The sequence below is a fragment of the Kineococcus sp. G2 genome (genome assembly GCF_037154035.1).
Lineage (GTDB): Bacteria > Actinomycetota > Actinomycetes > Actinomycetales > Kineococcaceae > Kineococcus.
In genome coordinates, this window is sequence record NZ_JBBBEM010000089.1 from 1 (window position 1) to 44,510 (window position 44,510).

The following is a 44,510-nucleotide window of genomic DNA, read 5'->3' on the forward strand; positions in this document are numbered from 1 at the left end:
CACCCCCGAGCCACCGATCGAGGACCCCGTGACCACGCCCGGCCCCCGCACCTCCCCCGAGAGCCCCGCACCCCGCGCCGGCGCCCGCCGGTGGGCGGCCCTGGCCGTGCTGATGCTGCCCGTGCTGATGATCTCGGTGGACACCACCGTGCTCAGCTTCGCCGTGCCGCACCTGAGCACGGCCCTGGCGCCCACCGGCACCGAGCTGCTGTGGATCGTCGACGGCTACTCCCTGGCCATCGCCGGCCTGCTGGTGACGATGGGCGCGCTCGGCGACCGCTCCGGCCGGCGGCGGTTGCTGCTGGTCGGCGCCGCCGGCTTCGGCGCCGTCTCCGCCCTGGCCGCGTTCGCCCCCACCGCGGAGGCGCTCATCGCCGCCCGGGTCGCCCTGGGCGTCTTCGGCGCCACCCTCATGCCCTCCACGCTGGCGCTGCTGCGCAGCGTCTTCCCCGACCGCGAGCAGCGCCGCACCGCCTTCGCGGTGTGGGCCGGCGCCTTCGCGGGCGGCGCGGCGCTGGGACCCGTGGTGGGCGGGCTGCTGCTGGAGCGGTTCTGGTGGGGTTCGGTCTTCCTCGTCAACGTCCCGGTGGTGGTCCTGGTCCTGGTGCTGCTGCCGCTGCTGGTGCGCGAGTCGCGCTCGGCGGCGCCGGTGCGGCTGGACCCGGCCAGCGCCGCCCTCGCCACCGCGGCGATGCTCGGCGTCGTCTACGGGGTCAAGGCGGTGGCCGACCACGGCCCCGGCGCGCTGCCGCTGGGGGCGCTCGCCGCCGGGGTGGTCCTGGGCGTGGTCTTCGTCCGCCGCCAGCGGGCGCTGGCCGAACCGCTGCTGGACGTGGGCCTGTTCCGGCTGCCGGTGTTCCGCACGGCGGTGCTGGCCAACCTCATGAGCATCTGCGGGATGACGGGGATGCTCTTCGCGGTCTCGCAGTACCTGCAGCTGGTGCTGGGCCTGAGCCCGGTGCGCGCCGGGCTGCTGCTGCTGCCGGGGGCGGTGGTCTCGGTGGGCGCGGGCCTGCTGGCGGCGCGGCTGGCGCGCCGGGCCCGCCTCGACGTGCTGATCTGCACCGGCCTGCTGCTGGGCACCGCCGGGTACGCGGTGGCCGCGACCCTGGGGCCCGCCGGGGACGGCGCGGTGACGGCCGCCGCGGTGCAGCTGGCGGTGGCGTTCGTGGTGCTCTCGGCGGGGACCGGCCTGGCCGAGACCCTCACGAACGACGCGATCCTGTCGGCCGCGCCCGCGGACCGCGCCGGTGCCGCCTCCGCGATCTCCGAGACGGCGTACGAGGTGGGCGCGGTGCTGGGCACGACGGTGCTCGGCAGCGTCCTCAACGCCGTCTACAGCGCGCAGGTGCGCGTGCCGGCCGCCGCGGGGGCCGAGGGGGCCGTGGCCGCCGAGACCCTCGGCGGGGCGGTGGAGGTCGCCGGGCGGCTGCCCGCCGAGGTGGGCGCCGAGCTGCTGGGCTCCGCCCGCGAGGCCTTCGCGCACGGCCTGGACACCACCGCCGCGGCCGGGGCGGTCCTCACCGCGCTGGCGGCGCTGGTGGTGCACCGCCAGCTGCGCCCGCGGGCGGTGGACGCGCGGGTGCCCGAGGACGTCAGGGCGTGACGGTCCGCGCGTCCGGGTCGGCGGCCGCCGCGCGCGTCGGCAGCAGGGCGGCGGCGCGACGGCGGTGCAGCTCCTCGGCGGCGCGCAGCTGATGCTCGGCGCGCCCGGGCAGCGCCCGCACGGCCAGCGCCCAGTCCCCGTCGGGCCCGGCGCCGGCGGCGACGGCGTCGGCGAGCACCCGGGCGGCGACCTGGCGGCGGTGCAGGCCGGCGAGGAGGTCCTCCAGCTCCAGCAGGGCCTGCACGGCGTCCTGCCGGGCGGAGGGCACGCTGGGGATGCGGTCGAGCACGGGCATCCGGTGCAGCAGCGGCAGCAGGCGGGCGGCGCGGGCGGTGGCCCACCCGGCGCCGAGGACGGCCCAGTCGTGCGGGGCGCCGAGCCGGCGCATGGCGAGGCGGACGGTGGCGCGGTCGGCGGCGACCTGGCGGCGCAGGTCGCCGAGCACGGCGCGCTCGTCGGCGAGGTCGGGGTCCCGGGAGACGCGGCGCAGCTGGTCCAGCAGGGCGCCCACCCGGGCGAGCTGCTCGTTGAGGTAGGCGGCCAGCGCGGGGTCGGCGGCCGCGCGCGGGCTCAGGCGCATCAGCACGTGGTCGACGCTACGGGGGCGACGCACCGGCGGTCGAACCGGGCGTGGCGGTGGTGACCTTCACCCGTCCGGGTGGCGGAGCCCGAACGGGTGGAAGCGCCCCCATGTGTGACGTAGCGTGCTTACCTAACTACTAACGGCTGATGCAGGGGGACGGATGGACAGCGCTCAGGGCAGTCTGCTCACGGGCGGGCCCGCGGTCGACACGACCGTGACGCTCATGCCCGCGACCGGCACCGTCGACCACGGCCCCGGCGTGCACACCGGCACCGTCCTGTCCTGGACCGCCGGGGCCGCCGGTCTCGTCGTCACCAGCCACGTCGCCGCCCCGCCCGACACCGTGCAGGCCCTCGACGGCCGGCGCGTCTGGGTCAGCACCGAGGCCGGTGAACCCGGCGCCGTCGTGCCGCACGCCGTCTTCCAGGCCGTCGCCCAGGCCCACCGCGCCGACGAGCTCGCCCTGACCGGCGTGATGCTGCTGGCCTCCGAGACCCGCCGCGGCGCCGTGCGCGTGCCCGCCTCGCTGCCCGTGCACCTGACCACCACCGACGGCGTCGCCGACGCCCGCACCGTCGACCTCTCGCGCAGCGGCCTGCGCCTGGAGGCCGAGGACCTGCCCGCGGAGCACACCGAGGTCGACGTCGCCCTCGAGCTCGAGCACGGCCTGGAGGTGCACGCCCGCGGCGAGGTCGTGCGCGTCGACGACGCCTCCCACGAGGCGGTCGTGCGCTTCGTCGAGCTCGACGAGGGGGCCGCGGAGGTCCTCGAGCGCAGCGTCCTGTCGGAGCTGGCGAAGCAGAACCGGGGTTCCTGACCCCTCCCGGAGCCGGTGGCCGGGCGGCCCCTCCCCCGCCCGGCCACCGTCGCCGCCCGGGTTTGCCGCGCCGCGCAACGGGTAGCGGACGAGTGCGGCGCCCATCGCGCCGCGACACCGACGACGCGACCCGCCAGGAGGCGACGACCCGTGCCCGACGTCCCGCAGCCCGTCAACGACAACACCATCAAGGTCCGCCAGCTCAGCCACTACCAGTTCTCCTGGGTGGCGGGCGAGCCCGGCCAGAACGGCACCTACACCCTGCAGCTCGTCCTCGACGAGGGCGCCTGGGAGGAGGTCCTGACGCTCACGGCCGACGACGCCGACGCCCTGCAGGACCTGCTGGAGAACACCGAGGTCGTGCACTACGACATCGAGCGCCGCACGCTGATGTTCGGGGTGACCCGGACCGGGGACTGAGCCGAACCGCTCGGAAGGCGGCGACCCGGGGATCCGCGGGCGTTCTTCCCCAACACTCGAAGCCCCCGGGCCGCCGCCACCAGTGCACCACGGACCGCCGGGGCGGACCACCCGGGAGCCCGGGGTCCCGCACCGTTCAGACGTCGCCGTCGACGTCCCGCCGGGACCGCCCGGTCCAGCCGCGGGCCAGCAGCCAGGCACCGCCGGCGACGGCCGCCCACGCCGGCCAGCGCAGCACCCACCACCACTCCTGCACGACGGGCGGCGCGCCCAGCGCGTTCGGCCCGTCCGGGCGCAGGTAGGTGGACACGGCGTGCAGCACGATCCCCGCGGCGAGCACGAGGGCACCGAGGAGCAGCAGCCCGCCGTCCCGGCGGGCGGGCGCTCGCCGGGTGCCGGTGCGACGTCCTCCGCGTCCTCCGCGCGATCTCATCCCCCCAGCCTGCCGGACGCGCCCGGCGCCGCGCGTCCGCCGAGCGGCGAGCACCGCCCCGGGGCTCCCTCCCCGGGGCGGTGCCGCGGTCCTACCCCTGGGTGGAGGCGTCGGCGTAGCGCAGCACCGCGCCGATGCCCTCGATGAGGTCGGGACGCTCGGCGACCAGCTCGATCTCGGCGTCGGAGGCCGCCAGCGCCCGCACGACGGCCGCGTCGGCGCGCACCTGCACCGGGTCGGTGGCGCCCAGGGCGCGCACCTCGTCCGCGGAGGTGCCGATCTCCAGCGGCGAGGCACCCACCCACAGGGTCTTGGAGTCCTCGCCGGGGTTCGGGTCGTCGCGCAGCAGCACGGTGCGCACCTGCCCGCGCCGCAGCGCGTCCACGACCGGCCCCAGCCCCTTCACGGCGCGGCCCGCGCGGCCCACCTCCTGCTCGAACTCGTCGACGACCGCGTCGCGCCGGCGGCGGCGCACCTCCTCCAGCGCCTCGGCGACGGCGGCGTTGAACGACTCCTCGTGCACGCCCGCGTGCCGGCTGCCGCCGGGCACGTCCACGAGCAGCTCCAGGACCGGCTTGGCGGCCTTGCCGCGCAGCGCCGCCGCGGCCTTGGTGTCGCCCGTCAGCAGCACCACCTCGGGGTGCTGCTCGCGCACGATCCTCAGCAGCTCCTCCGCGACGGCGGCGGCGTTGTGGTCCCAGGAGTCCTGCACGGCGTGCTGGTAGCGCAGGTGCGCCCAGCCGCCACCGGGGATCTTGTGCAGCAGGTCGTGCCCGGCGGTCACCTCGCGGACCTCCTCGCTGCCGCGGGGAGCGTCGGAGCTGGTGACGGTGATGTCGGCGCCGGCGCGGTCCAGCTCGACGAGCACGTAGCGCACGTCGTCGGCCAGCGAGCGCACCAGCGGCATCAGGTTCGCCACCGGGCCGGCCGTGGCCTCGTCCTGGGCCGGCGGGTCCGGCAGCAGCACGTCGATCTCGATGCCGTCGGCGGAGGCGATCAGGCCGCGCCCCACGGGGCCGCCGACCTCGGGCGGGGTGGTGGCGATCCCGTCCAGCGCGGTCAGGGCGGCCTCGGGGGCGCCCTGACCGACGAGCGCCTCACGTGCGTCCTTCCAGCGCACCTCCATCTCGTGCTCGCCCTTCTCCCGGTTGCGGGAGACGTCGACGTAGACGCAGACGTGCGGGCCGGGATCGGTGGCGACGGGCTTGAGCCAGTCCAGCTTCACGGACGAGTCCTCCTCAGCGAGCTTCGACAGGACGTGTTCTCCGCTCTTACCCACCGCGACGGTGATCAACCCCGCGACACGCCGCCCGCGGGCCCGGTGTACGTCCAGCGCCCGCCGTCGCGGCGGAACGCGGACACCTCGTGCTGCACGTCGCGCCGGCCGCCGTCGCGGGCGTGGGCCTCGAACTCCACGGTGCCGGTGTCGTCGAAGGGGCCGCCGGCGGTGGTGGCGAGGACGAGGAGGCGCCGCCAGCGCTCGCCGGTGCCGGCCAGGTCCAGCTCGGCGGGCCGGGTCGCCGGGTCCCAGGTGCGCAGCAGGTGCGCGGCGTCCTCGCGCACGAAGGCGGTGTAGCGCGAGCGCATCAGCGCCTCGGCGGTGGGTGCGGGTTCCCCCGCGTGGTACCGCCCGCAGCAGGCGGCGTACGGCTCGCCCCACCCGCACGGGCAGGGCGCCCGGTCGTCGATCTCGCGCACGGCCCCACCCTCCCACCGCCGCCGGGTGATCGGTCGCCCGCGCCCCTATGCTGGCGGGGCAGGGCCGACCGTGCGGGTGCCACCACCGCCTCCGGGGCGGGGGGGCAGGACGCGCACGGGGCGTCGGGAGCACCGGGTGCTCCCCGGAGAGGTGGGGGCGAGCGAGTGGTCGAGGCACCGCGTCCCCCCGGCACCGAGCCGGGCGCGCGCGCGGGACGGACGGCGGCCGAGGTGCGGGCCGCCCGCCGGCTGGTCCAGGCCCCCTCGAACCCGGCGCTGCAGCAGCTGGCCGGGCTGGCGGCGCGGCTGCTGGCGGCCTCCGCCTCGCAGGTCTCGCTGCTGACGGACGTGCAGACCATCGGTGCGGTGTCCGGCCAGGACCCCGACCTGGTGGGCTCCACCGGGGCGCTGGCGGACTCCCTGTGCACGGTCACGGCCGCCGGCGGCGCGCCCCTGGTGGTCGAGGACGCCGCCAGCGACGAGCGGGTGGCGTCGCTGCCACCGGTGACCAGCGGCGCGGTGGGCGCCTACCTGGGGGTGCCGCTGGTCGGTCACGACGGGCACGTGGTGGGTGCGCTGTGCGTCTTCGACCCGTCGCCCCGCGTCTGGCGCAGCAGCGACGTGGAGGTGCTGACGGAGCTCGCGGTCGCGGCGACCGCGGAGCTGGAGCTGTCGGCGCTGTCGCTGGAGTACGAGAGCGACCGGCTGCGCTGGCAGCTGGCCGTGGCCGCCGGCGGGGTGGGCAGCTTCGACTGGGACCTGCGCACCGACGTCCTGGAGTGGGACGAGCAGGTCCTGGAGCTGTTCGGCTACGGCGCCGACGACTTCGACGGCACCATGGGCGCCTTCGAGGACCGGGTCCACCCCGACGACCTGGAGCGGGTGCGCCGGCTGCTGGGCGAGGCCGTGCGCACCGGCGGCGGCTTCGAGGCCGAGTACCGCCTCGTCCTGCCCGGCGGCACCACCCGCTGGGTCAAGGCGCGCGGGCAGGTGGTGCCCGGTGCCGACGGGCGCCCGGCGCACCTGCTGGGCGCGGTGTACGACACCACCAGCGAGCACGGTGCCGACGTGCGCGTCGCGCGGGTGCTGGAGTCGATGTCCTCGGCGTTCTTCTCCCTGGACCGGGACTGGCGCTTCACCTACGTCAACGCCGAGGCCGAGCGGGTGCTGCAGCGCCCGCGCGAGCAGATGCTGGGCCAGGACATGTGGGAGCTGTTCCCCGGCGCCGTCGGCGCCGAGTTCGAGGTGCAGTACCGCCGCGCGATGACCACCGGTGAGCAGGTCGACTTCGAGGCGTACTACCCCGCGCCGCTGGAGCGCTGGTACGAGGTCCGCGCCTGGGGGGATCCGGACGGGTTGTCGGTGTACTTCCTGGACGTCACCGCCCGCCACGCCGCGCAGGAGCAGGCCGAGGCCGAGCGGGCGGCCACGCAGGAGGCGCTGCGCACCGCCGAGCGGGCGCAGCAGGCCGCTGAGCGCACCGCCCAGCGGCTGACCCTGCTGGCGCGCGTGAGCGCGGAGCTGACCGCGACCCTGGACACCGAGGAGGCGGTCGCCCGCCTGGCGCAGCACCTGGTGCCGGCCCTGGGGGACTGGTGCATCGTCACCCTCGTCGACGAGCACGGGAGCATGCGCGACATCGGCGCCTGGCACGCGCAGGAGGCGATGCGCCCGGTGGTGCAGCGCTACCGCGAGCTGCGCCTGAGCTCGACCACCCCCTCCTCCTTCCTGCACCGGGCGCTGCGCGAGAACCGCCCGGTCCTGGTGCCCTCCGGCGCCACCGAGGCGATCGCGGCCCTGCTGCGCGGCCGGGCGCGCGAACTGCTGCAGCAGCTGGCCCCGCGGTGCGCGCAGGTGCTGCCGCTGCGGGCGCGCGGGCGCACCGTCGGTCTGGTGACCCTCTTCCGCGGCGAGGGCTCGGAGGACTTCACCTCCGAGGACTCGCTGATCGCCGAGCAGGTCGCCGAGCGGGCAGGGCTGGCGCTGGACAACGCGCGCCTGTACGGCCAGCAGCAGCACATGGCCGAGGGCCTGCAGCGCTCCCTGCTGAGCGCACCGGTGGAGCCGAACCACCTGCAGATCGTGGTGCGCTACCGCCCGGCGGCGCAGGCCGCGCAGGTCGGCGGGGACTGGTACGACGCCTTCCTGCAGCCCGACGGCGCCACCGTCCTGGTCATCGGCGACGTCATGGGCCACGACATCACCGCGGCCGCGGCCATGAGCCAGGTCCGCTCCCTGCTGCGCGGGATCGCCTACTACAGCGGGGAGGCCCCGGCCGCGGTCCTGTCGGGCCTGGACGCGGCGATGCAGGGCCTGGCGGTGGGCACGACCGCCACGGCTGTCGTGGCGCGCCTGGAGCAGAGCGACGACGAGCGCGAGCGTGGCGTCACCCGGCTGCGCTGGTCCAACGCCGGGCACCCCCCGCCGATGCTGCTGACCCCGGACGGCACCGTGACCACCCTGGCCGGCCTGCACCACGACCTGCTGCTGGGCATCGCCCCGCAGCTGCCGCGCATCGACGAGGAGATCGCGCTGGACCGCGGCTCCACGCTGCTGCTGTACACCGACGGGCTGATCGAGCGCCGCGACCAGGACTACGACCGGGGCCTGCTGCAGCTGCGCGAGGCGATCGGCGAGCTGGCCAAGGAGGACCTGGACGACCTGTGCGACGGCGTCCTGCAGCGCCTGCTGCCCGAGCACGCCGAGGACGACGTCGCCCTGGTCGCGGTCCGGCTGCACCCCCAGGACCGCCCGCGCCCGCCCCAGGCGGGACCCCACCGGGTGCCGCCGACTCCCCCCGCCGCAGCACCGCGGTAGCCGGGCTGCGGTCAGCGGCAGCGGTCAGCAGCGGAAGGCGCTGACCAGCTGCTGCAGCTCGGCGGCGGCGCGGGAGACCTCGCCGGCGGTGGTGGCGGTGTGCCCGGCGCCGACGGTGGTCTGGGTGGCGGTGGCCGCGATGCCGGAGATGTTCGCGGCGATCTCCCGGCTTCCGGTGGAGACCTCCGAGACGTTGCGCACCATCTCGTTCGTCGTCGCCGACTGCTCCTCCACCGCCGCGGCGATCGTGGCCTGCAACGCGTCGATGCGGGAGATCACCTCGGTGATGCCGCCGATCGCCCCCGCGGCCGCCGAGGCGTCCGCCTGCGTGGCGTTGACCCGCCCGGTGATCTCCTCCGTCGCCCGCGCCGTCTGCTGCGCCAGCTCCTTGACCTCCCCGGCCACCACCGCGAAGCCCTTGCCCATCTCCCCGGCCCGGGCGGCCTCGATGGTGGCGTTCAGCGCCAGCAGGTTCGTCTGCTCGGCGATGGAGGTGATCAGCTTGACGACCTCACCGATCTCGCGGGAGGAGGCCGAGAGGCGTTCCAGGATCGCGGAGGCGTCGGCGGCGCTGGTCACGGCGGCGGAGGCGACCTGGGACGCCTCGGCGGTGGAGGAGGCGATCTCGCGGATCGCCGCGGACATCTCGTCGCCCGCGGCGGCCACGGTGGCGATCGAGGTGCTGATCTCCTCGGTGGCGGCGGAGACCACCTGCGACTGCTGCGCGGACTCCTCCGCCCCGGACGACAGCTGCGCGGCCACCGCGTTGAGCTCCTCGGAGGAGGAGGCCAGGGTGGTCGCGTTGCCCACCACCTGGCCCATCACCTCACCCAGCCGTGCGGTGGAGCGGTCCAGCGCCTGCGCCATGGTCCCGACCTCGTCGCGGCTGTCGATGCCGACGCGCTGGTCCAGGCGCCCCTCGGCCAGGCCCTCCACCACCGTGACCACCCGCGCCAGCGGGCGGGAGATGCCGCGGGCGATGAGGACGGCGACCGTGACCGCGATGACCAGCGCCACCACGACCGTGACGACGATCTCGGTCAGCGCCACCGTGTACGCCTCCAGGCCCTGCGCGGACCGGTCGGCGGCCGCAGCCTCCTCGCGCTCCTCCATCGCCTCCAGGGCCACGTTGATCTCCCGGCTCGCCGGCGTCGTCGTCGCCGCACGGGCGGCGGCGAACGCGGCCAGGTCCCCGGCCACCGCCAGGGGGACGAGCGTCTCCCGGGCGGCGCGCCAGTCGGCCAGGTGGGCCTCGAAGGCGCGCAGCTGCTCCTGCGGCTGCGAGGGGTTGGTGCCCAGGTACTCGCTCCACGCCTCGTCCAGCGCGGCGTCGTGCTCCGCCGCCTTCTCGGTGATCCTCGCCCGGTCGTCGTCGTCGACCTGCAGGGCCAGGTCGGACAGGTCCTTGGCGGCGAGGTTGAACTCGTTCTGCGTCCTGCCCAGGGCGTGCACGGACAGCACGCCCTCGGCGTACATCGCCTCCACCCGCTCCTGCGCGCCGCGCAGCTGCACCACGCCGACCACGCCGACCACGAGCAGCAGCAGGCTGACCACCCCGAAACCGGCGAACAGCTTCGCCGCGACCCTCATGTCCCGCAAACGACCCACGTCACCGCTCCCGTCCGAACGCGCCGCCACGCCCTCGCGGCGCCCGACAGCGACGGGTGGCTGCTGGTTCAACCACCTCGACCGCACAGGGAGCATCGGCACCCGGAAGGGGGGCGTGGAGCGGGGATCGCCCGATCGGGTCAGGCGCAGATGTCGTCGGTGGCGACGCGGGCGGTGATCGTGGGGTCCGGGGAGGCCGTGGCGCTCGCGGTGGCGGTGGCGCTCGCGGTGGCGCCGGTGAGGCGCGCCCGCACGTCGGTGACCGAGTACGCCGCGGAGGAGACCTCCACCACGACGGTGCGGCCCAGGCTGCTGTCCGGGCGCGCCGCCGCCCCGCCGAACGCGGCCGCCACCGTCTGCGCGCTGTCCTCGCGGTCCGGGCCGTAGCGCACCAGGACCGGCACCGAGGAGTCGCTCGCCTCGCCGTCGCCGACCCCGGCGACCGCGAACCCCACCTCCGCCAGCGCGTCGGCGACCGCCGAGGCCGTGCCGGCCGGGGCGCCCGTGTTCACCACGCGCACCGACACGTCGCCCGGGGCGACGACCAGCTGCGAGCTCGCCGACGGGTCGGTGCTCGCCGTCGCGGTGGGCGCGGGCGTCGACTGCCCGGCGGTGTCGGTGCGGATGCGCTGCCACAGCTCCTCCGCGGCCGCCGTCCACTGCACGCGCGCCTCGTTCGGCGGGTACGGCTCGGTGGGCACGGTCACGAAGCGCACCGCGTCGGCGGGCATGCCCTGCAGGCTCTGCGCCAGGTCCACCAGCTCGCCGATGCTGGCCAGGCCGGGGTCGGTGGTCACCGACTTCGTCGCCGCGTCGAGGAACGAGTACAGCCGGTCCGGGCGCAGCAGGATCTGCGAGCTGGTGACCTCCTGCACGATCGAGGACATCAGGGCCTGCTGGCGCTCGATGCGGGACAGGTCGGAGCCGTCGCCGATGTACCGCACGCGCGCGTAGGCCAGGGCCGTCTCGCCGTCCACGTCCTCGTGGGTGCCGGCCTCCAGGTGGAGGTTCGCCTTCTTGTCGTCGATGTCCTCCGGCGTGCAGATCGTCACCCCGCCCAGGGCGTCGATCATGGAGCGGAAGCCGCTGAAGTCCACCACGGCGTAGTGGTCGACGTACACGCCGGTGAGGGCTTCCACCGTGGTGATCGTGCAGGCCGGGCCCCCGTCGGAGAACGCCGAGTTGAACATGCCGACGTGCGCCTCGATCGTGGTGCCGTCCGGGGCCGTGCAGTCGGGGATCCGCACCATCGAGTCGCGCGGGATGCTCACCAGGGTCGCGCTCTCGCGGTCGCCGGCGAGGTGCACCAGCACGGTGGTGTCGGAGCGGGCCCCCGGGTCGGCGGCCTCGCCGCCGTAGGCGCCGCCGGTGCCGTCGGCCAGCGCCCGGGTGTCGCTGCCCATGACGAGGATGTTCACCGGCGAGGTGTCCGCCGTGGTGTCGGCGTCCCTGTCGGGGCGCGTGCCCAGCAGGCCGGAGACGTCCTCGGCGGTGATGTTGCCCTGCAGGCGCTGGTAGGCGTAGACGCCACCGGCGCCCGCGGTCAGCGCGAGCGCGACGAGCGCCACCGCGGCCACCCGCAGCGCGCGCAGCGCCGCGGTGTGCGCGTGGCTGGCGTGCCGGCCCCGGGCGCGCAGACCCGCACCGGGCACGTCGGCGCGCGGCGGGACGGAGCCGTCGGGTGTGGGCACCCGACCACGGTACGTGGCGCACCGGACCGGCGCGGTCCCGATCCCCGGGCTGCGCGCAGCGCGTGCGCCACGTCTTCACAGCACGTCTTCACAGCACGTCTCCACAGCGCCGCACCGCCCCCCGGCGGTGGGAGGTCAACCGCCGACGGTGGCGTCGTTGACGGCCAGGTGCTCGGCCACGGCGGGGAAGACGACGGTGAAGCACAGCAGCACCACCCCGGCCGCGGCGAGCAGGCTCAGCAGCAGCCGCACCCACCACGGGCCCGGCAGGACGCGCCACCACCACGCGTACACGACGCCCCTCCCTCAGCCGACCGCGGCCAGCGACGCCGGCGGCCCGTCGGCGCGGTCCTGCGACGACTCCAGCTGCGCGTACACGATGTACCGCTGGCGCGCGGAGTACATCGGGTGGCAGGCGGTCATCGTCAGCCACGCCTCGGTGGGCTGCTCCCCCGGCCGGTCCGGCACGGGCGCGGTGATCTCCACCTGGCTCGGGGTGACGATCCGGTGGCGCCGCACCCGGTACGTGTACCAGCGCTCGGCGGTGGCGACGACGACCGCGTCGCCCTCCTGCAGCTCCGCGACGCGGTGGAAGGGCTTGCCGTAGGTGACGCGGTGCCCGGCGATCGCGAAGTTGCCCACCTCGCCGGGCATCGCGGTGCCGGGGTAGTGGCCGATGCCGTCCTGGAGCTCCTCGGCGCCGATGCCCTCCACGACGGGCACGGCGTAGTCGCTGCCGAAGCGGGGCACGTAGGTGATCGCGAAGGCGTCGCCGGTGGGCGGGCTCTGGTCGACGTCCGGGACGGCGGGCGCCGCCGACGCGGTCGGTGCCGCGCTCGCGGTGGGGGCGGGGGCGGTGGCCCAGCGCTCCTGCAGGGCGTCGACGGCGGCGGCCTGGGCGCGCCCGCTGGTCAGGTCCGTCCAGTGCAGCTGCCACACCACGAACAGCAGGACGAGCACCCCGGCGGTGACGAGCAGCTCGCCGGTGACTCCGACGGCGCGGCGGATCACGCGTCGGCCCGGGCGACGTCGAGGGCGGTGGAGCCGTCGAAGGCCGGCAGCAGCAGCCCGTCGGCCCCCTCGTGCGCCTGGACGGACCAACCCAGCCCGTAGGCGTCGACGTACTGGCGGTAGACGGCGACCTGGGCGCTGGCGTCCAGGGCGGCGCGCAGCGCCTGCGGGTCGCCGATCGCGGAGACGCGGTAGGGCGGGGAGTAGGTGCGGCCCTGCAGGACGAGCACGTTGCCCACGCAGCGCACGGCGGAGGTGGACACGACGCGCTGGTCCATGATCGACATCGCTTCCGCGCCGCCGGCCCACAACGCGTTGACGACGGCCTCCACGTCCTGCTGGTGCACCACGAGGTCGTCCGGGGAGGCGCCGGCGGGCCGGACGGTGTCGGGGGCGTCGTCGAGGACGACCGTGACGCCGGGGCCGGTGGCGGCCAGCGCCCCGGAGGCGATGCCGAGGGCGGGCTCGGCGAGCGGGTCGGCGACGTCGGCGGGCGCGGCGGCCCGGCTGAGCTCGGCGACCTCGGCGCGCAGGTCGCCCACGCGTTCGGCGCGCTGCTCGTTCAGCCGGGAGCGCTCGGCGACGAGGGCGCCGAGGTCGGCGGTGTCCGAGCGCAGGTCGGTGCCGCGGGAGGTGAGGGCGCTGGTGGCGAACAGCAGGCCGGCGAGCGCGAAGACGCCGGCGACGGCGCCGCGACGGACCAGCGTGCGCGTCCGGGGTGCTCGCACGTCCTCCCCTCCCCGACCCCGTTCACGCGGTGCGCCCGTGGCGCGACCGTCCGTGGGGTCTGCTCCTACTACGCTAACCAGGCGACCAGCGTGCTCCTGCACGCCCCGTCCCGACCCGGAGGTTGACGTGCCCGAGCCCCGCCCCGAGCGGAAGCGCGACGAGGAGACCGCGGAGGGCACCGGCGCGGAGGTCGCGGCGGAACCCGGCCGGCGCCGCCGGCGCGGCGCGAGCACCGCCGACGACACCGACCGCGCGATCAAGGCCCGCAACCGGCTCACCCCGCGCTGGTGGATCTTCGCCATGGTCGCCCTGATGGTGCTGGGCCTGCTGTGGATCGTCGTCTTCTACCTCTCGAGCGCGCAGTACCCGGTGCCCGGCTGGAACAACTGGAACCTGGTGGCCGGTTTCGGGCTCGTCCTCGTGGGCTTCGCCATGACGACGCGCTGGCGCTGACCGCCGTTCACCACCGGGGCCCGGCTGTGGATCGCCCGGGGGCCGACGAGGGCCTTGTCCACAGCTTTCGTCCACCGCTCTGTCCACAGGCTGTGGATGACTGTGGGTGGAGGCGGGTGCCTGTCCACACCCCCACCCACAGCGCGTGGACAATCACCGCCCGTTCGCACACCTGTGCGGACCACCTGTGGACGAGCGGTCAGAGCACGGACCGGCTGCCCGCGTGCGCCAGCAGGCTCAGCACCACGAGCGCCACGGCGCCCACCGCCGCCCACTGCACGCCCCGGGCCCGCCGCCGCAGGCGCACCAGCAGCGTGGCCACCACCAGGCCCGTCACCAGACCACCCAGGTGCGCCTGCCACGACACACCGCTGATCACCAGGCCCAGCACGAAGTTGATCGCCACCAGCGCCACGACCTGACCGGTTTGCCGGCCCAGGTCCCGGTTGACGACCACCAGCGCCCCGAACAGGCCGAAGACGGCGCCCGAGGCACCCACCAGGCTCGTGTGAGCCGTCAGCGGCAGCAGCAGCGCCCCCACCGCCCCGCCGAGCGCGGAGAGCAGGTACAGCGCGGCGAAGCGCGCCCGCCCCAGCAGGGGCTCCAGGTAGTGCCCCGTCAGCCACAGCGCGTACGTGTTGAACAGCAGGTGCAGCAGCGAGGCGTGCAGGAACGCCGACGTCAGCGGCTGCCACCACGTGTCCGCGTCGAAGCTGTTCGCGTAGCCGATCTCGTTGACGAGCGGCAGGTAGTAGTAGACGTCCGCCGGCAGCACGTAGCGGGCGGCGAACATCGCCACGCACACGGCGACGACGGTCTTCGTCACCAGGGTGTCGCGCACCCGGACGGAGCCGCCGAACGCGGTGCGACCGCGCCGCAGACCGCGCTCGCCCTCGGCGACGCAGTCCACGCACTGCACCCCGACCGCGGCGGGGCGCTGGCACTGCGGGCAGGCGGGCCGCTCGCAGCGCTGGCAGCGCACCCACGACTCGCGGTCGGGGTGCCGGGGGCAGACGGGGACCCCGGTGGAGGTGTGGTCGGTGGCGTCGCTCACGCTGCGCTCAACGCACCGGGGGCCGTCGTCGTTCGCGCGTTCCGCGATCGGCGGAACGCGGCCCGGGCGGTCGGGTCAGCGCTCGACGTCGACACCGGTGATGACGACCGCCTCGCGGGGCGCGTCGGCCGGCCCGGTGGGCACCTTCGCGATGGCGTCCACGACGCCGCGGCTCTCCTCGTCGGCGACCTCGCCGAAGATCGTGTGGCGGCCGTTGAGGTGCGGGGTGGTGGTCACCGTGATGAAGAACTGCGAGCCGTTGGTGCCGTGGCCGGCGACCTTCCCGGCGTTGGCCATGGCCAGCAGGTACTTCTTGTCGAAGCGCAGCTCGGGGTGGATCTCGTCGTCGAACTGGTAGCCGGGACCGCCGCGGCCGTCGCCGCGCGGGTCGCCACCCTGGATCATGAAGCCGTCGATGATCCGGTGGAAGGTCAGCCCGTCGTAGAACGGCTCCGTCCTCGTCTCGCCCGTCGACGGGTCCTTCCACTCCTTGGTGCCCTCGGCGAGGCCGACGAAGTTCGCCACCGTCTTCGGGGCGTGGTTCTCGAACAGCTCGATGCGGATGTCACCGTGGTTGGTGTGCAGGGTCGCGCGCATGCGGTCATCGTCGCACGGGGTCCCCGGGCCACCGCACGGTGGCGCGGTCGGCGCCGCTGCGGTGGGATGGGGGTCCTGATCGCCGCGCGGGGCACGCACCCGCGCCCCGGAGCGTTGCTCCCGGCGAGACGACCGCAGACGGAGGAGGAACGGATGTCCCTGACCAAGAACCGGCCCGGCAAGCTGGTGCAGGTGCGCGAGCAGGGCACGACCCTCGCGGAGAAGGCCCTGACCGAGAAGGTCGCCCCCGCCGTGGACAGCGCCAGGACGTGGGCCACCCCGCACGTCGAGACCGCCCGCACCTGGGCCACCCCGCACGTGGAGGTCGCCCGCACCTGGGCGACGCCGCACGTGGACAGCGCCCGCACGTGGGCCACCCCGCACGTCGAGGCCGCCCGCACGTGGGCCACCCCGCACGTCGAGACGGCCGCGCAGCGGGTCGGCCCGGCCGTGGACACCGCTCGCGAGCGGCTCACCACCGAGCTGCTGCCCCGCCTGGCGGAGGCCGTGCACGAGGCGGCCGACACCGCGAGGACGGCCGCCACCCCGGCCGTCGCGGCCGCCACCACCGCCGCGACCACCGCGGCGACCACCGCGGCCGCCAAGGGCGCGGCGGCCACCACGGCCGCGGCCGCGGCCGCCAAGGGGGCGGGCACCGCGGCCAGGGGGGCGACCACCGCCGCCAAGGGCGCCGCCACCGCCGCCGCCGCCAAGGGCGCGGGCAGCGCCCTCAGCGGCACCAAGGTGGCCCGCGAGCGCAGCGCCGACGCCCTGGCGGTGCTCAAGGGCGAGGCCACGGTGAAGAGGGCGAGGAAGTCCCGCAGGGGCCGCAAGCTCCTCCTCCTGCTGGCGCTCACCGGCGCCGGTGCCGCCGTGTTCTCCGCGGTGCGCAGCCGCAAGCAGGAGGACCCGTGGGCCACGCCGGGCGCCGCGTGGACGCCCGCCGCCCCGACGAACAAGCCCACCGCCACCCCGGCCCCCGTGCCCGACGCCCCGCGGACCGGGGGCAGCGCCCCCGCCGCGGAGGACGCGGCCCCCGAGAGCCCCGGCCCCGTGGCCACCGGCAGCGCCCCCGGCGGTCAGGGCGACACCTCCGGGCTGGTCGCCGAGGAGCTCCCCGACGAGCCGCCCTCGAACGCCGTGCGGAACTTCGAGGAGGCCACCGCGCCCGTCGAGGACGACGAGAAGAAGGACTGAGCGTCCCGAGCACGACGAAGGCCCCCACCCTGCGGGTGGGGGCCTTCGTGCTTCCCGGGTGGAGGCGAGGGGACTCGAACCCCTAACCCCCTGCTTGCAAAGCAGGTGCGCTACCAATTGCGCCACGCCCCCGGGGGCACCGCGTTCAGCGCACGGTGTCGGTGGCTTCCGCCCACAGGTCGCGCTCGGCCTTCGCCGACGCCTTCTGACGCCACGCGAGGGCTGCGCCCGCCACGACGGCCACCAGCAGCAGCTTCTTCAACGGATGACCTCCACGACGTGCCGAACGGCCTCGAAGGCTAGCACGGGCCCCCTCCCCGCCCCCGGCCGTCGCGCGCCGCCCAGCTCCGCCGCTCAGCTCCGCCGCTCAGGTCCGCCGCTCAGGTCCGCCGCGCCGGTGCCGACGGGGAGGTCCGGAACACCCCGAGGCGACGCAGAGGACCATGACGGCACCGCAGCAGGCACTCCCGACCCCCCCGGTCGCGCCCCGCCCCGGGGCGGGCCCGCGCACCGCCGTGGTGCACGAGTGGATCGCCGCGCGCGCCGGCGCCGAGCAGGTGTTCGAGGCGCTGGCCGGCACCTGGCCCGAGGCGGACCTGTACGCCCTCAGCCGCGCACCCGGCGCGCACCTCGACGTGCAGGGCCGCGCCGTGCGCACCACCGCCCTCGACCGCGCCGCCACCCGGGAGCGGCGCGCCCTCACCCTGCCGCTGATGCCGCTGGCGTGGCGGACCCTCGGCCGCGGCGACTACGACCTCGTCGTCACCTCCCACCACGCCTTCGCCACCGCGCACCGCCTCACCGCGCCCGGCGGCACGCACCTGGCGTACGTGCACACCCCCGCCCGGTACGTGTGGAGCCCCGAGCTGGACGGGCGGGGCACCTCCCCGCTGCTGGCGCCGGCACGCCGGCTGCTGGCGGGCGTGGACCGCCGCTCGGCCGCGCGGCTGACGGCCGTGGCCGCCAACAGCGCCGAGGTGGCGCGCCGCGTGGAGCGCTTCTGGGGCCGCGAGGCCGTCGTCATCCACCCCCCGGTGGACGTGCAGCGCTTCGCCGCCGCCCCCGGAGAGCGCGACGAGCTGGACCTGCCCGCCGGCTACCTGCTGGCGCTGGGCCGCTGGGTGCCCTACAAGAACCACGCGCTGGTGGTGCAGGTCGCCGAGCGGCTCGGCCGGCCCGCCGTCGTGGCCGGCGCCGGCCCCCTGGCCGCCGCCCTGCGCCAGCGGGCCGCGACGGCGTCCGTGCCCGTCGTCGTGCTGGAGCGCCCCGGCGACGCGCAGGTGCGCGAGCTGCTGCGCCGCGCCAGCGCCCTGGTGTTCCCCACGTTCGAGGACTTCGGGATCGTGCCGGTGGAGGCCATGGCCTCCGGCACGCCCGTCGTGGCCCTGGCCCGCGGCGGCGCCGCCGAGACCGTCGTGGACGGCGTCACCGGCGCCCTCGTGACCGAGCACCACCCCGCCGCGTACGCCGAGGCGCTCGAACGCGCCGAGGCGTGCTCCCCGGACGCCTGCCGGGAGCGGGCGGCGGCCTTCGGGCTGCCGCGCTTCCGCGCGCAGGTCACCGCGTGGGCGGCGGCCCACACCGGCGCGACGGCCGGGGGGCGCTGACGTGGAGCTCCTCGTGGGCGCCGCCCTCGCCCTGACTGGTGCCCTCGTGTGCGTCACCGCCGGCGACCGCACCCGGCTGCTGGTGGCCGCGTTCCTCGCCGTGCCCCAGGTGTTCGCCGGCCCGCTGGGGGCGCTGTCCCTGCCGCTGAGCCAGTGCTGGGTGATCCTCGCGGCGCTGTGCTGGCTGCTGGAGCGCAAGGGGCTGCCGCTGACGGACCCGGTGCTGCGAGCGGTCCTGGCGTTCACCGCCGTGCAGGTCGCCGCCGTCGTCTGGTCCCCCGACCCGCTCGTGGGGGTGCTGGAGGCGGCCCGCCTGGCGTCCTTCGCCTTCCTGTACCTGCACGTGGTGCGGGTGGAGCGCGAGGACCCGCGCGGGGTCCGCGGGCCGCTGGAGGTCGTGCTGGCGTGGGCCCTGGTGGTGGCCGCGCTGGTGTGGGCGTTCCGGCTGTCCCCCGACCTGGAGACGGCGTTCCTGCGCTCGCCGCTGGCGGTCGCCGTCGCGGGGCCGGACGCCATGACCGCCTTCTGGGGCGAGGGCGCCAACAACGTGATGGACCCGGCCAAGGCCGGCGGGTTCTTCATCAACGCCAACGTCGCCTCCATGTTCCTGGGCGTCGCGACGTTCGCCTTCCTGGCGCTGGGCGTGGACGGGCACCGGCGCCGGTACCTGCTCGGTGCGCTGGTGACCTGGTCGGCCACCTTCGCGACCGGCTCGAAGACCGCCGCCGCGCTGGCGCTGCTGCTGCCGGTGGCGGTGCGGGCGGTGCACGTGCTGGGGCGCCCCGCGGCCCGCTGGTTCCTGCCGCAGGCGGCGGTCCTCGTCGCCGGCGGCGCCTGGCTGCTGCCCCGCCTGCTGGAGCGCTACGTGCCCGCCTACGCGGACGCCTCCGCCGAGAGCCTCGCCAGCCGCGCCCCGATGTGGGACGCCGCCCTGCAGATGTTCCGCGACCACCTCCTGCTGGGGCTCGGGCACGGCGGCTGGGCGAGCACCATGGAGCTGTACGCGCACCTGGGCGTGGACGCGCTGCCGCCGCACAACCTCCTGATCGCCGCGTGGGCCGCCACCGGCCTGGCCGGTGTCCTGGTCCTGCTGGTGCTGGCCGGCACCGTCCTGCACCGGCTGGTGGCCGTCGTGGTCCGGCGCGCCGGTTCACCCCTGGCCCGCACGGCGGGCTTCGCGCTCGGCGCGTGGTCGTGGGTGCTGGTGCACGGCATGGGCGACAACACCACCGTGTACGGGGAGTCCAAGTCGATGATCCTGCTGGCGCTGCTGCTGGGCCTCGTCACCGCCCGCCGGGACGCGCCGGCGGTGGCACCCGCCGCGCGCGCGGCCGTACCGGTGCAGGGGCGCACGTGCCCCGCGTAGCGGTCCTGCGCCACCAGCTGGGGGTGGCCTCCGAGCCGTTCGTGCTGGAGCAGGCGCGCCGCTTCACCCGCTACGAACCCGTCCTGGTCGGCCGCGACCCGCTGCCTCCCGGCGCCGACCCGGGCCTGCCCGTCGTCACCCTGGCGCAGCGGTGGGGGGCCACCGCCGCCGCCGGGTACGCCGCGGGGGCGGTGTCCTGGCCGCTGACCCGGGTGCTGCGGGAGGTGCGCGCCGACGTCGTCCTCGCCCACTTCGGCGTCGAGGGCGCGCACGCGCTGCCCAGCGCGCGCCGCGCCGGGGTGCCGCTGGCCACCGTGTTCCACGGCTTCGACGCCACCTGCGGCCGCGCCGCGCTGCTGCGCGCGCGCCGCGCGTCGTGGGTGACGTACGTGCGCCGGCTGCCGCGCCTGGCGCGGCACGGCGACCTGTTCCTGCCGGTGTCCGGGCACCTGCGCGAGCGGCTCCTGGCGCGGGGGTTCCCCGCCGAGCGCACCGTCGTGCACCACCTCGGCCTCGACCTGGGCAAGGTGCCGGCCACCGGGCCCGCCGGGGACGGGCGCACCGTGGTGCACGTCGCGCGGCTGGTGGAGAAGAAGGGCACCGAGCACCTCCTGCGCGCCGTGGCCCTGCTGGCCGCGCGCGGTGGCGACGTGCGACTGGTGTGCGTGGGCGACGGCCCCCTGCGCGGGGCGCTGGAACGCCTCGCGCACGAGCTCGGGATCGCCGGGCGGGTGACGTTCACCGGGGCGCTGGGCAACCCGGACGTCCTCGCGCACGTGGCCGCCGCGGCCGTGCTGTGCCTGCCGAGCGTCACGGCCCGCTCCGGCGACCAGGAGGGGCTGGGCCAGGTCCTGCTGGAGGCCGGTGCCCTCGGCCGCCCCGTCGTCGCCACCGCCCACGGCGGCATCCCCTCCGCCGTCGTCGACGGCGTCACCGGCCTGCTGGTGCCCGAGGCGGACCCGGCCGCGCTCGCCGCGGCCCTGGCCCGCCTCCTCGACGACCCGGAGCTGGCCCGCCGCACCGGGGAGGCGGCGCGCCGCCACGTCGAGCGCTCCTTCGACGCCGCCCGCCAGACCCGCCTCCTGGAGGACGTGCTGGACGGGCTCCTGCGCACCCGAGCGGGGGGCGCGCGGTGAGCGGGCGCCTGGTCGTGATGACCCGCGGGCTGCCGCACCACCACGTCGGCGGGATGGAGTCCGTCGCGTGGGACCTCTCGCGCGCGCTCGCCACCGGGTCCGCCGTCACCGTGCTCACCACTGCGCTGCCCGCCCGCGCGAGCGCACCCGGGCACACCTTCGCGCAGGACGGCGTGGACGTGCGGGCGCTGCCCGGCACCGCGCCCGGTCGGTACTCGCGCGCCTGGTGGGGCGCCTCCCGGCGCGCCCTGGCGGAGCTGCTGGACGAGGGCCCCGTCGCGGGGGTGCTGTCCGTGAGCGCCGCCGCGTTCGGCTGCCTGGACCTGCCGGCCGCCGCAGGCACCCGCCTGGTCCTGCAGGCGCACGGCACCTCGCTCACGGAGCTGCGCTCGAAGCTGGAGCGCCGCTCGCTGCGGTCGACCGCCTCCACGGCGCGCAACGCGGTGGGCCTGGTGCGCGACCTGCGGTCCTACCGGCGCTTCGACGCGGTCGTCGCCGTCGGCCCCAGCGTGGCGGAGTCCTTCACGTCCTTCCCGCTGAGCCGGTTCGGCCGGGTCCCCCGGCTGCTCACCATCGCCAACGGCGTCGACACGTCGGTGTTCCACCGCGACGACCGGGCCGCGGCGCGCGTCCGCCGGCGCCTGGGCGTGCCCGCGTCCGCGCGCGTCCTCCTGGTGGCCGGGCGGCTGCACGAGCAGAAGCGGGTCGACCGGGTGCTGCGCTGCCTGCACGAGCTGGCCGGTGCCCGGCCGGACCTGGACCCCCACCTGGTCATCGCCGGCGAGGGACCCGAGGAGCGCAGGCTGCGCGGCCTCGCCGCCGCGCTGGACCTGTCGCCGCGGGTGCGCTTCACGGGGGCGCTGGAGCGCGAGGACCTGGCAGCGCACTGCTCGGCGGCCGACCTGTCGGTGCTCGCGTCGCAGCGGCGCGAGGTGGGCCTGACGATGTCGGTGCTGGAGTCCCTGGCCTGCGGCACGCCCGCGCTGGTCCCGCTGAGCACCGCGGGCACCGACGACGCCCCGGACGCGGTGACCCGCGTCGACACCTCGGACGCGAGGGCCACGGCGACCGCGGCCGCAGCCGTCCTGGACCGCGGGCACCCGGCCGGCTCCCTGCTGCCGGGCCGCTACGAGCTGCGCCGCGTGGCGCACGAGTACGACCAGCTGCTGCGCGGAACGCGCTGATGGCCACCGGCACGATGCGCTCCGCCGTGCAGCGGCTCTTCTGGGGCGGTCTGGCCGGCAAGCTCCTCGGTCTCGTCCGCGAGGTGCTGCTGGCCGCCGCCTACGGCACCGGAGCGCCCGCCGTGGCCGCGCGGGTCGCCCAGACCGCCACCCTCGTGCCCGTCGACCTCGTCACCGCCGACGCCCTCAGCGCCGGGTTCCTGCCGGTGCACGCCGGGCTGCGCCGGCACGACCCCGCGCGGGCCGCCGCGCTGTTCCACGCGCTGCGAGCGGTGCTGCTGGTGCTGGCGCTCGCCGTCACCGCCGCCCTGCTGCTGCTCGCCGGCCGGGTCGTGGACCTGCTGGCGCCCGGGCTGGACGCCGGCACGGCCGCCACCGCGGCGACGTTCCTGCGGGTGATGGCCCTCGGCCTGCCCAGCTACCTGCAGTTCGCCCTCCTCAGCTACCTGGAGGCCTCGCACGGCTCGTTCCGGCTCTCCAGCGCCCGGCCCACCGCGCAGAACACCGGGATGGTCACCGGGCTGCTGGTGGCCTGGTGGCTGTCGGCGCCCGTGGCGCTGGCGTGGGGGTTCCCCGCCGCCTACGTCGCCCTGCACGCCTGGGCGCACCTCTCGCTGCGCCGCCGCGGGGTGCTGCCCCCGCCGAGGTGGGAGCGCAGCGCCGCCCGGGACGCGCTGGCGCAGCTGTGGCGGCGGGTGCGCCCCCTGCTGCTGCTGCCGCTGGTGCTGCAGTCGTCGGTGGTGGCCGAGCGGGTGGTCGCGTCCCTGCTGGGCGACGGGGTCGTCGCCGCCGTCGACTACGCCCGCTTCGTCGCCACCACCGGGGTGAGCCTGCTCGCGGTGCCGCTCGGACTGGCGGGCCTGGCGGTGCTGCCGGAGCTGAGCGCGCCGGACGCCCGCGAGCGCCTGGAACGGCTGGTGCCGGCGGTGCTCGTCGTGGTCGCCCCGCTGTCCGCGCTGCTCGCCGTCGAGGCCGGCGGGGTCGTGCAGGTGCTGTACGGGCGCGGCGCGTTCGACGCGGCGGCGGTCGCCGCGTCGGCGCAGGTCCTCACCGGCTTCGCCGTCGGGTTCTGGGCGCAGGCCCTCTCGTACGTGCTGGTGAAGGCCCTGAACGCGCGCGACCGCAACCGCGCCGCCGTGACCGCCCTGGTGGCGGGGCTGGCGCTGACGCTCGTGGTGGACCTGACCCTGCCCGCGGTGCTGGGGCCGGTGGCGCTGGGGCTGGCCGTGTCGGCCGGCGCGGTGGTCACGACCGCGCTGGCGGCGCGGTCACTGGGGCTGGGCCCGGTGCTGGTGCGCTCCGCGGCGCGGTGCGCCCCGGGGGCGCTGCTCGCGGCGCTCGCGGCGGCGCTGGCGGGGGCGGCGGTGCCGGGGGCGTGGGCGGGGCTGGTGCTGGGATCGGCGGCGGCGCTGGCGGTGTGGTGCGCGCACGTGGCGTGCGTGCCGGCGCTGCGCCGAGCGGTGGTGGGGGTGCTGCGGTCCTCCCGCCCGTGACGGGCCCGGTTCAGCGGGCGCGCGGGCCGTCGAGCAGGTCGTCGAGCAGGTCGCGCAGCTGCGCACCCCGGGATGCCCAGTCGTGGCCGGCCGCGGCCCGCCCGCACCGCAGCACCCGCTCGGCCCGCTCCGCGGCCGGGGCGCCGAGCAGGCCCAGGACGCGCTCGGTGAACGGCGCCGCACCGGCCTCGGTCCACACCGCGCCCGGCAGCGCCCGCACCGCGGGCAGCGGTGTGCTCACCACGGGCAGCCCCGCGGCGAGGTACTCGTGGGTCTTCAGCGGGCTGACGCCCTCGGTGAGGGGGGTCAGCCGGTACGGGACCAGCCCGACGGCGGCCGCGGCCAGCTCCCGCGCCAGCTCGGGCGGGTCCAGCGGCCCCACCACCTCCGCCCCCGCCGCCAGCAGCTCCCGCCACGCGGGGTGGGCCGTCGCGCCCGCCGCGCGCGGGCCCACCAGGCGAAGGCGCGCGCCGCCGTCCAGCCGCCGCGCCAGGTGCACCAGCAGGTCCAGGTCCACCTTGTGCGCCGCGAGGGTCCCGGCGAACACCGCCACCGGTTCCCGGGGCGCCGACCGCCGTGCCGCGGCCGCGGCGAACAGCTCCACGTCCGCCACGTTGGGCAGCACCAGCACCCGGGCGAACCCCTGCCGGCGCAGGTGCGCGCCGATCGGCTCGCTCGTGGCGATCGCCAGGTGCGCGGTGCGCGCCAGCTCCCGCTCGGCGGCCAGCAACCGCCCCGCGGGCACGCCGGGGTTCTCGTGCAGCAGGTCCACCAGGTGGTAGACGGTCGCGTCGGCGAGGCGCTCCAGGCCGTAGGTGTGCGGCGTGTACGACCACAGCACCCGCGGGCCGGGGTGGTGCACCCACCGGTCGAGCCGGCCGGTGAGCAGCCGCGCGTTCAGCGCCCGGGTGGAGGGGCCGTGGTGCGGCACCAGCCGGGGGGAGACGACCTCCGCGCCGGCCGGGACGGGACGTCGCGCTCCCGCCGGCCCGCCGGGGCGCAGGCGGCGCAGCACCCGGCGCGCGTCGCCGGGGCGCAGCCGCCGCGTGCCGGTGCCCTCGGCGAACACCATCGGGTGGCGCTGCGCGAGCGCCGGCACGGTCCGGTGCTGGTTGGTGGCGACCGCGGCGTCCCAGTCGGCGGTGCCCAGGACGAGGACCAGGGGCTCGCCGCGGTTCACCGTCCGGCCGCCGCGACCACCTGCACGACCGTGCGCAGCAGGATCTTCACGTCCAGCCACAGCGACCAGTTCTCCACGTAGTGGTTGTCGTAGCGGGCTCGATCGGCGATGGAGGTGTCGCCGCGCAGCCCGTTGACCTGGGCCCAGCCGGTGATGCCGCACGGCACCCGGTGCCGCCACAGGTACTCGTCGTGCTCGGCCCCGAACCGCTCCACGAAGTACGGCCGCTCCGGCCGCGGGCCCACCAGCGACATGTCGCCGCGCAGCACGTTCCACAGCTGCGGCAGCTCGTCCAGGGACAGCCGGCGCATCCACCGGCCCAGCCGGGGCACGCCGTCGTCCGCGACGCTCCAGCGGGTGGCGCTCTCCTGCGCGGAGGCGTGCAGGCTGCGGAACTTCAGCAGCTCGAACCGGCGGCCCGCCAGGCCGACCCGCTCCTGGCGGAACAGCACCCCCGGGCCGCCCTGCAGGCGCACCGCGAGCGCGCACAGCGCCAGCAGCGGGCTGAGCAGCAGCAGGCCCGCCGCGGACGCCGCGACGTCCACGACGCGCTTGAGCCGCCACGACGGCGCCCGGAACGCCGGGCGCCGCAACCGCACCAGCGGCACCCCGCGCAGCAGCTGCATCGTCCGGGAGGTGCTGGTGACCTGCCAGAAGCGCGGCACGGCGAAGATCTCCACGTCCAGGCCGTGGCAGGCGCGCAGGACGTCGACGACGACGGGCTCGGGCACGTTGGAGTAGCCGATGACGACCACCGCGGCGTCGTGTTCACGCACCAGGCGCGGCAGGTCGGCGATGCGGCCGAGCACCGGCAGCGGGCGGGCGGTGACCGGCAGGCGCGGGGTGTCGTCGACGAACCCGACGGGCAGCAGGCCGTGCTCGCGCCGGCGCAGGACGGCGGTGAGCTGCGCTCCCAGTCCGCCGCAGCCGACGACGAGGGTGCGGTGACCCACCCGGCCGGAACGCCGCGCCCACCGCACCAGCGCGTGCGCGGTGAGGCGGGCGGTGACGGCGAGGGCGGTCGTCGTGGCGACGAGCCGCAGCAGGGGCCCGTCCACGGGCCCCAGGTTGAGCAGGGCGTCCAGGACGGAGGTCGCCCCCACGGCGGCGAGGGCCGCGGCCAGCAGCAGCGGGGTGTCGTCCAGGACGCTGGGCTCGAAGCGGTGGCGGTACAGGCCGGTGGAGGCGTGGACGGTCAGCAGGGAGACGGCGAAGACCGCCAGGCCGGGGTGGGCGCCGCCGACGGCCAGGTCGGCGAGCAGCACCACCAGCACGCACAGCCCGTCGCTCGCGAGCAGCAGCGCGCTCAGCGGGGAGCGGCGTCGCCCGCGCAGCGGCACCGCGCGCACGGTGCCGGAGGCCGGCGGGCGGGGCCCCGCGCTCGGCTCGCCGGTCAGCGTCACGTCGGTGCTCCTGCTGCTCCTGGGGTGTCGTGCGGGTACCACACGACTCGGGCTTCCACCGTCTTCCGTCGGTCGGACGGCGTGTCGACTTGAGCTGCGCACGCTCTGGGCTCCGTTCGGTCAGGTGGACCGGCGCGCAGCCGATGGGTCCTCGTCCGGGCCGCCGTCCTCGCCCACCCCCACCCGCCCCCCAGGAGCACGGAGGAGCACCGCCCGATGGAGCTGGTCGACTACCTGCGCGCGCTGCACAAGCACTGGGTGCTGGTGGTCCTCGCGGTGCTGGTCGGCCTGGGCGCGGGCGGCGGGTCGGCGGCGCTGAGCACCCCGCTGTACCGCGCGGACTCGCTGCTGTTCGTCTCCATGCACGACGGCGGCAACGCGGTGGCCCTCATGCAGGGCGGCATGTTCACCCAGCAGCGGGTCCAGTCGTACACGGGCGTGCTCACCAGCCCCAAGGTGCTGCAGCCCGTCATCGACGAGCTGGACCTCGACACGACGGCGCGCGCCCTGGCCGAGCGGGTGGGGTCCGACGCCCCGCTGGGCACCGTCCTCATCGAGGTCACCGTGGAGGACTCCTCCCCCGAACGGGCCGCGCGGATCGCCGACTCGGTCGCGAAGCACTTCGGCACGGCCGTGGCGGAGCTGGAGCGGCCCTCGCCGGACGTGGTCAGCCCGGTGCGGGTCAGCGTGCTGCGCCCCGCGGAGGTCCGCGAGGAGCCCGTCGCCCCCAGCCTCTCGCGCAACCTGGCGCTGGGGCTGCTGTGCGGGCTGAGCGCCGGCACGGGCCTGGCGGTGCTGCGGGAGGTGCTGGACACGACCGTGAAGTCACCGGCCGCGATCTCCGACCGGGGCGTGCCGGTGCTGGGCACCACCCTGCTCGGCGAGGGCGGGAAGGCGCCCGAGCTCGTCGAGGAGCACGCCCGCACCCCGCAGTCGGAGGCGCTGCGGCAGATCCGCACGAACCTGCAGTTCGCCGACGTGGACCACCCGCCGCGGGTGGTGGTGGTGACCTCGGCGCTGCCGGGGGAGGGCAAGAGCACCCTGGCGGTGAACCTGGCGCTGACGACGGCGCTGGCGGGCGTGCGCACGATCCTCGTCGAAGCGGACCTGCGGTTGCCGAAGGTGGCCGACTACCTGGGCGTGGACCGCAGCGCGGGCCTGACGACGGTGCTCGCGGGCCGCGCCGACGTCGACGACGTGCTGCAACCCTACGGCGACGCGGGGCTGACGGTGCTGGCGAGCGGGCCGATCCCGATGAACCCCTCGGCGCTGCTGGGCTCGCGGCACATGGCGGACCTGCTGGAACGGCTGCGCGAGCGCGCCGACCTGGTGATCGTGGACAGCCCGCCGCTGCTGCCGGTGGCGGACGCGGCGGTGCTGGCGCGGCAGTCGGACGGCGCGATCGTCGTGGTGCGGCACGGGCGCACGACCCGCGACCACCTGACGCGCGCGCTGGAGCGGCTGAAGGCGGTGGACGCGCGGGTGCTCGGTGCCGTCCTGGCGATGGTGCCGGCGCGCCGCTCGGAGTACGCCTACCCGTACGACTACGGCTACGGCTACCAGCCGGAGACGGCGGTGGACCCGGAACCGCTGCCGGTGGAGCGCTGAGCGACGGCGTCCAGGACGGCGTCGAGGTCTCGCCCCACGCGCTCGGCGGTGCGGCGGTGCTCCTGCAGGGGGCGGCCGTGCACGTCGGGCACGTCGTCGGTGGCGGGGTCGGCGGGGGCGGTGGGCCCGCGCAGGGCCGGCGCCGCGGCGAGCAGCGCCCGCCACCCGGCGGCGGGGTCCGCGCCCGGTCGTCCGGTGCCGGGACCGGTGAGGGAGGTGGCGATGCGGGCCAGCTCCGGCAGCGTGTAGGTGCGCCGCTGCGCGGCAGGCACCAGCTCCACGACGGCGGCGCGGTGTTCGCGCGCCAGGGCCAGCACGACGTCGGCGTCGGCGACGAGGCCCGCGTCGAGCGGCCGCGAGCCGCCACCGGGAGGCGGTGCCCCCGACAGCTCGGTGACGACGCGGGCGGTGGTGGGGTCCACGGGGGTGCCGGTCGCGGCGCGGGTGCCTGCGCTGAGCACCCGGACCCGCCGGGCGCGGGGGCCGAAGCGCTCGTCGAGCCGGTGGCGCAGCAGGGCGGCGGTCAGCGGGGAGCGGTGGACGTTGGCGGTGCAGACGACGAGGACGGTGAACGGCGGGGTCGCCACCGCTCAGGGGGCCATCTTCAGCATCTGCCGCCGCTCGCGCAGGGCCGTGAGCAGCGCGGTGGTCTCGACGTGGCGTCCGCCGTCGAGGACGGCCTGCTTGGCCGCGCTCTGCGCGGCGGCGGAGACCTCCTCGTGGCTGAGCCCGCTGGCGGTCGAGGCGACGCGGGGCCACTCGACGGCGCTGAGGTCGAAGCCGCGCAGGCGGCGCAGCACGACCTCGTGCACGACGCCGGTGGTGGGCAGCGGGTAGTCCAGCAGGGCGTCGAAGCGGCGCAGGACCCAGCGCTCGAGCACCTGGGGGCGCTGGGAGGTCGCGACGACGACGCTGTCGGAGGCGTCCTGCTCCAGCAGTGCGGTGAAGGTGCGCAGGGTCTCGCGGGCACCGGCACCGGGCCGGTCCGCCGGGTCGGCGAGCGTGTCGAGGTCGTCGAAGAGGTACACGCCGCGGCTGCGGGCGAGGAGGTCGAAGACGAGGCGCAGTCGGGAGCCGGCCTCCTCGGCGGGCAGGTCGGCGAGGGCGTCGAGCCGCACCTCGTAGAGCGGCAGCAGGAGCTCACCGGCGAGGGCCTCGGCGGTGAGGGACTTGCCGGTGCCCGGGGGCCCGGCCAGCAGCAGGCGGCGCACGGGCTCGAAGCCGCGGGCGCGCAGCGCCTCGGCGCGGCGCTGCTCGGCGAGCACCCGGTGCAGGCGCCCCATGACCTCCGACCCGAGCGCGACGTCGGCCAGCCGGGTGGCCGGCTCCACGACGGTGAGGGCGCGGGCGAGCTCTCCGCGCGGCTGGACGGCGCTCACCGGGCGACGGGCCGCAGCACCGGACGCCGCACCGGGGGCCGGTCCGGTGCGGGCGGCGTCGAGGAGGGCGCGGACCTCCTGCGCGTAGCGGGTGCGGCCGGTGCGGGCGGCGTTCTCGACGATCTCGAGCACCACGGAGCGGAAGCGGGCGTCGTCCCCGAGGCTGTGGCTCTCCACGAGCGCCTTCACCTGTGCCGCCGTCGCCATGCCCCTCCTCGAAGTCACTACGACCCTACAAGGAGTCACCAACAGAGGTGGTGCGCCGGGACGCCGAAGGCCCCGCACCGGAACCGGTACGGGGCCTTCGGGGACGGTGGGCCTAGGAGGACTTGAACCTCCGACCTCTTCCTTATCAGGGAAGCGCTCTAACCGACTGAGCTATAGGCCCGGAGCCGCAGCGGACGCGGCGGACCCCACTCTACCGGATCGACGAGGGTGCCACCGACCACGACCGCGGCGGGCACCGCACCGGCGGCACCGCGGGTCAGTCGTCCGACAGCGTCACGCGCAGACCGCCCACCAGGGCGGCCGAGACGTTGTAGAGGAACGCCACGAGGGTCGACAGCGCCGTCAGCAGCACCACGTCCACCACCGCGATGACCGTGGCCAGCGAGAGCACCTTGCCGAAACCGAAGTAGTCCAGCAGGTTCACGTCCACCTCGCCGCCGACGACGTCGCGCAGGAGGCCGTTGACGTCGGTGAACACGCCCATGCCGTCCAGGACGCTCCACACCACGGCCGTGGCGACCACGAGGGCGATGCCCACCGCCACCGACAGCAGGAACGACAGCTTCGTCACCGACCACGGGTCCACCCGCGCCAGCGTCAGGCGCACCCGGCGAGGCACCTCGACCGCCTGGGCCGGCCCCGTGCGCGCCGCCGGGCGGGACGGCGCCGTCGCCCCCGCCTTCACCGCTGAGCTGGCCTTCGGCGTCCCCGCCCCGGTGGTGCCGGGCGAGGAGGCCGTGCGTTCGGCGGGACTCACGAAGCACCTCCGGGATCGGTGTCGGTCTCGACCGCGGTGCCCCCGTCGGCCGATCCGTCAGACCGTACGTCATGAGCCGGGTCCACCGCAGTGCCTGCGGGCGACGGGACCTCGTCCGCACCCAGCGCCGCGGACTGGTCGTCCCCGGCCCCGGCGGCGTCCTGCAGGGGGTCGTCCAGCCCCTCGACGCTCGCCTCGGAGACCTCCTCGGCCGCGACCTCCTCGTCGATGACGCGCTCGGCGTTGCGGGCCACCGCGATGATCCGGTCCCCCGTCTCGGGCCGGGCGAACGTCACCCCCATGGTGTCGCGGCCCTTCGCGGGCACCTCGTCCACCCGCGAGCGCACCACGCGCCCACCGGCCATGACGACGAGCACCTCGTCGTCCTCCGAGACGGTCAGCGCGCCCACGAGGTCGCCGCGCGCCTCGGCGAGCTTGGCGACCTTGATGCCCAGGCCGCCGCGACCCTGCCGGCGGTACTCGGCGATCGCCGTGCGCTTGGCGTACCCGAGCTCGGTGACGACGAAGACGTCGAGGTCGTCGCGCGCCACCGCCATCGCCAGCAGCTCGTCGTCCCCGCGGAACTTCATGCCGGTCACGCCCGAGGTGGCCCGGCCCATGGGGCGCAGCGTGTCGTCGTCGGCGCCGAAGCGCACGCTCATCCCCTTGCGGGAGACCAGGAAGAGGTCCTCCCCCTCCCCCACCAGGGCCGCGCCGAACAGCTCGTCGTCGACCTCCTCGCCCTCGGCGCCGGGGCGCTGGCGCAGGTTGATGGCGATGAGCCCGCCGGAGCGGTTGGAGTCGTACTCGCTCAGGCGCGTCTTCTTCACGATGCCGCCGCGGGTGGCGAGCACCAGGTACGGCGCCTGCTCGTAGTCCTCGACGTCCAGGACGGCGACGATGCGCTCGCCCGGCTGGAACGCCAGCAGGTTCGCGACGTGCTGGCCGCGCCCGTCGCGGCCGCCCTCGGGCAGCTCGTAGCCCTTGGCGCGGTACACCCGCCCGAGGTTGGTGAAGAACAGCAGCCAGTGGTGGGTCGTGGTGGTGAAGAAGTGCTCCACCACGTCGTCCTCGCGCAGGCTCGCCCCGCGCACGCCCCGGCCGCCGCGGCGCTGCGCGCGGTAGAGGTCGGTGCGGGTGCGCTTGGCGTAACCGCCGCGGGTGACGGTGACGACGACGTCCTCGACGGGGATGAGGTCCTCGACGCTCATGTCGCCCTCGAAGGGCAGGATCTGCGTCTTGCGCTCGTCGCCGTACTTCTCGACCAGCTCACCGAGCTCGTCGCCGACGATGCGCCGCTGCCGCTCGGGGCGGGCGAGGATGTCGTTGTAGTCCTCGATCTGGCGCATCAGCTCGTCGTGCTCGTCGGTGATGCGCTGACGCTCCAGGGCGGCCAGCCGGCGCAGCTGCATCTCCAGGATGGCGCGCGCCTGCACCTCGTCGATGTCGAGCAGCTGCATCAGCCCGTCGCGGGCGGCGTCCACGGTGGCGGAGGCGCGGATCAGGGCGATGACCTCGTCGAGGGCGTCCAGCGCCTTCAGCAGCGCCCGCAGGATGTGGGCGCGCTCCTCCGCCTTGCGCAGCCGGAAGCGGGTGCGGCGCACGATGACGTCGAGCTGGTGGGTGATCCAGTGCTTGAGGAACGCGTGGATCGGCAGGGTGCGCGGCACCCCGTCCACCAGCGCGAGCATGTTCGCGCCGAAGTTCTGCTGCAGCTGGGTGTGCTTGTAGAGGTTGTTCAGCACGACCTTCGCCACGGCGTCGCGGCGCAGCACGACCACCAGTCGCTGACCCGTCTTGCCGGACGTCTCGTCGCGCACGTCCGCGATGCCGGACAGCCGGCCGTCGCGCACGAGGTTGGCGATGTTCTCGGCGAGGTTGTCCGGGTTGACCTGGTAGGGCAGCTCGGTGATGACCAGGCAGGTGCGGCCCTGGATCTCCTCGACCTCCACGACGGCGCGCATCGTGATGGACCCGCGCCCGGTGCGGTAGGCGTCGCCGATGCCGCGGTGGCCCAGGATCTGCGCGCCCGTGGGGAAGTCGGGGCCCTTGACCCGCTGCACCACCGCGGCGAGCTGCTCCTCGTCGGAGGCGTCCGGGTGCTCCAGCAGCCAGGCGACGCCGTCGGCGACCTCGCGCAGGTTGTGCGGCGGGATGTTGGTGGCCATGCCGACGGCGATGCCGGCCGAGCCGTTGACCAGCAGGTTCGGGAACCGGCTGGGCAGCACGTCCGGCTCGTCGGTGTGCCCGTCGTAGTTGGGCGAGAAGTCGACGGTCTCCTCGTCGATGTCCCGCACCATCTCCATGGCCAGCGGCGCCATGCGGCACTCGGTGTAGCGGGGCGCGGCGGCCGGGTCGTTGCCCGGCGAGCCGAAGTTGCCCTGCCCGTCCACCAGCGGGTAGCGCAGCGACCAGTCCTGCGCCAGGCGCACCAGGGCGTCGTAGATGGAGACGTCGCCGTGCGGGTGGTAGTGGCCCATGACGTCGCCGACGACGCGGGCGCACTTGGAGTAGCCGCGGTCCGGGCGGTACCCGCCGTCGAACATCGCGTACAGCACGCGCCGGTGCACCGGCTTCAGGCCGTCGCGCACGTCCGGCAGGGCGCGCGAGACGATGACGCTCATCGCGTAGTCCAGGTAGGACCGCTGCATCTCCAGCTGCAGGTCCACCTGTTCCACGCGGTCGCCGGCGGGCGGTTCGGTGGTGCTCTCGCTCACGAAGGGGTCTTCCTCTCAGGTCGTCGGCGCCGGGCGGCGGTGCGGGCACGTGGGGCCGGGTCGGCGTGTTCCACGTGGAACCACCGCCTCAGACGTCGAGGAACCGGACGTCGCGGGCGTTGCGCTGGATGAAGGTGCGGCGGGACTCCACGTCCTCGCCCATCAGCACGGAGAACATCGCGTCGGCAGCGGCGGCGTCCTCCAGCGTCACCTGCAGCAGCGTGCGGTGGGCCGGGTCCATCGTCGTCTCCGACAGCTCGTCCCAGTTCATCTCCCCCAGGCCCTTGTAGCGCTGGGTGGCGTTCTCCTTGGGCAGCTTCTTGCCCGCGGCGCGGCCGGCCGCGATGAGGGCGTCGCGCTCGCGGTCGGAGTAGGCGAACTCGTGCGCCGCACCGCCCTGCCACTTGATGCGGTACAGCGGCGGCTGCGCCAGGTACACGTGGCCGTTCTCCACCAGCGGGCTCATGTACCGGAACAGCAGCGTCAGCAGCAGCGTGCGGATGTGCTGCCCGTCGACGTCGGCGTCCGCCATGATCACGATCTTGTGGTAGCGGAGCTTGTCGAGGTTGATCTCGTCGCCGATGCCCGTGCCGAACGCGGTGATGAGGGCCTGGACCTCCTGGTTGCCCATCGCCCGGTCCAGCCGCGCCTTCTCGACGTTCAGGATCTTGCCGCGGATCGGCAGGATGGCCTGGGTGCGCGGGTTGCGCCCGCGGGTGGCCGAGCCGCCCGCGGAGTCGCCCTCGACGATGAACACCTCGCACTCGGCGGGGTTGTTGGACTGGCAGTCCTTCAGCTTGCCCGGCAGCGAGTTGCGCTCCAGCAGCGACTTGCGGCTGGCCTCGCGGGCCTTGCGCGCCGCCAGCCGGGCCACCGACGCCGAGTGCGCCTTGCGCACGATCGCCTTCGCCTCGGCCGGGTTGGAGGCGAACCAGTGGCCCAGGTGCTCGCGCACCTGCGCCTGCACGAAGGTGCGGGCGAACGTGTTGCCCAGCTTCGTCTTCGTCTGGCCCTCGAACTGCGGCTCGGACAGCTTCACCGAGATGACGGCCGTCAGGCCCTCCCGGATGTCCGAGCCCTCGATGGTGTCCTTCTCCTTGATGAGCTTCTGCTCGCGCGCGTAGTCCGGCACGAGGTTGCTCAGCGCGGTGCGGAAGCCCGTCTCGTGGGTGCCGCCCTCGGTGGTGTTGATGGTGTTCGCGTAGGTGAACACCGCCTCCGAGTAGGACGTGGTCCACTGCATGGCGATCTCCACGGAAATGCCCTGCGCCGGGTCCTCCGCCTCGATGGAGATGACCGAGTCGTGCAGCGCCTCGTTCTTCTTCTGCGAGTTGACGTGCTTCACGTAGTCGACGAGGCCGCCGTCGTAGCGGTACGTCACCTCGCGCAGCGGTGCGGCGTCGGTGGCCTCCGCCTCCGCGTCGTCGTCCGCGGTGGCCCGCTCGTCGCGCAGCGAGATGGTCAGGCCCTTGTTGAGGAAGGCCATCTGCTGGAAGCGGGTGCGCAGCGTCTCGAAGTCGAACGTCGTCGTCTCGAACGTCTCCGCGCTGGGCCAGAACGTCACCGTGGTGCCGGTGGCGTCGGTCTCCTCGCCCTTGACCAGCGGCGCGACCGGCACACCGCCGCGGTACGACTGCCGCCACACGTGCCCCTGCCGGCGCACCTCCACGTCCAGCCGGCTGGAGAGCGCGTTGACGACGGAGATGCCCACGCCGTGCAGGCCGCCGGAGACGGAGTAGCCGCCGCCGCCGAACTTGCCGCCGGCGTGCAGGACGGTCAGCACGACCTCCACGGCCGGGCGGCCCTCCCCCGGCATGACGTCCACCGGGATGCCGCGGCCGTTGTCGGACACGCGCACGCCGCCGTCGGCGGTCAGCGTCACGCCGATGGTGTCGCAGTGCCCCGCCAGGGCCTCGTCCACGGAGTTGTCGACCACCTCGTACACGAGGTGGTGCAGGCCGCGCTCCCCGGTGGAGCCGATGTACATGCCGGGGCGCTTGCGGACCGCCTCCAGGCCCTCCAGCACGGTGATCGCGTCGGCGCCGTAGTCGGAGGACGGGGTGCCGTCCGGCGCGACCGCGTCCGCGAGCGAGGGCGCCTCCTCCGGGGCGGGCTGCTGGTCGGGCTCGGTCGTCTCTTCGTCTGGCACGGGCGCGTGCTCTCCCTCCGCGTCGAGCGGCGCGGGCCCGCGGCACGGGCGCGGGGCCCGTTCCGCCAGAGGCCCTCACGACCGCCAGGTTCGCTCCCATTCTACCCCGCCCGGGGCCGGCGATCACCTCAGCGAGGCGCCAGGGGCGTCTCTGGCGCTCGAGCCCCCCGGGTGCGGGGGGACCTACGCGCCGGCGCCCTGCGCGGCGCAGCGGCCGCTCCGCGGCGTGACCGCGCCCCGCCGTCCAGCCCGCTGGCGGCTCAGCCGTAGGTGTCGCGGGGCCCGCGTCCCCCCGGCGCCGAGCGGTTGCCGCGCCGCCACGACGGTCCCTGCGGCCCGCGCACCACCACCTTCACGACCACGCCGTGCCCCAGCTCCTCGTCGAGCCGGCGCACGAGCACGCTCGTCAGCAGCCGCACCTGCGTCGCCCAGGCCGTGGACTCCGCCCGCACCACCAGGGTGCCGTCCTTCAGGCTCTCCGGGGTGCAGTGCCCCGCCAGCTCCGGACCCACCACGGCGTCCCAGCGGCCGAAGGCGCCGCCCACCGCCACCGGCTGCTCCCACCCGCGCTCCCCCACCAGCCGGTCCAGGGTCGAGCCCAGGGCCTGCGGGTCGCGCGCGTCCGGCCAGGCCCCCGAGCGCGCCGAGGGGTCCCCGCGCCGCGGGCCGCCGGCCCGGTCGCCGTCCCGTCCCCGCCCCCCGGGCTGCTGCCCCGCCCGGCCCGGGCGCAGGCCCCTGGCCGCGGCCGCCGCCCGCGCCCGCCCCAGCGCCGTGCGCGCCAGGTCCGCGCCGGTGGCGCCGTCCTCCCCGGGACCGCCCGCCGAGGGCTCGGGCAGCACCACCGCCGCGTCGTCACCCGCGTCACCCGCGTCGTGCCCGTCGCCGGCCGGCGGACGCGGCGGCTCAGTCGCCACGGACGGCGCTGCCCGTCGTCACCAGCACCCGGTCCGCGCCGGACCCGCGCAGCGCGTCCGGCACGTCCTCGGGCACCGCGGCCGTCACCAGCACCTGCTCGGCGCCGGCGACCACCTCCGCCAGCCGTTCGCGGCGCCCCGCGTCCAGCTCCGCGAACACGTCGTCCAGCACCAGCACCGGCCCGCCGGGGTCGGTGTGCTCGTCGTCGCGCCGCAGCAGCCCGTAGCTCGCCAGCCGCAGCCCCAGAGCCACCGACCAGCTCTCGCCGTGGCTGGCGTACCCCTTGGCGGGCATGCCGCCCAGGGTGAGCACCAGGTCGTCGCGGTGGGGGCCCACCAGGCACACCCCCCGGTCCAGCTCCGCCTTGCGCTGCTCGCCCGCCGCGGCCAGCAGCGCCGCGCGCAGCTCCTCCGGCGAGGGCCCGGCCGCAGAGTCCACCGCACCGGCGGTGAGGTCCGCCAGCAGCGGCAGCGCGGAGCGGTACCCCAGCTCCAGCTCCCCCTGCCCGCGGCTGACCGTGCGGTACGCCTCCCCCGCCGGCTCGCGCAGGTCCGCCAGCAGCGCCAGGCGCGCCGCCAGCAGCTCCGCGCCGACACCCGCGAGGTGCTCGTCCCACACGTCCAACGTGGAGGTGTCCGCCCGCCCCGAGCGCAGCGCGGCACCGGCGGACTTCAGCAGCGCCGTGCGCTGGCGCACCACCCGCTCGTAGTCGGCGCGCACCCCCGCCAGCCGGGGCCAGCGGGTGACGAGCAGGTCGTCCAGGTAGCGGCGCCGGCCGTCCGGGTCGCCCTTGACGAGGGCGAGGTCCTCCGGTGCGAAGAGCACCGTGCGCAGCACCCCGAGCACCTCGCGCGGGCGGCGCACCGGGGCGCCGTTCAGGCGCGCCCGGTTGGCGCGGCCGGGCGTGATCTCCAGCTCGACCAGCGCCCGGCGCTCCCCGCGCACCAGCTGCGCGCGCACGACGGCGCGCGGCGCCCCCTGCCGCACCAGCGGCGCGTCCCCCGACACCCGGTGGCTGCCGAGCGTGGCGACGTACCCGACCGCCTCGACGAGGTTCGTCTTGCCCTGGCCGTTCAGGCCCACGAACGTCGTCGTGCCCGGCCGCAGGTCCAGCTCCAGCGACTCGTACGAGCGGAAGTCCGCCAGGGAGAGGTGCGCGACGTGCACGCGCTCGGCGTCAGTGCGTCGAACCGGAACCCGAGGTGGGTCCGGCGGAGGTCACCGCGTGCCCGCCGAACTGGTTGCGCAGCGCGGCGACCGCCTTGATCGACGGGGAGTCCTCCTGGCGGGAGGCGAAGCGCGCGAAGAGCGCCCCGGCCAGCACCGGCATCGGCACGGCGTTCTCGATGGCCTGCTCCAGGGTCCAGCGGCCCTCGCCGGAGTCCTGCGCGTAGCCGCGCAGCTTGTCCAGCTTCGGGTCCTCCTCCAGGGCCTTGACCATCAGGTCCAGCAGCCAGGAGCGCACCACGGTGCCGCGCGTCCAGGCCTTGAAGACCGCGGGGACGTCGCTGATGATCCCCTTCGCCTCGAGCAGCTCGTAGCCCTCGGCGTAGGCGTGCATGAGGCCGTACTCGATGCCGTTGTGGACCATCTTCGCGTAGTGGCCCGCGCCGACGCCGCCGGCGTGCACGAAGCCCTCCTCGCGCGGGCCCTCCGGGCGCAGCGCGTCGAAGACCGGCATGGCGAGGTCCACGTGCTTCTTCGCGCCGCCGGCCATGAGGCCGTAGCCGTTCTCCCGGCCCCACACGCCGCCGGAGACGCCGCAGTCCAGGTAGCCGGTGCCGCGCTCGGCGAGCAGCTCGGCGTTGATCGTGTCGTCGGTCCACTTGGAGTTGCCGCCGTCGATGACGAGGTCGCCGTCGCCCAGCAGGGGCGCGAGGCTCGCCACCGTGTCGCGGGTGATCCTGCCCGAGGGCACCATGACCCACACGACCCTCGGCGAGGGCAGGGCCTCCACCAGCGCGGCCAGCGAGGGGACGTCGGTGACGTCCGGGTTGGGGTCGTACCCCGTGACCTCGATGCCCTTCTCACGCAGGCGGGCGCGCATGTTGCCGCCCATCTTCCCGAGACCGACGAGTCCGATGTGCATCTGGCGACCCTTCCCGCCCCGGCTTCCCGGGGCCTGAGTGCGTGCCGGCTCAGCCGGCGAGGCGGACCGGCATCAGCAGGTACCGGTAGCTGTCGTCGTCCTCCCCGTCCGCCTCCGCCTGGCCGGTGATCACGGCCGGGCGGGTGGACTGGGTGAACGACAGGCGGGCGTAGGGCGCCGACAGCGCACCCAGCCCGTCCAGGAGGAACTGCGGGTTGAAGGCGATGGCGATGGACTCGCCCACGAGCGAGGCCTCGAGGGCCTCCGTCGCCTGCGCGTCCTCACCCTGTCCCGCCTCCAAGGACAGCACGCCGTCCTCGAAGCGCAAGCGCACGGGCGTGTTGCGCTCGGCGACCAGGGCCACGCGCTTGACGGCCTCCACGAGGGCGGAGGTCGAGACCACCGCGTGCGTGGGCGACTCGGCGGGGAACAGGGCCCGCACCTTCGGGTACTCGCCGTCCACCAGCAGCGACGTGGACTGCCGGCCCTCCGCGGAGAAGCCGATGAGGTCGCTGCCGCCGTCCGCCAGCGCCACGCGCAGCGTGCTGGTGCTGCCCAGCGAGCGGGCGACGTCGGAGAGGGTGCGGGCGCGCACGAGCGCGGCGGTGGAGAAGTCGGGGGTGCTGGGGTTCCAGCGCAGCTCGCGCACCGCCAGGCGGTAGCGGTCGGTGGCCAGCAGGGTCAGCCGGCCGCCCTCGATCTCCAGGCGCACGCCGGTGAGGATCGGCAGCGTCTCGTCGCGGCTGGCGGCGATCGTCACCTGCGCGACGGCCTCGGTGAACTCCGAGCCGGGCACGGTCCCGGACTCCTCGGGCATCGCGGGCAGCGCGGGGTACTCGTCGACGGACATCGTCAGCAGGGTGAACCGGCTGGCGCCGCACGTGACGACGACCTTGGAGCCCTCCGTCGTCAGGGTCACGGGTCGGTTGGGCAGGCTGCGGGAGATGTCCGCCAGCAGGCGCCCGGAGACGAGGACCTTGCCGGCCGTGCGCACCTCCGCGGGCACCTCGACGCGGGCGGAGACCTCGTAGTCGAAGGTCGACAGCTGCAGCGAGCCGTCGTCGCCCGCCTCCAGGAGGACGCCGGCCAGCACCGGCACGGGCGGCCGCGAGGGCAGGGCCCGGGCCGCCCACGCGACGGCCTCGGCCAGCACGTCGCGCTCGACCTGCAGCTCCACCAGGCACCGCCTCCCGCTGAGTCCACCTCGTCCGAACCGGCCCGCAGCACGGGCGCCTCTCGACAGTAGTGGAGACGCCGCGAGCCGGTGCAGGCGGTGTCCACCGCCCGTCCACCGCCGCCCACAGGCCCTCCCGCTCCTCTCCCGGGTTCCGTCGAGGGGTCCGTCCCCAGCCCGTGTCCACACCTCTCGTGGGTTGACGGATCGATCTGGAGAGGGATCCGCCGTAGTCGTCGCCCTTGTGCAGGCTGTGGACGACGAGGCGTCCGCGCAGGTCAGAGGCGTTTCGAGGCCCTGTTGGGGGTGTGGAGCACCTGCGGACGAGGAGCCCCACCCGTCCACAGGCCGGTGGACGGCCGAAGCGGCGTCCACCGGCGTCCCCAGCCCCTCCCTGCGGCGTCCACGGGCTGTCCACCGGTTTGTCCACCACTGGGGACACCGTCGTCCACAGGGATGTCCCCAGCGTGTGGATGACGGTGGACAACCACCTCGGACCGGTGGGCGAGTGTGGAGACGCTTGGGGAGAAATCGATTTCCGTGCGTTCTGCACGGCCCCGGACGCACGAGAGCCCCCGCACCGGGCGGTGCGGGGGCTCCACGGGAGTGCACAGGTGTGGAGACCACCTGTGGAGAAACCGGTCCTCCTGGGGACCGCTGTGGACGACGGCCGGTCAGCTCCGCGCGGGAGCGCCGGCGCGGCGGCTCAGGCGCCGGCCTGCTTCTTGATCCGGTTGGTCAGCTCGGTGACCTGGTTGAACGTGCTGCGCCGCTCGGCCATCTGCTGCTTGATCTTGCGCTCGGCGTGCATGACCGTCGTGTGGTCGCGGCCGCCGAAGTGCTGCCCGATCTTCGGCAGCGACAGCTCGGTGAGCTCCCGGCACAGGTACATCGCGATCTGCCGGGCCGTCACCAGCGTGCGCGAGCGCGAGGTGCCGCAGAGGTCCTCCAGCGTCACGTTGAAGTACGACGCCGTCTGCCCCATGATCGCCGCCGCCGTGATCTCCGGCGTCTCGTCGTTCGGGATGAGGTCGCGCAGCACGATCTCGGCCAGCTGCATGTCCACCGGCTGCCGGTTCAGGCTCGCGAACGCCGTCACCCGGATGAGCGCACCCTCCAGCTCCCGGATGTTCGAGGAGATCTTGGAGGCGATGTACTCGTTGACGTCGTCGGGGACCTCCAGCCGCTCCCCGATCGCCTTCTTGCGCAGGATCGCGATGCGCGTCTCGAGGTCCGGGGGCTGCACGTCCGTGATCAGGCCCCACTCGAAGCGGCTGCGCATGCGCTCCTCGAAGCCCGACAGCTGCTTCGGCGGCAGGTCGGAGGTGATCACGACCTGCTTGCTCGCGTTGTGCAGCGTGTTGAAGGTGTGGAAGAACTCCTCCTGCGTCTGCACCTTGTTCGACAGGAACTGGATGTCGTCGATCAGGAGCACGTCGACGTCCCGGTACCGGCGCTGGAACGCCTGGGCCTTGTCGTCGCGGATGGAGTTGATGAAGTCGTTGGTGAACTCCTCGGAGTTCACGTAGCGCACCTGCACACCCGGGTACAGGTTCTGCGCGTAGTGCCCGATCGCGTGCAGCAGGTGGGTCTTGCCCAGCCCGGACTCGCCGTAGATGAACAGCGGGTTGTACGCCTTCGCCGGCGCCTCGGCCACCGCCACCGCCGCCGCGTGCGCGAAGCGGTTGCTGGCGCCGATGACGAAGGTCTCGAAGATGTACTTCGGGTTCAGCCGGGCGTTCTCGGTCTTCGCACCCGGCCGTGCCCGCGAGGCCTGCCGGCCCGTGCCCGCTCCCCGGTCCACCTTGAAGCCGGTGAACAGCAGGTCCGGGTCGGAGTCGTCCAGCGACGCGTCGTCGTCCAGCGGCCCCGCCGGACCCGGCACGGGCGGTCGGCCGTCCAGCTCGGCCTCCAGGGCGGTCGAGGACGCCCCGCGCTCGCGCTCCAGGCTGCTCAGGCCCTCCCCCGAGGCGCTGCCGCGGTGCTCACCGGTCAGCTCCGGGGCCAGGGTCTGCCCGATGGAGGCGTCGACCGTGACGGCCAGGCGCACCGGGAAGCCCAGCTGCTCGCTCAGCGCGCTCGTCAGCGGCTCGCGGACCTTCTGCTCGATGACCTCCTTGGTGAGGTCGTTGGGCACCGCCAGCAGGGCCGTGCCGTCCAGCAGCCCCAGGGGCCGGGTCAGCCGCACGAACGCGCGCTGGTGCGGGGTGACGCCGCCCTCGTCGAGCTGCGCGACCGCGCGCTCCCAGACGTCGGGGAAGTTGCCCCGGTCGGTCTCCACTCGAGCCATCTCCCGTCGTGCCCGGTCGGTTCGACGGGCTTCGTCCACACCTTCGTCCACACACTGTGCACGACGGCCGGGTAGGACGAAGCACCCCTCTCAGCGCCGGCACGGGCGGGGTCGTCGGCAGTCGGACGGGACCGTAACAACGCGGGTGGCCGCCGTTCAAGTGGCGGTCCCCCGGCGGTCACCTGCACGGGTGGTGCGCCGCCGGGCCGCTGCGGTGGGCACGCTTTGACCGGGGCGGGGGCGTCACCGTACCCTGCTGGGGATTGTGCTCCGCGGCACCTCCGGTGCGCCGAACCTCGGCCACCACCGGTCGAGGCCGACGGCGGAGCCCCGGCCCTTCCGAGCATGGAGAACTGACGTGAGCAAGCGCACCTTCCAGCCGAACAACCGTCGGCGGGCCAAGACGCACGGCTTCCGCCTGCGCATGCGCACCCGCGCCGGTCGCGCCATCCTCTCCGCGCGCCGCGCCAAGGGCCGCGCGCAGCTGTCCGCCTGAGCAGCTCACCCGCTCGCGGCACCCGGTGCTGCCCCCAGCGCGCCGCCTGAGGTCCAAGGGCGACTTCACCGCCGCCCTGCGCCAGGGTGCTCGCACCGGCACGCGTCGCCTGGTGCTGCACTGGGTGCAGACCGATGAAGCCCACCCCACGAGGGTGGGCTTCGTCGTGTCCAAGGCCGTGGGCAACTCGGTGGTGCGCCACCGCACCCAGCGCCGGCTGCGGCACCTCGCCGCCGACCGGCTTCCCGTGCTGCCCGCCGAGGGCGGGTTGCTCGTCGTCCGGGCGCTGCCGTCGGCCGCGGACTCCTCCTCGGCCGACCTCGCCGCCGACGTCGACCGGGGGCTGCGCCGCCTCGGGCTGACCGGCCGGTGACCGCCGTGGGCGACCCCGCACCGCGACCCTGGTGGCACCCCGTGCGCTGGCCGGCGCTGCTGCTGGTCACCGTCGTGCGGGTCTACCAGGTCACGCTCTCCCCCGCGCTGGGGCCGACGTGCCGGTTCTACCCGTCCTGCTCCTCCTACGCCGTCGAGGCGCTGCGCACCCGCGGGGCGCTCGTCGGCACCTGGTTGACCGTCCGCAGGCTCCTGCGCTGCCACCCGTGGAACCCTGGTGGCGTCGATCCCGTTCCGCCCAGGGGCCCCTCCGGGCGGGGACAGCACCGATGAGGGCCCAGCCCGTCTCGAGAGGACAAGCCACCGCATGATCGAGTTCTTCTACGACCTCTTGTACCCCATCCAGTGGGTCGTCGCCTGGATCATGGTGCGCTTCCACGACCTGTTCACCGCGATCGGGCTCGACCCGGCCGGCGGTGCGGCGTGGTCGCTGTCCATCGTGGGCCTGGTCGTCGTCATCCGCGTCCTGCTGATCCCGCTGTTCGTCAAGCAGATCAAGGCGATGCGCGGGATGCAGGTCATCCAGCCGGAGATGCGCAAGATCCAGCAGAAGTACAAGGGCAAGACCGATCCTGCCAGCCGTCAGGCGATGCAGCAGGAGATGATGGCCCTGTACCGCACCTCGGGCACCAACCCGATGGCGAGCTGCCTGCCGATCCTGCTGCAGTCGCCGATCTTCTTCGCCCTCTTCCACACCCTCAACGGCATCGGCAAGGGCGAGGCCGTCGGCCCGCTCAACCAGGAGCTGGTGGAGCAGGCGGACAACGCGACCCTCTTCGGCTCGCAGCTGTCCGACATCTTCCTGCAGTCCTGGGGCCAGGAGGGTGAGCTCAGCACCATCGTCCTCACCGCGGTGATGATCGTGCTGATGTCGCTGTCGCAGTTCGTCACGCAGAAGCAGCTGATGGCGAAGAACACCTCCTCGGCGTCGATGGAGGGCAACCCGTTCGCGCAGCAGCAGAAGATGATGCTCTACATCCTGCCGATCATCTTCGCGGTCTCCGGCGTCAACTTCCCCATCGGTGTCCTCCTGTACTGGCTGACGACGAACGTGTGGTCCATGGGCCAGCAGTTCTTCGTCATCCGCCGCATGCCCAACCCCGGCTCCGTGGCGGAGAAGCAGCTGCAGGAGCGCCGGGCCCGCCGGGCCGCTCGTCGCGGGCAGGTCCTGCCCGCCGCCGAGACCAGCGCCCCCACCGGCGGTGACCACCCCACCACCGCGGCTGCCCCGGTGCGCCGCCAGCGTCAGCAGCCCAAGCGGGGCGGCAGCCGTGAGAAGCGCCGCCCGAGCGGCTCGCGCAACGCGCAGCGCCCCGGCAACCGCTGAGCCGACAGACCGAGCACGAACGACCGAGGAGGACCACGAGTGGACGGCACGACCGGCGCGGTGGAGACGGACCCGCAGACGGGTGCGGACGCGGGCACCGAGGACTCGACGACCACGGCGACCGAGCGCCCGCAGCGGGCCGGCACCGCGGCGAAGCGCCTCGAGGAGGAGGGCGACATCGCCGCCGACTACCTCGAGGAGCTGCTCGACATCGCCGACCTGGACGGCGACATCGACATCGACATCGAGAACGGCCGAGCCTCGGTGGCCATCGTGGCCGACCAGGCGGGTACCTCGGCGTTGACCCGCCTCGTGGGTGCGGACGGGGAGGTCCTCGAGGCGCTGCAGGAGCTCACCCGCCTCGCGGTGCAGGCGCAGACCGGCGACCGCACGCGGCTGCTGCTCGACGTCGCCGGGCACCGCGCCGGCAAGCGCACCGCACTCGTGGCGCTCGCCAAGGAGGTGTGCGCCCGGGTGCGCACGAGCGGGGAGGTGGAGCACCTGGAGCCGATGTCCGCCTTCGAGCGCAAGGTGGTCCACGACGCGGTCGCGGAGGAGGGCTTGACGAGCGAGTCGGAGGGCCAGGAGCCGCACCGGCACGTCGTGGTCCTGGCACCGACGAGCGACACGGCCGAGAGCGCCGCGGACTGACCGGTGGAGCACCGGCCGCCGGATAGGGTGGCCGCGTGCTTGATGAGGTTCCCGAGGGCGGTGGCGTTTCACGTGAAACGCCACCGCCCTCGGGAACCTCATCAAGCACGCGGCCACCCTATCCGGCGGCCGGTGCTCCACCGGTCAGTCCGCGGCGCTCTCGGCCGTGTCGCTCGTCGGTGCCAGGACCACGACGTGCCGGTGCGGCTCCTGGCCCTCCGACTCGCTCGTCAAGCCCTCCTCCGCGACCGCGT

At 75.2% G+C, this 44,510-nt stretch carries 42 protein-coding genes and 2 tRNA genes; 17 read left to right on the forward strand and 27 right to left on the reverse strand.

What is annotated here, in order from left to right; all coding sequences use genetic code 11:
* Positions 1-28: 28 nt before the first annotated feature.
* On the forward strand, positions 29-1,606 hold the full coding sequence (locus V9U69_RS13130) for an MFS transporter (protein WP_442907764.1): 1,578 nt from the start codon (positions 29-31) through the stop codon (positions 1,604-1,606).
* On the opposite strand, the gene V9U69_RS13135 is transcribed toward V9U69_RS13130, so the two are convergent.
* Positions 1,596-2,192 (reverse strand): hypothetical protein, encoded by a 597-nt coding sequence (locus V9U69_RS13135; protein WP_337062268.1) that lies wholly within the window; start codon positions 2,190-2,192, stop codon positions 1,596-1,598. The two genes, V9U69_RS13130 and V9U69_RS13135, sit on opposite strands and share 11 nt — an antisense overlap.
* Positions 2,193-2,412: 220 nt before the next feature.
* On the opposite strand from V9U69_RS13135, the gene V9U69_RS13140 reads away from it, so the two are divergent.
* Together V9U69_RS13140 and V9U69_RS13145 are read left to right on the forward strand one after the other, a co-directional pair.
* The gene (locus tag V9U69_RS13140) at positions 2,413-3,006 is read left to right on the forward strand and encodes a PilZ domain-containing protein (protein WP_337062269.1); all 594 of its coding nucleotides are present in this window, start codon (positions 2,413-2,415) and stop codon (positions 3,004-3,006) included.
* Between the two features lie 150 nt (positions 3,007-3,156).
* Positions 3,157-3,426 (forward strand): hypothetical protein, encoded by a 270-nt coding sequence (locus tag V9U69_RS13145; protein ID WP_337062270.1) that lies wholly within the window; start codon positions 3,157-3,159, stop codon positions 3,424-3,426.
* Positions 3,427-3,562: 136 nt separating this feature from the next.
* Here V9U69_RS13145 and V9U69_RS13150 read toward each other — a convergent pair whose 3' ends face one another.
* The 3 genes from V9U69_RS13150 to V9U69_RS13160 form a co-directional block, all read right to left on the reverse strand.
* Complete coding sequence (locus V9U69_RS13150) at positions 3,563-3,859, reverse strand: hypothetical protein (protein WP_337062271.1); 297 nt, start codon at positions 3,857-3,859, stop codon at positions 3,563-3,565.
* Between the two features lie 91 nt (positions 3,860-3,950).
* On the reverse strand, positions 3,951-5,084 hold the full coding sequence (locus tag V9U69_RS13155) for a baeRF2 domain-containing protein (protein WP_337062272.1): 1,134 nt from the start codon (positions 5,082-5,084) through the stop codon (positions 3,951-3,953).
* Between the two features lie 65 nt (positions 5,085-5,149).
* Complete coding sequence (locus tag V9U69_RS13160; protein ID WP_337062273.1) at positions 5,150-5,557, reverse strand: YchJ family protein; 408 nt, start codon at positions 5,555-5,557, stop codon at positions 5,150-5,152.
* A 165-nt stretch (positions 5,558-5,722) separates the two neighbouring features.
* Here V9U69_RS13160 and V9U69_RS13165 point away from each other — a divergent pair, with 165 nt between their 5' ends.
* A complete protein-coding gene (locus tag V9U69_RS13165; protein ID WP_337062274.1) occupies positions 5,723-8,374 on the forward strand; it encodes a SpoIIE family protein phosphatase in 2,652 nt (883 codons plus the stop codon).
* 24 nt (positions 8,375-8,398) lie between these two features.
* Here the strand turns inward: V9U69_RS13165 and V9U69_RS13170 are convergent, their stop codons facing one another.
* The 5 genes from V9U69_RS13170 to V9U69_RS13190 all read right to left on the reverse strand — a co-directional run bounded on the left by V9U69_RS13170 (position 8,399) and on the right by V9U69_RS13190 (position 13,412).
* Entirely contained in the window at positions 8,399-9,964 is a 1,566-nt protein-coding gene (locus V9U69_RS13170) for a methyl-accepting chemotaxis protein (protein WP_337062275.1), read from the reverse strand.
* Between the two features lie 158 nt (positions 9,965-10,122).
* Positions 10,123-11,673, reverse strand: a complete 1,551-nt coding sequence (locus V9U69_RS13175) for an LCP family protein (protein ID WP_337062276.1) — start codon at positions 11,671-11,673, stop codon at positions 10,123-10,125.
* Between the two features lie 135 nt (positions 11,674-11,808).
* The gene (locus V9U69_RS13180; RefSeq protein ID WP_337062277.1) at positions 11,809-11,967 is read right to left on the reverse strand and encodes a hypothetical protein; all 159 of its coding nucleotides are present in this window, start codon (positions 11,965-11,967) and stop codon (positions 11,809-11,811) included.
* Between the two features lie 12 nt (positions 11,968-11,979).
* Entirely contained in the window at positions 11,980-12,684 is a 705-nt protein-coding gene (locus tag V9U69_RS13185) for a class E sortase (protein ID WP_337062278.1), read from the reverse strand.
* Positions 12,681-13,412 (reverse strand): DUF881 domain-containing protein, encoded by a 732-nt coding sequence (locus V9U69_RS13190; RefSeq protein ID WP_337062279.1) that lies wholly within the window; start codon positions 13,410-13,412, stop codon positions 12,681-12,683. The genes V9U69_RS13185 and V9U69_RS13190 overlap by 4 nt, the downstream gene beginning before the upstream one ends.
* Positions 13,413-13,539: 127 nt before the next feature.
* Between V9U69_RS13190 and V9U69_RS13195 the strand changes: the two genes are divergently transcribed.
* Positions 13,540-13,866 carry a cell division protein CrgA gene (locus tag V9U69_RS13195; protein WP_337062280.1) on the forward strand — a complete coding sequence of 109 codons (327 nt, stop codon included), beginning with the start codon at positions 13,540-13,542 and terminating at the stop codon, positions 13,864-13,866.
* Positions 13,867-14,065: 199 nt separating this feature from the next.
* Here the strand turns inward: V9U69_RS13195 and V9U69_RS13200 are convergent, their stop codons facing one another.
* Complete coding sequence (locus V9U69_RS13200) at positions 14,066-14,920, reverse strand: rhomboid family intramembrane serine protease (protein ID WP_337062281.1); 855 nt, start codon at positions 14,918-14,920, stop codon at positions 14,066-14,068.
* A 75-nt stretch (positions 14,921-14,995) separates the two neighbouring features.
* Positions 14,996-15,517, reverse strand: a complete 522-nt coding sequence (locus V9U69_RS13205) for a peptidylprolyl isomerase (RefSeq protein WP_337062282.1) — start codon at positions 15,515-15,517, stop codon at positions 14,996-14,998.
* 153 nt (positions 15,518-15,670) lie between these two features.
* Between V9U69_RS13205 and V9U69_RS13210 the strand changes: the two genes are divergently transcribed.
* Positions 15,671-16,714, forward strand: a complete 1,044-nt coding sequence (locus tag V9U69_RS13210; RefSeq protein WP_337062283.1) for a hypothetical protein — start codon at positions 15,671-15,673, stop codon at positions 16,712-16,714.
* Between the two features lie 59 nt (positions 16,715-16,773).
* On the opposite strand, the gene V9U69_RS13215 is transcribed toward V9U69_RS13210, so the two are convergent.
* Both V9U69_RS13215 and V9U69_RS13220 read right to left on the reverse strand, forming a co-directional pair.
* A tRNA-Ala gene (locus V9U69_RS13215) sits at positions 16,774-16,846 on the reverse strand.
* Positions 16,847-16,859: 13 nt separating this feature from the next.
* Positions 16,860-16,976, reverse strand: a complete 117-nt coding sequence (locus tag V9U69_RS13220) for a DLW-39 family protein (RefSeq protein ID WP_337062284.1) — start codon at positions 16,974-16,976, stop codon at positions 16,860-16,862.
* A 181-nt stretch (positions 16,977-17,157) separates the two neighbouring features.
* On the opposite strand from V9U69_RS13220, the gene V9U69_RS13225 reads away from it, so the two are divergent.
* From V9U69_RS13225 to V9U69_RS13245, 5 genes are read left to right on the forward strand one after another with little or no spacing between them, the layout of a single operon-like run.
* Positions 17,158-18,321 carry a glycosyltransferase gene (locus tag V9U69_RS13225; RefSeq protein WP_337062285.1) on the forward strand — a complete coding sequence of 388 codons (1,164 nt, stop codon included), beginning with the start codon at positions 17,158-17,160 and terminating at the stop codon, positions 18,319-18,321.
* A 1-nt stretch (position 18,322) separates the two neighbouring features.
* On the forward strand, positions 18,323-19,687 hold the full coding sequence (locus V9U69_RS13230; RefSeq protein WP_337062286.1) for an O-antigen ligase family protein: 1,365 nt from the start codon (positions 18,323-18,325) through the stop codon (positions 19,685-19,687).
* Complete coding sequence (locus V9U69_RS13235; RefSeq protein ID WP_337062287.1) at positions 19,675-20,823, forward strand: glycosyltransferase; 1,149 nt, start codon at positions 19,675-19,677, stop codon at positions 20,821-20,823. Before V9U69_RS13230 ends, V9U69_RS13235 begins: the two co-directional genes overlap by 13 nt.
* The gene (locus V9U69_RS13240; RefSeq protein ID WP_337062288.1) at positions 20,820-22,007 is read left to right on the forward strand and encodes a glycosyltransferase; all 1,188 of its coding nucleotides are present in this window, start codon (positions 20,820-20,822) and stop codon (positions 22,005-22,007) included. Before V9U69_RS13235 ends, V9U69_RS13240 begins: the two co-directional genes overlap by 4 nt.
* Positions 22,007-23,500 (forward strand): lipid II flippase MurJ, encoded by a 1,494-nt coding sequence (locus tag V9U69_RS13245; RefSeq protein WP_337062289.1) that lies wholly within the window; start codon positions 22,007-22,009, stop codon positions 23,498-23,500. Before V9U69_RS13240 ends, V9U69_RS13245 begins: the two co-directional genes overlap by 1 nt.
* A 10-nt stretch (positions 23,501-23,510) precedes the next feature.
* Here the strand turns inward: V9U69_RS13245 and V9U69_RS13250 are convergent, their stop codons facing one another.
* Complete coding sequence (locus V9U69_RS13250; protein WP_337062290.1) at positions 23,511-24,680, reverse strand: glycosyltransferase; 1,170 nt, start codon at positions 24,678-24,680, stop codon at positions 23,511-23,513.
* Positions 24,677-26,083 (reverse strand): exopolysaccharide biosynthesis polyprenyl glycosylphosphotransferase, encoded by a 1,407-nt coding sequence (locus V9U69_RS13255; protein ID WP_337062291.1) that lies wholly within the window; start codon positions 26,081-26,083, stop codon positions 24,677-24,679. Before V9U69_RS13255 ends, V9U69_RS13250 begins: the two co-directional genes overlap by 4 nt.
* 216 nt (positions 26,084-26,299) lie before the next feature.
* Here V9U69_RS13255 and V9U69_RS13260 point away from each other — a divergent pair, with 216 nt between their 5' ends.
* Positions 26,300-27,691 carry a polysaccharide biosynthesis tyrosine autokinase gene (locus V9U69_RS13260; RefSeq protein WP_337062292.1) on the forward strand — a complete coding sequence of 464 codons (1,392 nt, stop codon included), beginning with the start codon at positions 26,300-26,302 and terminating at the stop codon, positions 27,689-27,691.
* Here V9U69_RS13260 and V9U69_RS13265 read toward each other — a convergent pair.
* From V9U69_RS13265 to dnaA, 11 genes are all read right to left on the reverse strand, one after another.
* A complete protein-coding gene (locus V9U69_RS13265; RefSeq protein WP_337062293.1) occupies positions 27,640-28,278 on the reverse strand; it encodes an arsenate-mycothiol transferase ArsC in 639 nt (212 codons plus the stop codon). The two genes, V9U69_RS13260 and V9U69_RS13265, sit on opposite strands and share 52 nt — an antisense overlap.
* Positions 28,279-28,281: 3 nt before the next feature.
* Entirely contained in the window at positions 28,282-29,277 is a 996-nt protein-coding gene (locus tag V9U69_RS13270) for an ATP-binding protein (RefSeq protein ID WP_337062294.1), read from the reverse strand.
* Between the two features lie 107 nt (positions 29,278-29,384).
* A tRNA-Ile gene (locus V9U69_RS13275) sits at positions 29,385-29,458 on the reverse strand.
* Between the two features lie 96 nt (positions 29,459-29,554).
* On the reverse strand, positions 29,555-30,055 hold the full coding sequence (locus V9U69_RS13280) for a DUF3566 domain-containing protein (protein ID WP_337062295.1): 501 nt from the start codon (positions 30,053-30,055) through the stop codon (positions 29,555-29,557).
* A complete protein-coding gene (gene gyrA / locus V9U69_RS13285; protein ID WP_337062296.1) occupies positions 30,052-32,772 on the reverse strand; it encodes a DNA gyrase subunit A in 2,721 nt (906 codons plus the stop codon). The genes V9U69_RS13280 and gyrA overlap by 4 nt, the downstream gene beginning before the upstream one ends.
* 88 nt (positions 32,773-32,860) lie before the next feature.
* The gene (gyrB, locus tag V9U69_RS13290) at positions 32,861-34,921 is read right to left on the reverse strand and encodes a DNA topoisomerase (ATP-hydrolyzing) subunit B (RefSeq protein WP_337062297.1); all 2,061 of its coding nucleotides are present in this window, start codon (positions 34,919-34,921) and stop codon (positions 32,861-32,863) included.
* Positions 34,922-35,181: 260 nt separating this feature from the next.
* Positions 35,182-35,835: a DUF721 domain-containing protein gene (locus V9U69_RS13295; protein WP_337062298.1), complete on the reverse strand. Its 654-nt coding sequence runs from the start codon at positions 35,833-35,835 to the stop codon at positions 35,182-35,184.
* The gene (gene recF / locus V9U69_RS13300; protein ID WP_337062299.1) at positions 35,825-37,003 is read right to left on the reverse strand and encodes a DNA replication/repair protein RecF; all 1,179 of its coding nucleotides are present in this window, start codon (positions 37,001-37,003) and stop codon (positions 35,825-35,827) included. The genes V9U69_RS13295 and recF overlap by 11 nt, the downstream gene beginning before the upstream one ends.
* Before the next feature lie 10 nt (positions 37,004-37,013).
* Entirely contained in the window at positions 37,014-37,925 is a 912-nt protein-coding gene (gene gnd, locus V9U69_RS13305; protein WP_337062300.1) for a phosphogluconate dehydrogenase (NAD(+)-dependent, decarboxylating), read from the reverse strand.
* Between the two features lie 49 nt (positions 37,926-37,974).
* Positions 37,975-39,102, reverse strand: a complete 1,128-nt coding sequence (gene dnaN / locus V9U69_RS13310) for a DNA polymerase III subunit beta (RefSeq protein WP_337062301.1) — start codon at positions 39,100-39,102, stop codon at positions 37,975-37,977.
* A gap of 703 nt (positions 39,103-39,805) precedes the next feature.
* Complete coding sequence (gene dnaA / locus V9U69_RS13315) at positions 39,806-41,380, reverse strand: chromosomal replication initiator protein DnaA (protein WP_337062302.1); 1,575 nt, start codon at positions 41,378-41,380, stop codon at positions 39,806-39,808.
* A 367-nt stretch (positions 41,381-41,747) separates the two neighbouring features.
* Between dnaA and rpmH the strand changes: the two genes are divergently transcribed.
* From rpmH to V9U69_RS13340, 5 genes are all read left to right on the forward strand, one after another.
* Entirely contained in the window at positions 41,748-41,885 is a 138-nt protein-coding gene (rpmH, locus tag V9U69_RS13320) for a 50S ribosomal protein L34 (RefSeq protein WP_166610470.1), read from the forward strand.
* Between the two features lie 25 nt (positions 41,886-41,910).
* Complete coding sequence (rnpA, locus tag V9U69_RS13325) at positions 41,911-42,258, forward strand: ribonuclease P protein component (protein ID WP_337062303.1); 348 nt, start codon at positions 41,911-41,913, stop codon at positions 42,256-42,258.
* Positions 42,259-42,263: 5 nt separating this feature from the next.
* Positions 42,264-42,551: a membrane protein insertion efficiency factor YidD gene (gene yidD, locus V9U69_RS13330; protein WP_442907765.1), complete on the forward strand. Its 288-nt coding sequence runs from the start codon at positions 42,264-42,266 to the stop codon at positions 42,549-42,551.
* A gap of 34 nt (positions 42,552-42,585) precedes the next feature.
* Positions 42,586-43,605: a membrane protein insertase YidC gene (gene yidC / locus V9U69_RS13335; RefSeq protein ID WP_337062304.1), complete on the forward strand. Its 1,020-nt coding sequence runs from the start codon at positions 42,586-42,588 to the stop codon at positions 43,603-43,605.
* 177 nt (positions 43,606-43,782) lie between these two features.
* Positions 43,783-44,256: a Jag family protein gene (locus tag V9U69_RS13340; protein WP_442907766.1), complete on the forward strand. Its 474-nt coding sequence runs from the start codon at positions 43,783-43,785 to the stop codon at positions 44,254-44,256.
* Positions 44,257-44,400: 144 nt separating this feature from the next.
* Here V9U69_RS13340 and V9U69_RS19345 read toward each other — a convergent pair.
* The coding region (locus V9U69_RS19345; RefSeq protein ID WP_442907767.1) for a R3H domain-containing nucleic acid-binding protein at positions 44,401-44,510 on the reverse strand (110 nt) is incomplete at its 5' end.

What these genes read in the sequence shown, in the direction of transcription:
- V9U69_RS13245 (WP_337062289.1), top strand. Translation starts at nt 22,007, where the DNA reads ATGGCCACCGGCACGATGCGCTCCGCCGTGCAGCGGCTCTTCTGGGGC.
- V9U69_RS13150 (WP_337062271.1), bottom strand. Translation starts at nt 3,859, where the DNA reads ATGAGATCGCGCGGAGGACGCGGAGGACGTCGCACCGGCACCCGGCGA.
- V9U69_RS13170 (WP_337062275.1), bottom strand. Translation starts at nt 9,964, where the DNA reads ATGAGGGTCGCGGCGAAGCTGTTCGCCGGTTTCGGGGTGGTCAGCCTG.
- V9U69_RS13225 (WP_337062285.1), top strand. Translation starts at nt 17,158, where the DNA reads ATGACGGCACCGCAGCAGGCACTCCCGACCCCCCCGGTCGCGCCCCGC.
- gnd (WP_337062300.1), bottom strand. Translation starts at nt 37,925, where the DNA reads ATGCACATCGGACTCGTCGGTCTCGGGAAGATGGGCGGCAACATGCGC.
- V9U69_RS13260 (WP_337062292.1), top strand. Translation starts at nt 26,300, where the DNA reads ATGGAGCTGGTCGACTACCTGCGCGCGCTGCACAAGCACTGGGTGCTG.
- V9U69_RS13205 (WP_337062282.1), bottom strand. Translation starts at nt 15,517, where the DNA reads ATGCGCGCGACCCTGCACACCAACCACGGTGACATCCGCATCGAGCTG.
- V9U69_RS13140 (WP_337062269.1), top strand. Translation starts at nt 2,413, where the DNA reads ATGCCCGCGACCGGCACCGTCGACCACGGCCCCGGCGTGCACACCGGC.
- yidC (WP_337062304.1), top strand. Translation starts at nt 42,586, where the DNA reads ATGATCGAGTTCTTCTACGACCTCTTGTACCCCATCCAGTGGGTCGTC.
- V9U69_RS13210 (WP_337062283.1), top strand. Translation starts at nt 15,671, where the DNA reads ATGTCCCTGACCAAGAACCGGCCCGGCAAGCTGGTGCAGGTGCGCGAG.
- V9U69_RS13270 (WP_337062294.1), bottom strand. Translation starts at nt 29,277, where the DNA reads ATGGCGACGGCGGCACAGGTGAAGGCGCTCGTGGAGAGCCACAGCCTC.